The sequence below is a fragment of the Pseudomaricurvus hydrocarbonicus genome (assembly GCF_011602365.1).
Lineage (GTDB): Bacteria > Pseudomonadota > Gammaproteobacteria > Pseudomonadales > Cellvibrionaceae > Pseudomaricurvus > Pseudomaricurvus hydrocarbonicus.
Genome location: NZ_JAAONZ010000004.1, coordinates 229,948 through 287,618 on the forward strand (window position 1 = coordinate 229,948; position 57,671 = coordinate 287,618).

The following is a 57,671-nucleotide window of genomic DNA, read 5'->3' on the forward strand; positions in this document are numbered from 1 at the left end:
GCTGTGCGATGTCAGCGGTTCCGTGAGTCGGGTGGCTCGCTTTTTACTGTTGTTTCTGTACAGCCTGCAGGATGTCTTGCCGCGGGTCAGGTCGTTTGTATTTGCCTCCAATCTGGGAGAAGTCACGGAAGAATTTACTCAACTGGATTTGAACAACGCCATAGCCCAAATCATGGATCAGTGGGCCAACCGTCCCACAGATTACGGTCGGGCACTGGTGGATTTTAAACAGCTGGCACTGAAAGACATCGACAACAAAACCACCGTGATCATGTTAGGTGACGCGCGAAATAACAACAGCGAGAGCCAGGCCGGTATCTGGCGAGAAGTCTATCAACGCAGCCAGCGAGTCCTGTGGTTGAACCCGGAAGGCCGCTACAGCTGGAACAGTGGCGATTCGATCATGAATGAGTACGCCCCTTTTTGTTCACGAGTGGAACCTTGCAACTCCCTCAGGGACTTATCCCGCATACTGGGGTCTTTGCTCAAGCACAGTTAAAGTATTTTAATTAAAGCAATCTATTAGAATACAACCCTATTTGATTGATATATAAGGAAATAGAAATGGAAGACAATCTGGAAAAAGAGCTGGAACAAGCCCAAGAAATATACGCGCTGGTGGTCGAATTTTTCGTCAATTACAGTTTTCAGATACTGGGCGCCCTGTTGATTTTAATGTTTGGCATGTACGTGGCCAAAAAAATCAGCAATGTCATCTATGAACTGTGTCAGAAAAAACATCTGGACATCACCCTCAGCCGCTTTATTGCCTCCGTGGCTAAAATCATCATTATCGTCATGGTGGCGGTGATCGCGCTGGGTAAGATCGGCGTCAGCGTCACCCCCTTCCTCGCGGCTATTGGCGCTCTTTCTCTGGGGGCTGGTTTAGCGGTTCAGGGCCTATTATCCAATTACGGAGCGGGCTTGAACATTATCCTCACCCGGCCCTTCGTGGTCGGTGACACCATCAATGTACAGGGGGTGTCCGGGCAGGTAAAAGAGGTTCAGCTGGCTTTCACCATACTTACCAACGAAGACGGAACGCAAATCACCATCCCCAACCGCCACATTGTCGGTGAGATCATCCACAACTCCTTCGAATTCACCCTGGCCGAACTGAGTATTGGCATTGCCTACAGTGAAGATCCTGACAACGCTATCCACCTGATTGAAACGTCCCTAACCGGTCTTGAAGGGGTAACCGATGACAAGCGCCCACAAGTGGGTATCGAGTCCTTTGGGGACAGCAGTGTGAACCTCGGGATTCGACTCTGGCTGCCGACCCAACAGTATTTCACCCTGCTCTATGAGGCCAATCGCCGGATTTACGCTGCCCTGAAGGATAATCAGGTGGTTATTCCATTCCCGCAACAAGAAGTACGGCTGCTGAATGAAGTCCCTCCCGCCGCCAGCCATCAATAAACCGGAACCGAATCCATCGACCGCTTCTACTCAAGCGACACACCCTGTCAACATGGTCTCTGACGTCTTATCGACATGGCTTGTCCCAATTGAACAAGCCCCTGTCAGGTTTCCCCCTTGCCCCGGGCTGCTGTTTTCCCCAGAATATTTACACAATAAAAAAGCAAGGCTGAATCATGCCAGAACCACTGAACGCCCCGTCATCTGACTCCGCCGCTTCGGTCCCAGCCGACCCTGCGGCCACCATTATCTTATTGCGCCCGGCCCGGCAACAATTCGAGGTGCTGCTGCTTTTGCGTGCCCAAGCGCTGAAGTTTGCTGGTGGAAGCTGGGTCTTCCCGGGGGGGCGCATAGAGCCCGACGATGCCCCAGGAATGCTCTTGGAAAGCTGGGATGCCGCCAGAATTGGGGCCGCAAGAGAATGCCAGGAAGAAGCCGGCCTGACTCTGGATCCGGACAGTTTTCTCCCCTATTCCCAATGGACCACGCCAGAACTTGAACGCAGGCGGTTTTCCACCTGGTTCCTGATCGGCTGCCTCGACGAAGATGCCGAGGTGATCGTGGATGATGGCGAAATTGTCGACTACCAGTGGCTGACGCCATCTGCAGCCCTGCAAAAGCATCGACAGCAGCAGCTGTCGATCATGCCTCCGGCTTATTTGACCCTGCTGGAACTGTCCCGACTCGACTCTATTGAGCAAGCCAGGGCTTTTGCTCAATCCCGTGAGCCCATTTTTTATTTACCCAAAATGATCAAAAACGACAAAGAGGTCAGTATTCTCTATGCTGACGACGTCGCTTACCACAATGGCGACTTGCAACAGCCCGGAATACGCAACAGGGTTACGAAAGGGGCTCAGGGCTGGGAGTACACCCACTGCCCCGCCTCAAGCGGCTAGAGCTCTCGTGCTGGCTGCGGTGCAGCTTCCGGGTTGGAGGCATTCCTTGCAGTAGCGACATTCTCCACCAACAGCTGTTTCAACGCCTGAATCTCCAGATGCAAATCGGTGATGGTAGGCTCACCCGCGGCCACGGCCTCCGCCTTGGCCACGCGCTGGTGCTCTTCCTCCAGCACATTGACAACAATGCCGATGATCATATTTAAAAACGCAAAGGCGGTGAAAAAGATAAACGACAGGTAGTAAAACCAGCTGAGGGGGTACTCAGTCATCGTTTCATACATAACGTCAGTCCAGTCTTCAAACGTCATCACCCGAAACAGGGTCAGCAGGCTGACGGCAATATCCCCCCACAGCTCCGGGTTCACCGAGGCAAAAAAGGTACTGCCGATGGCGGCATATATATAGAAAATAATAAACATCATCAACAAAACGTAACCCAGCTGTGGCATCGCTTTGAGCAGTGAGTTGAGCAGCATGCGCAGCTCAGGGATGATGGACACCATCCGCAGGACCCGGAATATTCGCACCAACCGGCCGATCAAGGCCATGTCACTGTCCTCAATGGGAATCAGACTGACCACCACAATCAAGGTGTCAAAGATATTCCAGCCACTGCGGAAAAACCGTTTTTTATCCGGCTCTCCCAGAAACCGAATCACGATTTCCACCAGAAAAATAACCGTGATCGCCCAATCCATCACCACCACAGCTTGCAACAAGGCTTCTGGCAACGGGTAGGTTTTGACACCAATCACCAGCGCCGAGAAGATAATGATTCCCACCACAAACAGCTCAAAGGCCTTATTGGAACGCAGCTTGTAAAATGCCGCCTGCCATTGGGCATTATTATCCATCATCGTAGTCATACTTTGCTTTTCTACCTCTAATTGCCAATCGATTGACTGGCCACGTTTTAACAGTTCAATTTGCTTGTGAGCCGTTTAATGTGCTGGTCACCAACCCCATGCACCGTTCAACGACTCAATGTTCCGCTGGCAATCAATTCAGCCGTTACCAATGGCCAAAACGATTTAGCCTTTTCGTCCCGAAATCAATAATTTACCACTGGCGTTTCACCGCTCGCTATAACCTGGGCGTCTATTCAACCTCCTCGAGAAAATCCAGCGAAGCCTGCTGCCGAATGGTTCGGCGGTGGTTAGCCATGAGCGCCGCGATTTTCTCTTTATCGCACTGCTGACGGTCCACCAGAACCCGGGTATGCAATTCCCCAACGGGTTCTGCGGTAGGACACTTGCTGAAAATAAACTGATTGCTGATCAGGTCCATAAACGGCCCGGATTTGCTGGAAGGCATAATAAACATCAACTGTAACCCCAGGCTCTCGGTCAGGTAACGGATGACTTCCTTGGACCGGTGCTCGTCCATCTTGGAAAAGGCTTCATCCACCAGCACCATGCGCAAATGAGACTTGCCTTCATGAAAACGAAAAGCCGAGGTGATGGCCGCACTGCGAATGATGTAGGCCGGCGTTTCCAGCTGCCCACCAGACCCCGTGCCATATTGACTCAGTGCAATCGGCGTTTTACCTTCCGGTTTCTTGTAAATTTCGTAGCGTCGGTAGTTGCGATAATCGGCGATCCGCACCAGTTCCCGCATGGCCTTGTGTTCGTCTTCATCCAGCAACATCGCCATTAACCGGTTGCGCACCTTTTCGTGTTTACTGCTGAGCTCCATCGTAAACAGTGTCTCGCCGTCCCCCAGACTGGGGTTGTCGATCACCGCTTTGAAAAACTGCCAGTATTCTTTGAATTCCGGCAACCAGTCCCAACCGAACTCGAAACTTTCCCGGTCGGCACCAAAGCGATGATGTTGCAGCTCCTCGTTAAGACCCGATAAAGTCTTCTCACCGTCGTTGATGGCCTGATAAATAGAGTGACAAAGATTGGTGACAAAGGCGTTGTTAAAACTTTCCCGCAAACTGGAAAGCTCTTCATAACGTTTTGCCAATATGTTGTTTTTATAGCGGTTGTACAAATTATCGAGCTGCCGCTGCAGATCACAGACGCTCTTGAAGTTGGCGCGGCCAAGACTGTGGGTAAAGTCCAGCTCAAACGCCAGACCATCGGCCCCCTGACACAGCTGATTGTGCTCCAGAATTCGCCGCTGCAAGCTGTGTAGCTCACTGTTAAGCTCAGCCGACAACGTTGCACAAGCCGCCTCAAAATAATCGGCGCCATGCACCTCGACCCGCTCATCCGCCACCGCCAGCTGCTGCTCGACATTGAATTCAGCCCAAATGTTGGACAGGCTGCGAATATTGTCTTCTGCGGTTTCCAACTGCTCCAGATTGGTATCCTGCTCTTCGTTCAGCTGTTTGCAGCTGCGATCGGCGCGATCCAGCTTGGCACGAATTTCAACTCGGGTATTTTCAAGCTCAATCAGACGGGACTCCTGCGCCTGCTCATCGCTTTTTAACTGCTGCAACTGTTGCTCGAGCTGGTCGAAATCCGATAAGTCCAGTTGTTTTAAGCTCCGCTCAGCGTTGAGCAGCTTTCGCTGCACCGCCAACATGGCTTGCAGTTGATCGGCGTAGGCCACCGGCTTCATTTGATCCACCGACTGCAACAACAGATGACTTTCATTGGCGTAATCGGAGCTCTTTTGCCATTCGACCTGCAGTGTCTGCAGTTCGCCCTGCTTGGCCAGCAATGCCTTTTCGCGGGCGGCCTGGCCAAACACCAGTTCACTGTCATCGATATCACAGCGAAACATGGCGTAGTTGCCTGACCCCAGGCATTCACGGGTAACCCCGCGACGGGTTGAGCGCAACGACTCGGCGTCTGCCACCCGTTGCAGCTGGCCATAACTGGCTGTGATATAGGCTTCGGCCGTGGAATGCCCAAATGCCATGACATGCAGAATGGAATCCTGATGCAACTGATTCAGCTTGTCCGCATCACGCTTGGCTTTGTGTCCCTGAATGACACGGGCTCTGCTGCCACCCGACATCTGACGCAGCAGACGAATGGCGTCGGCTTCGTAATCCGGCTCCACGATAATGCCAAAACGGGCACCACCGATGTAACCTTCGATAGCCGATTGCCAGGCACTGTCAACAACTTCCACGTAGTCACAGAGCACCCGGGCATCTGCTTCAGGCAGCTGCCGGTTCAAAGCCTCAAGGGCCTGTCGCACATAGTTGGGATAGACGGCTTGCCGTTGCTCCAACAGTTGAATCTCAGCCTCTTTACTGGTGACCTGTCTCTTCAGGCGTTCACTGGATTGACGACGCTTGTCGCGCTCCTGCGCCAACAAATCTCGCAGACTGGTATCACGGGCTTCGGTGGAAAACCAGGCGCTGACCAAACGGTTGTGCAGTTGCTGTTGCGCGAGGGCTTCATCAAGGTGACTTTCCAGTGGAGAAATATCAATCCAGTCACGATTAAACAGCGACTGGAAATCAATGCTGGCCAGTTCGACCGCGACTGCCGAGGTCGTTTTGGACAGCGTTTTATCGGTCAGTTCGGGTATCTCCAACGACAGTGACGTGTGCTGTAAATTTTTCTGAATTTGTCCCGCCGCCTGCCGGTTACGTCGCAGCTGCTCATCCTGGCTCAGCAGCGGCTGTACGCAACCGGTCAGCTGCGCCTCGAGCTCGGCCAGGCCTTTTTCCAGCTGGTCTTTATCGCGTAAAGCCGGCACCTGCAGACGACTCACTTCCACTTCCAGCAGACGCTCACGGATGTCGCGCCGCCGAGTTTCGGATAAGTGCTTGTCCCGCTCATTAGACTGTAACTGCTCTTTCAGGCTTTGCTGCAAACCTTTTTCTTTCAGGTAGCGTCCCTGACACTGGGTATAGCGGCTGCGAGCCAGGCTGTAATCCAGTAATTGCTGCTCCAGCCATTGGTCGATAAAGCGGTTGGCGTTGTCCCGACCGGCCTGCAAACGCTCTGTGGCTTCGCGCAGCTCGCGCGCGTCACTCTCCATGTTGTGAATGCGTTTGAGCATGGCCGACACATCGCGAATAGCATCGCCCAGATCCCGCGGCTCCAGAACTTCCTGTGCTACAAACTCATCAATGCCTTTGATCGGTTTGTACGCCATGAAGCGGGAAAAGGCCCGCGCGGCATTCATCGCCTCACGTTCAGACACCGCGTCACGGCGGCCGCGCAACACGCCATACAGACGACAGAGATACGCTTTCTTTTTATCGTATTTTTCGACTGCGCCGACACCAAATTGTTTTCTCAACAAGGTGTACACCCGGTCCATGGGCAAGACATACCGCCCGCCTTTATCCTCTTTCACCAGGTCAACCAGCGACAGGCTGACATCAGGAAGAATGAAGAACTGACTGTCATCCAAACGTGCCACTTTTTGCTGGCCGGCCACCTCCACAAACGCACGCATGGCAAGCAGTGCCGTAAAGGCTTCAGCGTCTTCACCGGGGGTGGGATGAAAAACCGCCGCCAAATAGCCATCACAAGCATCCGGGCGGGCGTAAGCGCCATCATCACAGCCCAACACATAAGACGCCAGGGTTCTGACTTGCTTGCCGCCACGCCCGCGCTGGGTGGATTCATCCTGCCCCGGGTTAAAGTGAAACAGGTTGTCGTGAGCTGCCGTCATGACGGTTTGTATGGCATCCGCAGCCGTGGTTTTGCCGGAGCCATTGCCTCCCGAAAACAGGTTGATCGGCCCAAAATCGAATTCGGCGTGCGGAATATTGCCCCAGTTGACGTAGATAAACTTCTTTAAATACATGACTATTCGTCCTCATCCAGCAGCGGTATATCGACATCTGATGCAAACAGTGAGCTGCCCCCCTCATGGGCGATTCCACTGACGCAATCACTTTCAATATCCGTTGGGGCTAAAACTTCTCGGTCGACCGTCACCTGCGTGAGTTCATCAATATCGGCTTGCGTTTTTTCTTCAAGTTGCTGCTCGTGCAAAGAGTTTTCTGACAAAGCGCTGTCAACCACGTGCGAAGCGGTTAACAGACCTTCAATCAATTCGTTACTGACCAGATTGACTACCATAGGCCGAACCTTCATCCAGCTATCTCCACTGAGGAGATCAGCGTCAGCACCGAAACGGATAACCCGCAACTGTCGCAGACGCTTGAACAATTGCTTGCGCTCAAGTTGACTGTCCGGCAGCGAGCGTGACAGGAGGTTTTTCAGGGATAGAGCCAGAGCTTCTACGGACAAATTGACACACCCGGTTTCATCCACCTTGCCTTCACGCAAGGACTTGTCGTACTCGGTACGCAGTGTCAATATGACCGCCACTTCGTGTTGGTTGAGGCGTGAACGCAGCCCACCATTAAACGGCGTATCGGATTCGTCGTCGAGCCCCGGCACCCTTGCCCCGGGCGGAATCAAGCGGACATACTGAAAGCGGCTATCGTGATGCAAGCGCACACCCATTAACGCCAGATAGTCATCAACCAGGGATTCAACACGAACAAAGCGATCGTAAAGATCAGCTTCGACCCGGCTTTCATCACGACACAACACACCATAGTCCAACAGCCGTTGGATCAATTCCAACCAGTCACTGTCTTTCAGGTTTTCCGCAATGAGCGCTTCAAACAGGGATTCCTGCAAGCTAGACATGCTGATCGACCTCAATCAATTCAATTACAAATTCATCCCGACGTGAGAAGTAATCTCCGCCTATAATTCCGGCACTCGCGGGCAACCACTGTTTACCATCATCGCCAAGGCTGACCGGGTGTACGGCAAACCGGTATTCACTGGAAAGGTTATCCGCTGCTCCCACTTCAATGGCATGGGCAATGGACAACAGATCCCGGGCGTTGTGAATGGGCAGATGCCGGGTATTAATACGGCCGGAATTCGTCAGTGCCCGACTGATGTATTGGCGAATCTCCTCGCCCTGAATGGTGAATGCCTGATCCAGAGCCTGTTGCACAAACAGCTCGCGACGGGCTTGCCGATCAATTTTCTGTCCGTCTTGCACTCGGCTGAGCACTACGCGCTTACCGGCCCGGGTCTTCAACTGAATCTGGCCCGGATCAATATAACCCAGGCTGACCCCGGACAGACTATCGGCAGCGCTAACAAGGCGTCGACCCTGCTCCTCCTGAGACAAGCTGCTGAGCTGCTTACAAGCTTCCAACAGCCCATCGTCACCCTGGGAATGGATATAGCTCAACTGGCGCATAATAATATCGGCCCGCTGGGTGAAGCTGTTGAGTGAGCGCCGCAAGGCTGGCAACATACCTTCACAGGCACTGCGCAGCCGCTCCTCAATGGCGACCAACAGATTTTCCAGAATCGATTGGCCCGGAACCACTTTATCCGGCAACAGGCGACGCAGCCTGACTTCCATCACGGCCCGCCAGTCTTTGTCTTTGTCCTCGCCTTCACCGCCATATTTGCGTTTGCGACGCACCTGTTTAATCAGTGCGGCTATCTGATCACGGTATTTTTCCACACTGTCGGCGGACAAGCGCACTTCCAAATCCGGTTTGAAGGTGTTTTCCATAAAATCGAAAAACTCGTCCGTCGCCTGCTGAATCAATTGGCGGGCTTCCACTTCTTTCACCAGCTGCCGTTTGCGGTCTTCCAACTCCGAAATAACGTCAGTAAAGTCACTGATAATACGCTCTGAGTATTCATAAGCATCCAGCAGGTCGTGGATCTCGCCTTGCTCCAGAAATGCCTGCAAGCTGTTACGGGTATTGCGGGTGTTGCGGTTACGAGTACGGAAGCGACTGCTGTCCGTTTCGATAAACGGCTGGGTAAACAGACGTCCTACTTTACTGAATGCATAGGAACTTTGCAGTGTGGCTTCGTCCAACTGCTTTTCCAGCCAACCATACTCCAACAGCGTATTGAGGATGAAACCAGCCAGTTCACGCTGGTTACGAAAGCGGCCCTCCTCTTCACCTTCGGCCACTTCAGACTCCAGCACCGGAGCCCGGGCAATGGCCTCTTGAAAAATTTCAACCACCTGATCGCGGTTACGCACATGACCAAAATCACTCAGGTCGGTATACAGACGCTGATACAACAGGCGCAGACATTCGACCACGACTTCACGATATTTCCCGGTCAGTGGTTTGAAAAAATGAGGACGAGAGTCAGAAAAAAACATGGACAGGTTGTGCCGCTGATGATTGATGAAGCGTCGAATTGATCGGAGTGTTAAAACCAGAACATCCCGCATGGATGAGCAGAAAACTGCAGGCCGCAGTTATCTGCCGGATATTGAAATCAACCTGAAACAATAAACGGTCGCGTCGTCTTCTGTCTTGAAAGCTGAATATCCAGCGCGACAAAAAGTCACCACCTACTCTTCAGCATCGTCATACAGGCAGGTTTTTGCAAAGCCCAGTGTTTCGGCTTCAGTCCATTGATCGTTTGGCTTATCCACCATGGCATCGCACCAGGCTTCCCCCACCAATTCGGATTCGGTGTTGCCTTCCAGCATGGACAGCCCCGCCAATACCGCCAGCAGGCCAATAAGCAATAAACTCAGAATGCCTAAATATTTTTTCATTGTATTTCCAAAAAATTGTCTGCCGACCTGACTCTACTTTTTCCAAAATCCGACGATACTGATGAGAACGATTTCGGACTATTTGAAAATACAATACTTGGCAAAATCCGCAGCCTCATTGGAGGTCCAGTCCCCTTTTGGCTTTTCCTTCATCGATTCACACCAGGCATCACTACCAACTTCAGGGGCACAGCCCATTAATGCGACGGCAGCCACCGACAACATCACCAAAGCGGATCTTTTCAGTAAACGAGTTGCGCTAATAGTCATAGTTTCCATCTTATCGTTTTTGAGTGTTTACATGTCTAGGCCCGAGGGTTAATTCGGAGCTGAACAAACGTCTGGAGCCTGCTAACCCCACCACATCAGAACTGGAGTCAGGGCCCTGCGTTCAGCCAATCCGCAATTTGCTCGGCATAATATGTGATGATCAAATCACAGCCGGCCCGCTTGAAGGCTGTCATGATTTCCATCACGATGGCCTCTTCGTCAATGACGCCAGCTTGCGCGCCCGCCTTGATCATCGCGTACTCACCACTGACGTGATACACCGCCAGCGGTCGCTCGCTGTGCTGGCGAATATTGGCAATCACATCCAGATAAGCCAATCCGGGTTTGACCATCAGAATATCCGCCCCTTCCAGCTCATCTTGCATGGATTCTGCCAGGGCTTCGCGGCTGTTGGCCGGATCCATCTGATAGGTGGATCGGGTGCCCTTAAAGGTACTGTCGACGGCATCGCGGAACGGTCCGTAAAATGCGGAGGCAAATTTTGTGGAATAGGACATGATCGGTATGTGTGAAAAACCCGCCTCATCCAGGCCCTGACGAATGGCCGCGACCATGCCGTCAATCATGGTCGAAGGCGCAATCATATCGACACCGGCTTCGGCAGCCACAACCGCTTGCTTTTGCAGGTTGGTCAATGTCAGATCGTTATCGACATCCAGCCCCTCATGGGAACCCTCACAGAGCACCCCGCAGTGTCCATGCTCGGTGTATTCGCAAAAGCAGTTGTCACTGATGACCACCATTTCCGGCTGGGCGTGTTTGGCCGTGCGTATACAGCGGGCCATTAAGCCTTCACCGTCCCAGGTATCGGACCCTACCGCATCTTTATGGGTCGACACACCAAACAGCAAGATTGCGCGAATGCCTTTCGACCAGGCACGTTGAACCACCTCGGCCAGCTGAGACTCCGGGTAGCGAACCACACCCGGCATACTGCTGATGGCCACCGGTTCAGTAATGCCTTCTTCCACAAACAAAGGAAGAATCAAATCCTCAGTGTGAAGTCGGTGCTGACGCACCAGACTGCGCAGCACAGAGGTTCGGCGCAGGCGACGAAATCGAAATTCCGGTGTGATTGTCTCAGACCTGCTCATCATGCTGACTCATCCCAATTATCAATGATTTCACGGGCAGCGCGCATGGCATCAATGGCCGAAGGAAAGCCACAATAAGCCGTCGCATGCAAGATGACCGCACGAATCTCTTCTTTGCTGCAGCCGTTGCGCAACGCACCGCGAATATGGCCTTTCAGCTCATTGGGTGCCTTGAGCGCAATCAGCATGGCAATGGTAATCAGGCTGCGGGTGTCTCGGGGTAAATCGTCCCGTGTCCAGGGCCCGCCCCAGGCGTTTTCCATTACCAGATCTTGCAGGGGCTGATCAAAGTCGTTGGCGTTGTTCAGTGCCCGGTCGACAAATTCATCGCTCATCACTTCACGACGAATGGCTTCTCCGGCTTTCTGGTCTTCAATGCTCATCAGTTTACTCCCTCCGCCACTTGGTGCCTTCACGGGAATCTTCAAGCACGACCCCCTGAGCTTTGAGCTCTTCACGCACCTCATCGGCTCGTGCATAGTTCTTATCAAGTTTGGCCTGCACCCGCTCGGCAATCAGGGCCTCAATGGCCTCCGCTGAAATTTCATCGGCGTTGCCGCTGTCAGTGAACCATTGCTCCGGGTCTTGCTGTAATAACCCCATTAACTCACCGGCCTTGAGCAGCAACGATTTGTATTGCGGCTTATCAGCATCGCCGGCCTTGTTCAAATGACGCGCCAGCTGTCGCAGCTCACCCAACGCCACTGGCGTGTTCAAGTCATCCTGCAGGGCGGCGTAAAAAGGTTGTGTTTTGACATCAACGTCTACGACCGGCACATCTTTGGCCTCGCGCAGAGCGCTGTAAAAAGCGTCCAGACGGGATTTGGTTTCCTCCAGTAAATCCGTAGAAAAATCCATCTCGGAACGGTACTGTGCAGAGAGCAACGCCGCGCGAATGACCTCGCCTTTGTACTGGGTCAGCAATTCTCGAACGGTGCGGAAATTGCCCAGGGATTTGGACATCTTCTCACCGCCAATATTGATGTAACCGTTGTGCATCCAGTAACGCACATACTGTTTGCCGTCGTGAGCGCAGCAACTTTGGGCCACTTCGTTCTCGTGATGGGGAAACACCAGATCTCGACCGCCACCGTGAATGTCGATGGTTTCCCCCAGATGGGTTTCAATCATCGCGCTGCACTCCAGGTGCCAACCGGGGCGTCCGTAGCCCCAGGGACTGTCCCAGCCCGGCTCATCACTGCTGGATGGCTTCCACAGTACGAAATCACCGGCGTACCTTTTGTAAGGCGCGACCTCAACCCGGGCACCGTCGAGCATGTCTTCCAAAGAGCGATTCGATAGTTTTCCGTAATCGTCCATGGACTGAACGGCAAACAACACGTGGCCCTCGGCCTCATAGGCATGCCCCTTATCGATCAGCCGCTGTACCATGTCCACCATCTGCGGTACGTGATCTGTCGCGTAAGGCACAATCGTTGGCTGCTGGTTATTCAGCTGCGCCATATCGTCTTCGAATTCTTTCGCGTAACGTGACGCCAATGTCGAGATCGCCTCACCGTTTTCAGCCGCCGCCTTCATGATCTTGTCATCAATATCCGTGATGTTTCGGGCGTAAGTGACTTCAGCGTATTCACTTTGCAACACGCGAAACAAGGTATCAAACACGACCACTGGGCGCGCATTGCCGATGTGTACCAGGTTGTAAACCGTCGGACCACACACGTACATTTTAACCTTGTTCGGCTCCAGCGGCTGAAAAGCTTCTTTCTGTCGGGTTTGCGTGTTGTAGACGTGTAAACTCATTAAATTTCCAAATCTTGTTGGTGATGATTGTCCGCAGCGCCATTTGTCACTGGCTTGCTACTGCGCAGGCCCAAACCTGGGCTGGCCAGACAGTCTGGCCCCGTGCTTAAACCTTGTTCGCCCAATTATCTTTCAGGCCGATGGTCTGGTTAAACACCAGCTTGTCAGCGCTGGCCAATTTACTGTCCAGGCAAAAATACCCTTCCCGCTCAAATTGATAGGCCTGCTCCACAGCTGCGCTTGCCAGGCTTTTTTCAGCCTTACAACCGGTCAATATTTTCAGCGAATCCGGGTTCAAGACATCAAGAAAGTTTTTGTCGCCCGCATCCGGAGCTGCGTCATTAAACAGGCGATCATACAATCTGACCTCGCAATCCAGGCTGTCATTGGCATCCACCCAGTGAATCACGCCGCGAGGTTTAATGCCTTCAGGGGGATTTTCACCCACCGTGCCTTCTACCAGGCTGGCAATGACTTCGATGATATTGCCCTGCTCGTCTTTCACGGCCTCATCCGCCTTGATGACGTAGGCACCGCGTAAACGTACATACTCTCCCAGCACCAGACGCTTGAACTTTTTACGGGACAAACTGGTGTCTTCGGTAAAGTCTGAGCGGTCAATGTAGAGGTCGCGACTGAATGGCAGTTCGCGACTGCCCATTTCGTCGCGATTGGGGTGTACCGCTTGCGTCATTAGCTGCACTTCAGCATCGGGCATATTGCGGATAGTGACTTTCAGAGGATCCAGCACACACATGGCACGTGGTGCGCAATTGTTCAGGTCATCGCGCACACAAAACTCCAGCTGCCCCACATCAATGGTGCTGCCGGATTTGGTGACCCCAATCATGTCACAAAAATTACGCAACGATGCGGGGGTGTAGCCGCGGCGGCGCATTCCGGAAATGGTCGGCATGCGCGGATCGTTCCAGCCATCCACGTGGCCTTCATCCACCAACTGCTTGAGCTTGCGCTTGGAGGTTACCGTATAGTTGAGCTCCAGACGTGCAAACTCATACTGAACCGGTTGCGCCGGTACCGGCAGATTTTCGATAAACCACTCATACAGAGGACGGTGGTCGGCAAATTCCAGCGTACAAATGGAATGTGTCACCCCCTCAATGGCATCTTCCTGGCCGTGAGCAAAGTCGTAAGTGGGGTAAATGCACCACTTGTCGCCAGTCTGGTGGTGACTCTGTTTACGGATCCGGTAAAGCATTGGATCGCGCAGATTCATGTTGGAGCTGGTCATGTCGATCTTGGCGCGCAGGGAACAAGCCCCTTCGTCGTACTCGCCGGCACGCATTTTTTCAAACTCTGTCAGATTTTCGTCAACACTGCGCTCGCGATAGGGGCTGTCTTTGCCCGGTTTGGTAGCCCAGCCACGGTGCTCGCGAGCTTCATCGGCGGTCAAATGACATACGTAGGCCTTGCCTTCCCTGATCAGGTGCAGGGCCCACTCGTACAAGGTATCAAAGTAACTGGAGGCGTAGCGGACGTCGCCGGCCCAGTGAAACCCTAACCAACTGACATCGTCCTTAATGGCATTGACGTATTCCAGCTCTTCTTTCGCCGGGTTGGTGTCATCAAAGCGTAAATTACACTCGCCACCGAACGTTTCAGCCAGGCCAAAATTCAGACAGATGGATTTTGCGTGGCCAATGTGCAGATAGCCATTGGGTTCAGGGGGAAAACGGGTAATCACCTTGGAGGTTTTACCACTCTCCAGATCTTGTTTGATGATTTGCTCAAGAAAATTCAAAGGCTTGCTGGTCGCTTCGCTCATGCTGTTACTTCAATCCCCTAGTGGCTGCGGTGAGCCCTGTCCAAAATATCGACTCCGGCGGTCAAGATACGATCAAGCCCAAGAATAGGTTTAAGGAGGCCATACTCCCGCCGGCAAATCGTGTATTATAGCCGTCTCGACGTGCTCTAAGCACCCACCAAATAAAGATTTTTTGCTGTCTCGCACGTCCCTCCGGGTTGCGTCAAGCAGCGGCATTCAAAACCCCCTTACAAGGGCAGTTTTCTCAGGAGACAACCATGATCACACTGCACACCAATTACGGCGACATCAAACTGGCACTGGACTTTGAAAAAGCCCCCAAGACAGCCGCCAACTTCAAGCAATACGCCGAAGACGGCTTCTATGAAGGCACCATTTTCCACCGCATCATCGATAACTTCATGATCCAGGGCGGCGGCTTTACAGAAGACATGGTCCAGAAAGAAACCCGTGAAACCATCGAAAACGAGGCCGACAACGGCCTGAAAAATGACATGTACACTGTGGCTATGGCCCGCACCATGGACCCGCACAGTGCCACCGCTCAGTTTTTCATCAACGTCAAAGACAACGACTTTCTCAATCACAGCGGCAAGAACGCCCAGGGTTGGGGTTACTGCGTATTCGGTAAAGTGGTTGAGGGCACAGCAGTGGTCGACAAAATCAAAGCGGTTAGCACCACCATGGTGAGCGGTCACCAGGACGTACCTGCTCAGCCGGTCACCATCGACAAGGTTACCGTAGAAGGCTAATCGCCGTTTGGGGTTCCCGGCATCAGCCCTGAACCCCGACACTCCCTGCCCTTCCCTAGCCTGTATACCACGTCAACAACAGCCTTGCCCACATCATGACCACACTGTTTATTTCTGACTTACACCTGGATGCCAGCCGCCCGGACATTACCGGAGCCTTTGAGCGGTTTATGACCCAGATCGCCCCCAGCGCCGACGCGCTCTATATCCTGGGGGATTTTTTTGAAGCCTGGATTGGCGACGATGACCGCAACGACTTCAATCAGCACATCGTCAATCTGCTGAAACGCTATACCGACAGCGGTAAATCCTTGTTCCTGATGGTTGGCAACCGCGATTTTTTACTGGGAGAGGAGTTCGCCCGGCAGTGTGGAGCGACTCTGCTGGATGATCCGACCCGCATTGACCTTTACGGTACCGCAACGCTGTTAATGCACGGAGACAGCCTGTGCACCAAGGATGAGGAATACATGGCGTTTCGTCTGCAGGCACGCTCCACACAATGGCAACAGCAATTACTTGCCCAGCCTATTGAAGCCCGCAGGGCCCTTGCCAGGCAGTTGCGTGAACAAAGTAAATCCATGACCAGCCTGAAAGCCGAGGACATCATGGACGTAACGGCCAGTGAAGTCCTTCGTGAGATGGAAGACCATCGGGTCACCCGCATGATCCATGGCCACACGCACCGCCCCGACCGGCACTCGATTAAACTGACAGGCAGCGAGGGGGAGCGCATCGTACTGGGCGACTGGCACGATCACCTCTGGTGGCTGGAAGCAGAGCCATCGGGCAGCCTGCAGCAACATAAACGCCCCATCGACCAGCCGAACCTGCTCGTCTCAACTTCGTAACCCCTGTTGCCGTGAACTCACCGACTGACCACAAGCTGTGCCCTTATCATTTCGAGCCCATAGGCTGGGTGCACAGCCCGTACAAAGAAAAATTTGCCATCCCCCGCCAACCCGGATTGGTGACCGCAGCACAGTCTCATATCAGGCTGCGCAGCGACTGTAATCGGGAAGAAATTCTGCGCGGGCTGTCCGGTTTCAGTCACCTCTGGCTGGTCTTTGTCTTCCACGAAGCCCTGCGTGCCGACTGGAAACCCATGGTCCGGCCACCCAGACTGGGCGGCAACCAAAAAGTCGGGGTATTTGCCAGCCGCAGCCCGTTTCGGCCCAACCCCATCGGTCTTTCGGTGGTGACGCTGGAAGACATCAAACAGGTCAACGGCCAGTGGCAAGTTCACATCGGTGGTGGTGACCTGTTGGATCAGACCCCGATTCTGGACATTAAGCCCTATATCCCGTACGCGGATTCCCACCCGGATGCGCGGGGCGACTACGCTCAGGAAGCTCCAGTGACTCTGGACAAAATTGAGTTTAGCGCGCTGGCCAGCGAGCAGATCACCCACCTTGAACAGAAGTACCCTCGCCTTCACACCCTGATTACGCAGGTTTTAAGCCAGCAGCCAGAGCCGGCCTATCACAACACCAACGCTTGTGCGCACACAGCAGCCAGGGTTTATGGCATGGCGCTCTACGACCTGAACGTCAGGTGGGTCCGTCAGCAGGAAGGCCTCGTCGTCACGGAGGTGACGCCGCTGGGCTGAGTGCCCAGCCTGTCTGGCTCTTGCTTACCGCAAATCACTCCCTGGCTGACCACCCCGCAGTTTCGTTTGAAGGCCCGCAGCCCGGTTCTATCACCTGCCCTCTTCTGTCGCTTGATAGCCCGCTCAACCTTGCATGCTGGCGATGGCTGCCGCGATCGCCAGAGTCCGTTTAGCTTCTTCTACATGCAGGTTTTCCACCAACTTGCCATCCACAACCACAACCCCCTTGCCCTCGGATTCGGCCTGGGTGAAGGCCGCAATAATACGCTCGGCACGATCGACTTCCTGGGGTTCAGGCCCAAACACTTCATTGGTCACCGCAATCTGATTCGGGTGAATCAGGGTTTTACCATCGAACCCCAGATTTCGGCCTTGCTCGCAGATTAAGCGCAAACTTTCCTGGTCGTGCAAATCCAGATGCACACCGTCCAGGGCATCCAGACCATTCAGGCGAGCAGCCAAGACACACTCACTCAGCGCGACAATAAACCCGATGCGGTCCGGGGTATGGGGAATACGCATCTCTTTGGCCAAATCCGACGTCCCCATCATCAACAGACTCAAGCGAGGATGCGAGGCGGCGATGGCCTGAACATTCACCAGCCCCCTGGGCGTTTCAATCATCGCCCAAACCGTGACGGATTCATCCGCGCCCCCCCGATTTAACAGCTCAACCACGCGCAGCACCTGCTCTGGCGATTCCACCTTAGGAACACAAACTGCTGCAACCGGAGCGCTGGCCACGGCCAGTATGTCGTCCTCAGACCACGGAGTGTCCAGACCATTAACCCGAATGACCATCTCCCGGTAACCGTACCCCCCGGCTTTTACGGCATCGACCACCTGCGCTCGGGCGGCTATTTTTTGCTCCGGCGCCACCGCATCTTCCAAATCCAATACCAGTGTGTCAGCCGCTAACGTTTTGGCTTTCTCCAGTGCCCGGCTGTTGGAACCTGGCATATAAAGCACTGAGCGACGAGGTCTTATATTCATACTTTTCTCATTTAAATCAACTAGCTGGAAAGTGGCCTTAAAGCAAAATCAGGCGACAAGTTCATGTGGTTTCTATTTTGATGCAAGAGCGGTCGCCATGTCGACTCTGACGGACACCAAGGTGTAAAGCCCAGGCACTAATGCTTCAACTTTTCAGTTTGTGGTCTGAGACCAGCAGTATTTCATTGCGCAACCAGCGCTGAGCGGTGTCGCCGTCACTGAACGGATGCCAGAGCATATCAATGGTGAATTGGCCCGGGTCAAAATTCATCGGCAAAGCCTTGACTGGCAGACGCTCACTAAAATAGTCGGCATAACTGCCGGCAATGACCATCGCGTATTGGCTCTCGGCCACCAACATGGCCCCGGAGGTATAGGTGCTCACCACTACCGAGATATCCCGCTGGACATTTTTTTGATCGAGCCAGTGGTCCACCATGCCCCGGCGGCCGCTGTTACTGACCCACACAAACTGAAGAGCCAGAAAATCCTTTAAGCTCAGGGACTGCTTCGGGCACGGGTGATCCCGGGCAACCAAACACACCAGTTTATCGGTGCGTAACGATTGCCGGTTAAAGCGGGATGGAACGTCCAAAAAGCGACCGACGGCCAGATCCACACTGCCCTGTTCCAGGCCTTTTTCAGGGGTTTCAGGTCCCAGGTGATGGACAGCAATCGAAATGGAGGGAGCAATCTTTTTCCACCGCGGCAATAACCGGCTCAGCAACTCCACCCCGATAAAATCCGGTGCCGCCAGCGTGAAACGTCTGCGAATCTGACTGGGGTCAAAGGCATTTGTAGGCAATAACGCCCCTTCCAGCTTCCGCAACCCCTCTTTGATTGGTGCTTTGAGCGACAGTGCCCGCTCCGTCGGCTCCATCCCCTGCCTGGTCCTGACCAGCAAGGGGTCATCCAGTAAACGCCGCAAGCGCGCCAGGGCGTTACTCACGGCCGGCTGGGTCAAAGACAGCTGCTGTGCAGTTAATGAAACACTGCGGGTTTCCATCAGGCTATCGAAGGTTTTCAATAAGTTAAGGTCAAATGACTGTAATGACATACTCTGGCCAGCTGTTGAGATTTAATTTGAGGACATTTTGCCCTCAGGCATTATTTATTTTGCTTATAAGGGTATTTTAAATATAAATTTTTCATATACAACATGAATTGGCACAATGCCCAACGCCAGAACCGCCGGTGCAGTGGGTCCCCGGCCAGATTTAAGCGATGCCACGGTGCGGGCAGTGTCAATTAACAGTATACAGCGACTGGCCAGTCATGATCACAACCACCGCCCGCCGCACGCCACCAAGCAGGCAATACAGAGAGCTCAGACATGAATAACTTCAGTTTCACCACAACCAAGACGCTCATCAATGCCCCAGGCAGTCTGAATGACTTGGCCACTCACTGCGAGGCTCTTGGGGTACAGCGGCCCCTCATTGTCACGGATCAGGGAATCGTCGGCGCTGGTCTGCTGGAACAGCTGGAAACGGTCATTAAGGCCAGCAATCTGGCCCACGCAGTCTATGACCAGGTTGTCGCTGACCCGGCTGAAGCGATTGTTTTTGCCGCACTCAAAGTGGCTAAACAGCATCAGGCGGATGGCATTATCGGATTTGGCGGCGGAAGTTCCATGGACACTGCCAAGCTCATTGCGTTACTGGCCCGCTCGGAGGAAAAACTGGAGGACATTTACGGAGTTGATCAGGTCAAAGGGCAACGCCTGCCGCTGATGTTGATACCCACCACGGCCGGAACCGGTTCCGAAGTCACTGCGGTGGCCATCATTACCACCGGTGAAACCACTAAAGCCGGTGTCGTGTCCCCCGTTCTGCTGCCCGACATTGCCCTGCTCGACGCCGAATTAACACGCGGCTTACCGCCTCATGTCACAGCCGCTACGGGCATAGACGCCATGGTTCACGCCATTGAAGCCTACACCAGCGCTCACAAAAAGAACCCCTATTCCGACATGCTGGCCCGGGAAGCACTGCGTCTGATGGGAGCCAATATCGTCACGGCGGTTAAAGACGGTAACAACCTGGAGGCCCGACAAAACATGCTGCTGGGAGCCTGCCTGGCAGGTCAGGCTTTTGCCAACGCGCCGGTGGCTGCCGTTCACGCACTGGCTTACCCTCTGGGCGGGCACTTTCACATCCCCCACGGGCTCAGCAACTCTCTGGTGCTGCCACACGTGCTGCGTTTTAATGCCCCGCATGCAGCCCCGCTGTACGCTGAATTGTGTGACATTCTGTGCCCGGAGGTAAATTTGAGGACTGACGCCGACAAAACAAATGCACTGATTGGCTATCTGGAAAAGCTGATTGAAACTGTCGGCCTGCCCTCAACACTCAGTGAAGCCGGCGTCACTGAAGCATCGCTCACCACCTTGGCTTCAGATGCCATGCTGCAACAGCGATTATTGATCAACAACCCCCGGGAAGTGACAGAAAGCGACGCCTTGGCCATTTACCAGGCCGCTTTTTAAGCGCGCCCAGACGGTATGATTCTTATTCCAGAACCCCAAAGGACACCCCATGAACGACATTTTACAGCGTAGTGATTTTGGCTTTTTTCTGCCCATTACTACCCGCTGGATGGACAACGACATCTACGGCCACGTGAACAATGTAACCTATTACTCTTACTTCGACACGATTGCCAACAGTTACTTGATTGATGCCGGCAATCTGGACATACACGACGGGGACGCTATTGCCTTTGTGGTGAATTCACAGTGCAACTACCACCGTGCAATTACCTACCCAGAGAAAATCGAAGGCGCCTTGCGGGTGAATCGATTGGGCAACAGCTCGGTGGAATATGGGATAGGCATCTTCAGAAGCGGTGAAACAGAGGCCTGCGCCACCGGGACCTTCACCCACGTTTTCGTGAAACGTGACACGCGCCGTCCGACCCCCATACCCGACCAGATCCGCACCGCGCTCTCAAAGCTCGTATAAGCTTTGGGTTTGCCAAAAAAATCCCACGCCCCGGATTCAGGTCAGGGGCCCAAGGCCAGAGGGCATCACCGGCAATAATATACGGCATAGAGCGCCCTCTGCCTCATCGAGCCCCCCCTAGAACATCCAGCCCAGTTCACAGCGTATCGAACTCACGCCCGGATCAAAGTCGTTCTCGGCCTCGACAACGGTGTAGTTAATACTCCCCCTGGCAAAAAAGTGCCGGTCAAATTCAACACGAAATCCGACTCCCGCTCCGTAAGTGAAAGCGGTGTCATCGTAGGTATCATAGTAATTTCTGCAAATGTAACCATACCAGGGATCCCACCAGCAGCCGGTCACCGGCGGCCCGTCAGATATGTTCGAATCGATATAGGCCCACCCCATGCCAACCCGGACAAACGGAGTAAGCGGCCCCGGCACTGCGTGCCAAGTGGCACTAAACATACCGGTGTTGACATTCATTTCATGATCAACGGCAACCAGACCGACTTCGTCTGTATTAAACACAGCCTGGTAAGCGGGCTTGTAGTAAGACAGGTCCAACCCCAGGGAAAAGGCCTGGGTTAAATTGAACGCAAACCCAAATCCGACGCCAAAATCCCCATCGATATCAATTGAAGACTGATTTGCCCCTGATACCTTTTCCTTACCGGTGAAAAACACCTGCATCGACGCTTCCCATTTACCGTCTCTGTTCCCCTCAGCCTGTGAGGCAACACAAAACCCCAGAATAAAGCAACTGATCGCGGCAACAAACACACTGCGAGCCACCATGGCATTTCTCCTTGTGCAGGTTCAGATGATTTGCAGATGAGGTACCCCGTCAAAACACACCCGCGTGTTGAACTTTGGCAATCCATCAATGACCGGCGTTTGCCGAAAGCGGACCCCGTTAAGTGGCACACCCGTCAAAACACAGCGCCTTTTAAACACGGCGCCTTTTAAACATAGTCATTAGAGCATCAAAAAACCAACAGGGAGCTGTGAACAACGGTGGGGTTACGCCGGAAGCTGAGCGTTTATCGAACAGGAAAAGGCAAATCGCACTGAGCTGAACGCGGGCTCACCTTTTAAAACGCGGGCTCACCTTTTAAAAAGCAGAACTGTTGCGGAAAGAGTCAACTGGGGGCTGAGACAGCCCCCCTGACCGGTCAGGGAATCAGGCAGAGCTGCCTGGCTGAATACGAATAACACAGGGTACATCCCGCTGTTCATCCAGCTTGGCGATCTCTGGCGGGCTCTGACTGGAGGTGCAGGCAGACTGCGAAGAACAGCCACCGCAGCCACTACCACAGCCACCCGCTTTGCCGGGCAGCATGCGCCGAACCACCACGATAACAGCAAGGGTCACGCAAATACCAACGATCACTTCTTGCCACATAGATACCTCCTATTTACCGCGAATTTATTATTCATGCCGCCAGGATGAACTTTACCCCAGCAGCGCCGTCGCGATTTGATAAGTTAGCACTGCCGCCAGGTAGGCCAAGCCGAACAGATACACCGTAAAAAAGGTGGTGGCCGCGGCCGAGTTTGTTTCGCGACGAACAACTGCAATGGTCGCCAGGCATTGCGGCGCGTAAACAAACCAGGCCAGGTAAGCCAAAGCAACCGGCAATCCCCAGCTGCTCCCCAACGTCTGCCCCAGAGCCATCTCGACGGAATCGCCGCCCACGGCATAGACCGTTGCCAGAGCGCTCACCGCCACCTCACGGGCAGCCATTGCCGGAATTAACGCAATGCACATCTGCCAGGTAAACCCCATCGGCTCGAACAGGGGCTGCATAAACCGACCGATCTGACCGGCAAAACTGTATTCAATGGCAGGACCTACCGCACCAACAGGCGGTGCCGGAAAGGTCGACAGCGCCCACAACACGACCGAGAGAGCCAAAATGATGGTACCGACACGACGCAGGAACACCCAGGTACGTTCCCGCAGGCCCATAAAAAGGTGGTACGCTGAGGGCCAGCGGAATGCTGGCAACTCCAGCAACAGCGGATATTCTTCCCGTGTGTTGCGCAAACGCAATACCCAGGCCACCAGCGCAGCGCTGACTATCCCCGCAATGTACAAAGCAAACAACGTCAAGCCCTGTAAATTAAAGAAACCAAACACTGTATCGTTTGGGATAAAGGCTGCAATAATCAGGGTGTAAACCGGCAGGCGTGCAGAACAGGTCATGAGCGGAGCAACCATAATGGCAATGGCACGCTCACGAGGATCCGGTACCGTGCGGGTCGACATAATGCCCGGCACCGCACAGGCAAAGCTCGACAGCAATGGAATAAACGAGCGCCCGGAAAGGCCCACACCACGCATCGGGCGGTCCAGCAGGAAGGCAGCACGGGTCAGGTAACCTGAATCCTCCATCAGCAAAATGAAAAAGAACAGGATGATAATTTGCGGCAAAAACACCACCACGCCACCAACACCCGCGATCAGACCGTCGACGATGAAATTTTTCAGTATGCCGTCTGGCAAGGTGGTTGCCACCAGTTCGCCCAAGCCTGTAAAGCCGCCATCGATCAGGTCAACGGCCGGCGTCGCCCAGGCAAATACGGCCTGAAACACCGTCAGCAATACCACAAATAACAGCGCCATACCCGCCACCGGGTGCATGACCAAGCGATCCAGCCTGTCTTGCCAGTTGGTTCTGTCGGCTGGGATTTCGACGTTCGCATTCATCAGGCCTTCGATACGGTGATACAACGACTCGACGGATTCTGTTCGCTGCGCCTGATCATCACTGATGACCTGGGTCGTGCGACCTTTATGCAGTTCCGCGGCCTGAGCAATGGCATCCTTGAGGGCAGCGATGCCCTGTCGGCGCAGTGCGACAGTTTCAATAACCGGTATGCCAATTGCCGCCGCCAATCCTTCGGTGTCAATTTTGATGCCGCGACGTTTGGCTGCATCCACCTGATTGAGTGCCAGCATCATTGGTCGACCCAGCTTTTCAAGCTCCAGCACCAAGCGCAATCCCAGCCTCAGATTGGTGGCGTCGACAACCGCGACCAGAACATCGGGGGGAGCTTCACCGGCCAGCTGCCCAAGGATCATATCCCGGGCAACCTTTTCATCCAGGGAAGAGACATGCAGACTGTAGGTGCCCGGCAAATCCACCAGCTCGACGTTTTCACTGATGCCAGTGATTGGCCCGAGCCGGCGCTCAACGGTCACACCCGGATAATTGGCCACCTTGGCACGGGCACCCGTCAGGTGATTAAAGATCGACGTTTTTCCACAGTTCGGGTTGCCAACCAGGGCAAAGCGAATGAAATCACTCATGCCTGCGCCTCCAGTGTCGTCACCACCAGCTTACTGGCCTCGGTGCGGCGCAAAGCGAATTTCGTCCCAGAAACCTTAACCGAAATGGGGTCTCGGCCCAAAAAACCATATCCCAACACCGTCATGGTTGTGCCTGGCAGAAACCCCAGCTCTTTAAGCCTTAAAGTGACCTCTTCATCGTGTTCACCAAAAGCGGGTTGCGCAACCAAGTCCTGCAAGCGCAAGCACTCGCCTTTGTTGCATTGATCAAGAGTACGAAAACTGGATTGCAGGGCATTGTCGTCACTGCCGGAAACACTGGTAATTGATGTCATAAAGCGAAATACAACCGAACAGATAAATGAGATTTATTACCAATTAGAATACCTTCTTTGTTCAGCCTAGGCAATCTAACAATTACCAGGTCAGCGCCTTATCCCTGGCACAACGGTTCTGAGCCCACCAGACCCGAACCTGCCCGGCTCCATGGGCCATGCCCCCTTCAATCCACGGGCCATGCCCATTACTAAATAGAGCCGTTAATTAAGAGCAGATGCCTATAAAGAATTTAAAACCATAGCACTTCTATGACTTTACCTTATTTAACATTGTCATCTACTCTGATTAGAGCTACCCGGCACACGCCCCACGAGTAGCCACACCATTGGTTCACTGTCGCACTGCCCACTGCCGTGCGACTCAAACCACAGGACACTTATCATGATCAGCTGGGAACTTAACGCCACTTCTTTTACCAATTGCAACTGTGATTACGGCTGCCCCTGCCAATTCAATGCCCTGCCCACCCACGGCAATTGCGAGGCAATCCATTCCATGGAAATCAATTCCGGCCATTTTGGAGAGACGGACATCAGCGGATTGAAAGCAGTCACTTCGCTCACATGGCCCGGCCCCATTCATGAAGGCGGCGGCAAAGCGTTTATTATCATTGATGACTCCGCCACCGATGAACAGAGAGCGGCTCTGTTGACCATCATGTCAGGCCTGGAAACCGAGCCCGGAGCGACCATTTGGAACGTGTTTGCGGCAACACTGGACGAAGTGCTGGAGCCCGTTTTCCTGCCCATCGAATTTCATGTAGACATCGAAAACTGTCAAAGTCACATCCGCGTGGGGGATCAGGTAGACATGAAAGGCTCGCCCATCCTGAACCCCGTCACCGGCAAAGAGCACCGGGCGCAAATACATCTGGCGACAGGCTTTGAATACATTGTTGCTGAAATGGGCAGAGGCACCAGCAAGTCCGACGGCCCTATCGCCCTGTCGTTCAAAGACAGCTATGGTCAATTCAATGAGATCCACCTGAACAATCAGGGAATCATCAAGCACTGACGCCCAACTCTCTTTTCACAGTGAACAGTGAACAATGAGCATTGAACCACCCCGTCAAGGTGGAGAGGCAAACCACCAAACACCGGTGAGCGGTGGCCTGAGCAGGAAGCACACAAATCAACCCCTGGGCCAACAAGCGCCAGGGCATACAGTCTCTATCACACTGTATGAACGCCTCGCCAAACACGAACAAAGGCTGACCATTCTGTTGTTGATTGGCCTTTGCGCGTTCAGCTGGTGGTACCTCTGGGCGGGTGCCGGTACGGGCATGTCCCCGGTCGCCATGAGTGAATGGCATCTGCCCTACACCTCACAGTCCACCGTGCGTGCCGACAGCGCCCTGCCGCCTTCAACCATGTCCACAATGGAGCCTATGACGACGGGCAATTGGGACGGGCGCTACAGCCTGATCATGTTTTTTATGTGGTGGGTTATGATGATTGCCATGATGCTCCCCAGTGCCTCACCGATGATTTTATTGTACGGGCGGATGACCCGATTCTATTACCCGCACCACCCCCCATCCCTGGCCATCGGCCTGTTTACAGCCGGCTATTTAGTGGCCTGGGGGGGATTCAGTCTGGCCGCTGTGCTGCTGCATGCCTTTCTGGAAAAGCTCCAAATGGTTGATCAAATGATGATGTGGATCACCCAACCTGTCGTTGCCGGGTCACTGCTCTTTCTCGCCGGCCTCTACCAGTTGACGCCCATTAAAAACCGCTGCCTTCAGTATTGTCGAACTCCGGCCATGTTTCTCAGTCAACACTGGCAAAAAGGGCTGAGCGGTGCGTTCAAAATTGGCCTTCACCACGGGGGGTATTGCCTGGGGTGTTGTTGGTTATTGATGTTATTACTGTTCGTCGGCGGCGCCATGAACCTGTATTGGATATTTGGGCTGGCCCTTTGGGTTGCGGTAGAAAAGATACTGGGCCCTCGCCAAGCGCTGATCTGGATATCCTCTGCCGTACTGGTGCTGGCCGGAGTCAACCTGATGCTGTGAAGGTATCTCGGCAGCGATTTGGGAACCATAGCCGGGCGCTGCAACCAGCGTTCAAAGCGCGGGCCAATGCGAACCATAGTCCGTGACACCACCCAGCATTGATCGCCAGAGGGGGCTTCAAATGCTCTGGCGTGGTGGGCGAGCGGTTTTGAAGTCTGGTTCCAGCTGCCACAGGGATGAACGGCGCATAGGGCCATACGGGATGTATTTGACCTGTTCGACCAACCTTTGCGGTGACGCGGCATAGCCGACAAATTTAAGAGCCGCTCGCGTATTGCGACCACTCCTGGGCCCCACCAGACACCCTAGTAGCAAACCTGATGATCGCAAAGAAGGTCCAGGGGCGCCCTTAGGCTGCCATGTTATTTAGGGTCGAATACCCCCGTCTCCGACTTCCTTGCCGAGCTCGCCACCCCAGGCGCCACTTCCGGAGGCTCGGGTGGCGTCACCAGCATGTCATCATGTGCTTCCATTTTCCAAGGCAGAATCGCGGGTGATATATGCAGAAAATGCAGATGCTTTTCAAACTGATCCAGAATGTCAGTAATAATGTCCTGCTGATCAAGCCCAAAAATATCGTAGCACTGACCGCCCCGCCGCAGAAAAACCTCGGCTCGGTAGTAGTGTTTACCGTAATCGTGATCCCGCGGCATCTGAGGATAAGCATAGTCCGGCAACAGGTGCTCTATCATGCGAATTTCGTAAATAAAGTCCACCTGCTCCTCTTTGATGACTTCCAGATAAAGACGATTGAAATCCTCGTCCATGTGGACTTCAGCCTGCCAGCCCTCCTTCACCAGCTCGCGCTCAACCCGATGCATGGCTTTGCAGACCGTCGAATTCATAAACTCCTTGACTTCATTGCGTTCGGGGAAGGTCACCAGATCATGCAAGCGCCGGCGCCACAAACTGCGGCCATTGGCTGCCAGAGAGCGCTGTTGCAGATCGGTTTTCAAGCTTTGCTGATGGTGGCCTTCAATGATCAGTGCTCGCCACATACCCACGGCCGCAACAATCATGATCACACAGAAAGGCAGCGCACTGACGATCGTCATCGTTTGCAAGGCACTTAATCCACCGGCCAACAGCAAGGCAGAAGCAACAATACCCTCGGTAGAGGCCCAGAATACCCGCTGCCATATGGGTGTCTCCAGTGCACCGCCAGAGGCCAGAGAATCAATCACCAGGGAGCCGGAATCCGAGGAGGTGACAAAAAACGTTATGATCAACAACACCGTCACAAACGATAAAATCGAACTCATTGGCAGGATTTCGTACAGCTTAAACAGCGCAATGGCCTGATTATTCTGCACTTCGCCGATCAGCACGGTATAGCCCTCATTCATGATTTCATTGAGCGCCGTATCCCCAAAAATGGAAAACCACAGAAAGGTAAATAATGACGGAACCAGCATGACTCCAATGACAAACTGACGGATGGTACGCCCCCGGCTGATCTTCGCGATAAACAACCCGACAAACGGCGCCCACGCAATGGTCCAGCCAAAAATAAACAGCGTCCAGTTCCCAATCCAGTCAGAATGGCTGTAGGCCTGCAAGTTGAAAGTACGCTCAACCACATTACTGAGGTAGCTGCCTGTATTTTGCAGGAATGCTTCCAGGATATGGATCGTGGGTCCAACAATAAAGACAAACAGCATCAGTGAAATCGCCAGCAGCATATTCACGATGGACAGCCGTTTTACCCCCTTATCCATGCCCGCCACCACAGAAAAAATAGCGAGGCCCGTGATCAATACAATCGTAACCACCTGCACAAAAGTACTCACCGGGATTTGGGGCCATAAATAGTGGAGGCCTGCATTAATCTGCGTCACCGACAAGCCCAGAGTGGTCGCGATGCCGAACAGGGTACCGAGAATGGCGAACACATCCACAGCGTGTCCGATAGGGCCGTATATTTTTTCACCAATCAGAGGGTAAAGCGCCGAGCGAATGGAAAGCGGAAGACCGTGCCGGAAAGCAAAATATGCCAGCACCAATCCCACCAGACCGTAGATCGCCCAAATGTGAAAGCCCCAGTGAAAGAAAGCAATTTGCATGGCTTGCTTGGCGGAGTTTACCGTCTCTGCCGCCCCCTCCGGTGGCGATGCGTAGTGCAAAACCGGCTCTGCCACACCAAAAAACAGCAACGCGATGCCATAACCTGCTGAAAACAGCATCGCAAACCACTCCGGGAAACTGTACTGCGGGTCAGCGTGGTCGGGGCCCAGCTTGATGTGTCCCCACCGTGTCAGTGCCACACCGACAATAAACATAAGAAAAAATGCCACCGACAACATATAAAACCAACCAAAAGTATTGGTGATATACGCCAGTGTGGTTTGAAAGAATGCGCCGGCCAATTCGGGATTGCTGATGGTGCCAATCACCAACAGAACAATCACCACAACAGCGGGGACAAAAACGGGAATCAGTACCGTGGAACCGGCCTTGGCAACTTGCCCTGTCATATATCCATCCTAGGTGTTGTCAAAAATTACGCTACAAGCCTAACATTTCAAACCATAGGGTGCACATTTGCGCCCGACTGCATAAGTCAAGTCGATGAAAGGAAACAAGGATCCCAGGAAACTTTCAAGATCGAACCAGCTGGCCCCGCGTATAAAAGTGCAAGGCCAGAGGTTGTAAAATGCTTAATGAAGTCGAATGGGTTTCATGAACAAGGGGATCAGCGCGATGACAAAAATCAACATCGCCATTGCGTGAAAGTTGTTCAGATAAGAAATCATCAGCGCCTGGCGGTTAACCTCAGCATCCAACATCTGCAGCACGGCTGAGCCATACTGCCCCAGAGTACTGGTCAGCGCGGTCACGTCAAAACCTTGCAGCGTATTTTCTGTCACATGCTCCGTTAAACCGGCGTGTGATACTTGCTGACTGCGTGAGAGCATGGTGAAAATCGCCGAGATGCCAAAACTACCACCGAGATTGCGCATCAAATTCAACAAGCTGGAACCGTCGGGGCGATGCTCCGGAGCGACTGTCGCAAAGGCGGCTATGTTCATAGGCATAAAGATAAGCCCCAAACCCAGCCCTTGTATAAAACCGGCCACAAGAATCTCGGTACTGCCCATTTCCAAAGACCAGCGCGACATCAGCACCAGCCCAAAGGCGGCCAACAAGTAGCCCACAGTAATCATATAACGGACATCCAACCGCTGTGAAAGCTTGCCCGCCAGCATCATCGTCATCATCACCCCAAGACCGCGCGGCATCATCAGCATACCGGTGTCCAGTGCGGTGTAACCATAAACGGTTTGAAACATGGTTGGCAGTATTGACGAAATAGCAATGTTCGCCACGCCGAGCATAAACATCACACCCATGGCGCCCAGAAAATTGGCATTTTTCAGTAACACAGACGGAAACAAGGGTACTTTTGTGTAACGGGTATGAATGAAAAACATCCAAAAGGCTGACAGCGCAATGATCATCTCGAGAATGATCTCCCAGGAACTGAACCAGTCTTTGTGACTCCCCCGGTCGAGCAATAATTGCAACGCCACCAAGCCAGTCGCCAGAATGAAAAAACCAAATCGATCCAGTTTGCGCGGCACCAGCGGCCGGCTGGGCAACAACCACACCAGCAGCAATAAGGTCGGTATTCCGATGGGCAGATTGACGTAAAACACCCAGCGCCAACTCAGCGTATCGGTTAAAAGTCCACCGAGCATAGGGCCGGTAATTGGGCCAATCATGATCACCATTCCCCATAAGGACATGGCCGAAGCCTGTTTACTGGGTTTGGTGGTATCAAACAAGATGGTTTGTGACATGGGGCCAATGAAAGCGGCGCAGATACCCTGAAAAGCTCGAAAAGCCACCATCTGAGACAGTGACGTGGCTGCACCACAGAGCACTGACGCCAGCAAAAAACCCGCCACAGCCCACAGAAACACCTGCCTTGATCCCAGCCGGTCAGAAACCCAACCGACTATCGGTGTGACCAGCACTCCGGCGATGATAAAACTGGTCAGTACCCAGCTGATGGTGTCGCTGGTCGCCCCAAGGCTGGCCTGCATATGTGGCAAGGCAACGTTGGCAATGGTGATGTCCAAAATTTGGATAAGCGACACGCACATCACAGCAATCATCAACAGACGAGGGTGTCGACTTGCCAGTGAAGCCTGATCCAATGGATCTGCTTGTGCAGACGCGCCCGACTGTGTGGATCCCTTTACCGGTTCAACCGCGGGTGTTGATTCGGACATGCGCCGATAATCCTGTAATCATGAGCTTCGAGGAGGCGTCATTAATGGCAATTCGAACCGATACTCGCTGCGTGATTTTTACCCAGTTACCGTTAGCATTTTGCGCGGGTAACACGGAAAACTCAGAGCCCGTACCAGCCCCAATGCTCTCCACCTGTCCGCTAAATGCCACTCCAGGGTAAGTGTCCAGCTCTATGGTGACTGGCTGACCAATGCGCATGTTTTCCAGGTCAGTTTCTTTGAAATTTGCTTCAACCCAGCTGCGATCGGCCTTAACAATGTTCATCGCAGAAAGACCCTGCATTAAAAACTGCCCGACCTGCAAACGACCGGTTTGGGTGATTATGCCTGCCGCCGGAGCCCTCACCTCTGTACGCGATAAATTCAGGCGCGCCTTGTCCAACTGCACTTGTGCGGCAAGAATCATTGGGTTGACACCGGAGGCCGAGCCGCCGGTAGAGAGCGCTGCTTTTGCCTTAGCGGCTTCAGCACGAGCCCTATCCAGTCGGGACCGTGCTTCAGACAGAGCGTGTTCAGCCGCCTGCACAGAGGCTTCAGTGGAGACCCGGGTTTTCAAAAGCTCTTGCTGGCGGTGGTATTCTTTTTCAAAATAGCTGATATCTTCTTCGGCACTTTCAATATCCACACTGGACGTTGCAAACTCAACTTCCAACTCTTCGACCTTTGCCCTTGCGTTGGCTAAAGACGCTTCCGCTTCAGCCACGGCCAGTTCAAAAGGTTCCGGATCAATGCGAAACAGTAAATCGCCGGCGGCTACCGGTTGATTTTCTCGCACATGCACTTCGACGATACGGCCACCAACCTCTGCACCAACAGCGATCATATCCTGTTTAACGTAAGCATTATCCGTCGATACATAATTCTGGCCGGACAAAAAATAAGCAAAACCGGCGGCCATTAGCAACACTGGAACAACCAGCATCAAGGCAATACTGCGGAAAGAACGAGACACCTCTGGTACTCCATAAAATCTCTAAAAACCAGCCGTAACTGGCACATCATCAATGACTGAATGCTTGTTTGAGACAATCAGTCAGTGTCTAAATCGCCTGGGTATCTAATCATTCGGGTCCAGGCCCTTGGCCGGAGTATTTTTCACCAGGTTGAGGCGCATTTGCTGCAGGGACTGCGACATCATCTCGCGCTCCTGGGCAGAAACGCCCTCCATGGCTTCGGACAGCACTTCCTGCCCCAGGGGCTTAAGCTCTTCTGACAGTTGTTTTGCCTTATCCGTCAAATACAGACGCCAAACCCGTCGGTCAGTCGGGTCGCGGCGCCTTTCCACCATGCCGGCTTCCTGCAGGCGATCTGCCATTCGGCAGAGCGTAATGGGCTCTACATCAAGGTGTTCGGCCAGGCGGCCTTGATTAATGCCTTCATGGCGCTTTAACACGGTCATGACCTGCCATTGTGTTCTGGTGACCCCAAGGGTTTTAGCCCGCTCATCAAAAGCACGGCGAACCATCCTGGATACATCAGCCATCAATATGAAAATGTTCTCTTCCAATCTCGGTAACCTGTTAATTCAAAGTGCCTGTTATTCAAGTGCGCCCCTTTAATAAGCAGGCATTTAATAATGATACACTTTATAACTATGCTTATAATATTACCAGTACACTTTCCCAGAGCCAAATTCGATTCGAGAGGACTGCGGAGCGACCTGAAGAGCCCCCGGATATCGGCCAAACGCAGGGCAAACAACGCCCGATACAGGAGCATACACCGCGAAATTCCGCTAAAAGTGGCTGAACAGCCATGAACGTGAAGAAAACTAATCAGAAAAGCTCTTGGGACTGAGAGAGCAGGATTTACGGGTTGGGGTCAATGGGCTGCTGGTGAATGGGCTGCTGGTATGGACGCCGAAATAGTTGCCCCCTTCCAGCCAAACTCACCGGCCGGCAACTCAAGCGAGTAGTTGCGTCCTCTCAGCCGGGCTCGCAACCAGGGTTGCAGAGCCGTCAACACTGCAGGCTGACGGCCCATCAGGGGCGAATTAAGACGTAGCACATCCCCGGCCCCATTAAGCTTATACACCTGTTCGGTGCCATTAGCCCCTCCACTCAATGCAAATTCCGACCAATCCACAAGCACACCGTGACTCTGCTGCTGCGCCAAGCCGCTCAGAAGCCTGCCGGCCTCTGTAAACAACTGTACACACAGCTTGCGCACCGCTCCCGGGTTATCGCTTGGCTGAAAGGCAACACGGATTCCATCGTGAGCACACACCAGCCCCTCGACCGTAAATGACCAGGCCGGCTTCACTGTTTCAGTAGCCGAAGTTGCTGCAGGTAGCCGATCAGGCACCGGGACAGCGCCAGGACTTGAGGGCATCAACGACGATAAGCCGGTCAGCTCATAACAGTCCCTCACCTGACAGAATTGCTCCAACACGGATTGCTCGAAAGCTGGCTGCTTCTCCATTCGCGGGTGAGACAGCATCACCTGTTGATGGTTAATTTCCAACACCAGCTCCGCCTCATCAAACACCAGCAAGGACACATCCGCGCCGCTGTCGACGCTGATTTGAAGACGATGCAGCTGGCCGGCATAGCGCTCCACGGCTATCCGCCACTGAGACTGATCCGTTCCCGCCTGCGACTTTTCATGCAATGCCTCAGAACCACCCTCAGCCAGACCGGCCTCGACATAATAGCTCTCAGTCAATAGCAACAGCGCAATGCTGGCAAAGTCCTGCCGCCACTCCCGCGGTGCGGACTGTAACGCCTCAACGGTGCGGTCATAGCGAGAGCTGACTGCGTGTACTTGAGAGGCCACAAGCACAGACACCATTAAAACAGCGATCTTCTCTAAGACGGCGATCTTCTCTAAGACAGCGACTCTCACTCGGTATGAAAACATAACCCCCTCCTTTATGGGTATCGACCGGCATTGACTTCAATTCAGCCGTCCTTGTGCCAAAGTCAGCGACTGCGCACCTCCAGCACAAGAAGATACAACCCCTAACCTGGACGGCCTTCAGCGGCCAGAGGCTCGGTTTAAACACCAGCCCGGCCAGCATCGGAACCGCCTATCGAACTCATAGAAATGAACGATTTCAGCGACAAATGGACAACGATTAACCTGCTCATTGCTGAACACCTCGATCCATTTGCCGATTCCTGCACAGCTCATTGGTTTTAGCACCACTCAGAGAATCTGTCCTACCGAGCCCGTTCGGCAGAGCAAGTTCAAACACCACAACGACAAACCACATGGAACTTCTATGATCAGACAAAAGCTCCCCCTCATCGCCGCCATAGCGCTGGCCATGTCACCGTTAGTAGCGCCGGGCACTGCATCGGCCGAAGGCCAACCGCAATCCACGCAATTCTGGTGGCCGGAACAGCTTAGCCTTGCCCCTTTGCGTCAACACGCCGCTGAATCCGATCCCATGGGTGAAAACTTTGACTACGCCGAAGCCTTTAAAACCCTGGATCTTGATGCCGTCAAGCAAGACATCGAAGTCCTGATGACCACCTCTCAGGACTGGTGGCCGGCTGACTATGGCCACTATGGTCCGTTTTTCATTCGCATGGCCTGGCACAGCGCCGGCGTTTACCGCATTTGGGATGGCCGTGGCGGTGCCGCCGGGGGACAGCAACGATTCGAACCGCTCAACAGCTGGCCGGACAACGTCAACCTCGACAAGGCCCGCCGTCTTTTGTGGCCGGTTAAACAAAAATACGGCAACAAAATTTCCTGGGCCGACCTGATGGTTCTGACCGGTAACGTTGCCCTGGAATCCATGGGTTTTGAAACCTTTGGTTTTGCCGGCGGCCGTGAAGACGACTGGGAAGCCGACATGGTTTATTGGGGGCCTGAAACTGAGTGGCTGGCTGGCGACAAACGCTACAGTGGCAAGCGCAAGCTGGAAAAACCCCTCGCCGCGGTGCAGATGGGGCTGATCTATGTCAATCCGGAAGGCCCCAACGGCAACCCGGATCCATTACTGGCCGCACAGGACATTCGCGACACCTTTGGCCGCATGGCCATGAACGATGAAGAAACCGTGGCCCTGATCGCTGGCGGACACACGTTTGGTAAAGCCCACGGTGCTCACAAGCCCGAAGAATGCGTTGGCGCCGAGCCCGCAGCGGCAGGTGTCGAAGAGCAAGGCTTTGGCTGGAAGAACAAGTGCGGCAGCGGTAAAGGCGCCGACACCGTCACCAGTGGCCTTGAAGGTGCCTGGTCAGCCAACCCCGTTGCCTGGACGTCACAGTATCTGGATAACCTGTTCGCTTACGAGTGGGTGAAGACCAAGAGCCCGGCGGGTGCGACCCAGTGGATCCCGGCTAACGGGCAGGCTTCTACTCTGGTGCCTGACGCCCATGACAACACCAAGCGTCACGCCCCCATCATGTTCACCACCGACCTGGCCTTGAAATTTGACCCAAGCTACCGGGCAATCGCCAAGCGCTTCCATGAAGACCCCGCTGAGTACCGGTTGGCCTTTGCCAAAGCCTGGTTCAAGCTGACGCACCGCGACATGGGACCCCGCATCCGCTACCTCGGTGATGAAGCCCCCCAGGAAGTGTTGATTTGGCAGGATCCAATCCCGGAAGTGAATCACAAACTGGTCAGCAAGCGCGACATCAAGAAACTGAAATCCCAGATTCTGGGTTCTGGCCTGAGTGTGCCCGAACTGGTGAGAACCGCCTGGTCCTCCGCGTCCAGTTTCCGCGGTACCGACATGCGCGGTGGTGCTAACGGCGCCCGCATCCGATTGGCACCGCAGAAAGACTGGGAAGCCAACAACCCTGAAGAACTGGCGAACGTTCTCCAGAGTCTGCAAAAAATCCAGCAGGCGTTCAACCGCAAAGGCGGTAAGACTCAGGTATCACTTGCGGACCTGATTGTTCTGGGCGGCGCCGCGGCCATTGAAAAAGCCGCCGCAACAGCTGGACATGACATTTCTGTACCATTCACGCCGGGTCGTATGGACGCCTCCCAAGCGCAAACCGATGCTCAATCGTTTGCAGCGCTGCAACCGACGGCTGACGGTTTCCGCAACTACTTCAGCGAACACAACATCCTGTCGCCGGCGGAGAAACTGGTGGACAAAGCCAACCTGCTCACACTGACGGTGCCTGAAATGACGGTATTGGTGGGTGGTCTGCGCGGCCTGGACGCTAACTACGAAGGCGCTGACACCGGAGTTTTCACTGATCGTCCCGGCACGCTGAGCAACGATTTCTTTGTCAACCTGCTGGACATGTCCACTGAATGGAAAAAATCCGATCAGCCAGGACTGTACGAAGGTCGTGATCGCAGCACGGGTGAACTTAAGTGGACCGCCACCCCGGTTGATCTGATTTTCGGCTCACATTCCGAATTGCGCGCCATTGCAGAGGTCTACGCGGCTGCCGATGCCGACGACAAGTTCCTCACAGACTTTGTCGACGCCTGGGTCAAGGTCATGCAACTGGATCGTTTTGATCTCGATGTGTAAACATTGACGGGGCTGACGCTCAACGTTCAGCCCCAAACCTACAGAAGAGTCTTTGTGCCAGCGAAGACTCCCTTTTTCATTTCAGACTCGCCTCCCCCCGACCACCTCAGGTTTGATCCAGCGCCGGCAACTCACCGTATAAACCCTCTAAATCGAAGCTGTCGACGCGCCATACAATCGTCACTTCCTGAGCTCTGCCGCCCTCACTCGTAATGTTAAAGGAAATTACTATGTCACTATTGCGAACTATGATTTTGATCCCGCTGATTGCCCTGGCAATCGCTGTCACTGGGTGTACTCAACTGGAGGACTACGCAGACACCCAGCCGGCGTTCAAATTGGAACAATTTTTTGATGGCCCGCTCACGGCTCATGGTATTTTCAAAGATTACAAGGGAACCGTGATCAAGCGCTTCCGGGTAGACATGATCGGCTCCTGGGAAGGCAATGTCGGGCGTCTGAAGGAGGACTTTTTTTATGACGACGGCACCACCGAACAGCGCATCTGGACCATCACCAAAACCGACAGCGGCCACTATGTCGGCACCGCCGCGGACATTAAAGGCGAGGCGATCGGCACAACCTCGGGGTTTGCCCTAAATTGGCAATACGTGATGCGACTTCCCGTCGGCGACACAGTCTACAACCTGAGCTTCGATGACTGGATGTACCGTCTTGACTCCAATACCGTCCTCAATGAGGCCAGCGTGAGTAAGCTGGGCGTTACGGTGGGCAAAGTCGTGCTGGTGATGCACAAGATCGAATCACAGCAATAACAGATTTTCCTGTGCAACGCCTCTACAGCGATTGAGGCCGTTTGCTGCGGTAGAAATTCAGGTTAAGATCAAGGCGTGGGTAAAAGGTTTTACTAATCTGTAACTCAAGGAAAAACGCCAATGACCTCGCTGGGCATACATCATTTAACCGCCGTTGAAACCGACCCGGCTGAATTTGTCTCCATCGCTGCGGCTGTGGGTTGCAAAAGAATTTCGGTATTCACTCAGACATTCAGTCCACAAAGCGGTTGGCACCTGGTGACACGAAATAACATTCAGGCATTTAAAGATCGACTGGACTCAACCGGTGTACAGGTCACCAACATTGAATGCTTTATGATCACCCCGCACACAGACATCGAGAGTTTCCGCTCTTCGCTGGAGCTGGGAGCGCAACTGAATGCACGCGGCGCCACCGCCCTGCTCTACGATGCCGACGAAGCCCGTGTTATTGATCAGCTGTCACGCTTATGCGAACTGACCGCCGAGTACGGGTTACACACCAACATTGAATTTATGCCGTTGGCACCTCGCTGGAAAACGCTGTCTCAGGCGGTCGAACTGATGCATCAGATCAATCAACCCAATTTGGGACTCGGTATCGATCTGCTGCACATGATTCGCTCGGGCAGCCCAATTGAAGACCTGGCAAACCTGCCACCCGAACAGATTCACTACGCCCAAATTTGCGACAGCATCAGTCTGGATGTCACCGAAGAATATGCCAATGAAGCCGGCAACAGCCGACTGGCACCCGCTGAAGGTCATTTTCCGATTCAGCGCTTTCTGCAAACCCTGCCGGCGGGAACACCGATCGAACTGGAGGTACCACAGCAACAACCAGGTTCTGCACGTGAACGGGTGAAGAGAATATTCGCCGCCGGTCGGCGGCAAATGGAAACAGCGGGACTCTGAAAACTTCTACTCTGAAGACCCGTAAACTACTCAGGGTTTGAGGCAGAGCATAAAGGCATCAAGGGAACCGGCGTTAGCCGGTTCCCTTCAGCCCTGCGGACGGGCGTTGCACCAGTGCGCAGGAGATATACCCAGTGGTTTTACAATTTAAAACGTATAGCGCATCGACGCACCCAGTGTACGAGGCGCGCCGTACATGTAACCGCCGTAGCCGCCACTGTCGATCACGTTCAGACCGCCGGTGACATACTGTTCGTCGCCGGCATTATTGACGTAAGCCGCCAGATCAAAGTTGGAACCCATCACACTGCGCCAGTCAAAGCGAAGATTCCAGACTTCGTAACTCTCCTGGGTCGAAAAGTCGGTCGCTGCCGCAATGTCGTCGTCCGTCCAGTTGGGTGTGAAGCGCCCCGGCAACTCGGAGAATCTGTGGATGAGCGCGTGGGTATACATCGTATCCTGCCAATAAACGCTGGCCATGAGTGACATCTCCCCGACACTCGCCGGCACTGGCAATGTGTAGGTGGTGGACAATGTCAAAGACTGCTCAGGGATGTAGGTAAACTCACTGTCGGTGGTATCAACCTCAACGCCACCAATGGTGTCGGTCTTGTCTTTATACTCACCATCGACATAGGAGTAGGAGAAGTTGATCTGCAGGTTGTCGGTCGGCAACAACGTCAGTTCGAATTCCGCCCCTTTCACTACAGCCTTACCGGCATTTTCGGTACGGGTGTCGATCGTACCGTTGTTGTCAAAGGAACGGGTCTGATGAATATCGGTATAATCTTGCCAGTACAAAGCCACATTGGTCCGCACCGCCATGCCGGCAAGCTCCCAATCCGCTTTGTTTCCCAATTCATAAGTGGTCACCAGCTCAGGCTCAAACGGCATCAGCGTGCCGTCGTCGCGTCCGCGGGTATTAAAGCCCCCCGCGCGATATCCGGTTGACGCACTGGCGTAGACCAACATGCCATCCATCGGGTTGTAATTCAGTGATGCACGCCAGGTGGCTGCGTCAAAATCTTCTTTGACCGTGCGCTCACAAGTGGCGAGAGCAGTCCCGCCGGGGCCGGTTACATTACAGTTGGTACGATCCAAATCCGTCCATTTACCGAGCGTCAGCTCTCGCTCATCCCAGCTCTGGCGGGCGCCAGAGGTCACCGACCACTGGTCAGAAAAATGCCAGGTCGCTTCACCGAAAACACCGTAAGACGTGTTGAGTGCCGTTGATATTCCGGTGTCGTAACTGCCGGGCGCCTGCTGTACCACATAATCTTCGGTGCCGTCGGTTTTGGACCAGTACAAGCCGGTAACCCACTCCATGCGGTCATCAAAGGCTGAGCCCAATAACTGGACCTCGTCACTGTAAAACTCGGATTGCAACTCGGTCAGTAGCGGGTCAGTCGTGACTCCAGGCGCACCCAGAGTGGGCGTTCCCCACCCGGCAAAGGCAGTACCATCAACATCCGTCGCGGTTTCAAAATTGACTTTGCGATAGCCAAAAATATTCTTGACCGTGAAGGCATCATTCACTTCGAACTCTGTGGTGTTGGACACAAAGGTGTTTTTGACGTCCTCCTCGGAATCGATATCGGTTTCAACTTCCCAGGGGTCGTTATTGGCGATATTGCGCTGAACGCCAGCGGAATAATCCGGCAAGTACCCCGCACCTGCCGCCCAGCCCAAGCCAACACTGGAATTGACCGACGTGTTATAGAGTACCGCTGCCGCAACGCGGTTTTCATCCTGAGCCAACACCAAGAGGTTATTAAGATCGCCTTGGTCAAAGTTGACACTAATGCGTGCGCCCTGAGAGTGTTCATCACTGTAGTCATCGCCATTTAAGGCGTTATCGGCGACATTTTCCTGATAACCATCGCGGTCCAGTTTATGAGCAGCAATGCGCACCTGCAGGTTATCCGTGATAGGCACATCGACAGCGCCCTCAAACCCCGTCAGGTTGTAATCACCCACTTTGACGTTGACGTAACCACCCAGCTCGGAACCAGGACGTTTTGAGGACATAAGGATGGCACCGCCGGTGCTGTTGCGACCAAACAGTGTGCCTTGCGGTCCTTTCAGTACCTGGACATTCTGTAAATCATACATTCCCAGGTTACTGCCCTGAGTGGGCGCTATGACGATGTCGTTGATGTATATCGGCACCGCCTGATCCTGATTAAAGGCCCGTTCAGCGGGGCGTTGACCACGCAATGAAATGATCGGTTCATTCTGTGAGGCACCGGCACTGGAGATTCTCAGCGAAGGCACTTTCGTGCCCAAATCCTCAATTTTGTTGACGTTTTGAACCCGCAGAAAATCTTCGCTCATGGCCGTGACCGCCACAGGCACATCCTGGATACTTTCTTCACGGCGACGCGCGGTAACGACCACTTCCTCCAGCGTCATCGCTTCGCCGCCAGCAGCCTGAACTCCTCCTGTGTAACCAAACAGACCGACGCTCGTGACACAAAACATTGAGGCTGATGCCAGGTTCCTGGCACTCATGACCTCTTTGACAATGACTGCCAGTTTATTTTTATAAGTGTTCATTAGTCTATCCCTCAGTGGTGATGACAGTTATTATTATTCGCTCTGATTTAGCTGAACGCGCATAGTAATACGAGATATCTGGCTGCAGGTTAGGTATTTGACGAAGAGGATGAGTCATTTGGCGAACCCGATGAACACTGCTTGGGCTCGTGTCCGATAGTCACAACCACTGGCCCAATTGAGATACTGAAATCTGTTCCCACAACCCGAAACATGCATATGACCAGATCAATTTCACAGCAGTTCTACGTCGTCGCCCACGAACCCGGCGCTGAAAACCCGTCACTGCCCACCTGGGGCAACCGCAGCGAAAACCCCATTAAGCTGACAAAGGACTACCCCACAGAAGTTGTTATCCGCCAACCTGTGGCCGACGTACCGGGGGCTTATCAACTGCTTAATGTACTAACTGCCGCCGAGTGTAAACGTTTCCTGGAGCTGACGGAGTCGCTGGGCTATCTGCCGGATGCCGCGGTATCCCTGCCCAGAGACATACGGCACAACGACAATGTCGTTTGGGTTACCGATCAACAGACCGACACCTTGATCTGGCAGCGGGTTACATCACTGGCCAATCAGCAACTGGAGATTTTTGGTGGCCAGAAAGCCCTCGGACTCAACGCGCGCTTTCGCTTCTATCGCTATCAACCGGGTGACTTTTTCAAACCCCACAGCGACGGTGCCTGGCCCGGCAGCCGAATCATCAATGGCGAGCTGATTACCAACGCCTACCCCGATCGCTACAGCTTCATGACCTTTTTGATTTTTTTAAATGAGGATTTTGAAGGCGGAGCAACCCGCTTTCTGGTGAACGCCGACAACTCCAGCCAGCCGGCGCGCCAGGGGTCACCCGTAAAGGCTGTGGATGTGCGTACGCCCGCCGGCGGTGTGCTGTGCTTCCCTCACGGTGCCCATCCCCTGCACTGCATTCACAGTTCAGAGCCCATCCAGCAAGGCATCAAATACATCATCCGTACCGATATGCTGTTTGCACTGTGATGGCGATGTGATGACTTTTCAGCGCCCACCAATAATCCGTGTGTGGCCTCGTGGTGGAACATGGAGTGCCCGGGGAAACGCCTGAAAAAACCACCTCAGGGAAAAGCCTCTGTAATGATATCCAAACGGCCGGCGCCAGCAAAAAAGCACAGCTTTTGCAGAGCCGCAACGGCGCTTGCGGCTCCGCACAAATACACCCGGTTACCACGCAACGACTTTTGATTCAGGCGAACGGCGTCGAGTAAGTCACCAAATGCCAGCACTTCTGTTTGCTGTGCATCTGAAGATTGTTCTGTTGCACCGCTGACGACACAAACCTGGAGGTTTGAATGTTGTTGGGCCAGCTGCTGCAACTCCTCACAGAGGTAGACCTCGTCGGGGTGAGCTGCCGCGAAATACACACTGATTGGTCCCTGATGGTTTTGGGCCAGAGCTTCTTTGAGAACCCCCAACACAGCCGCCAGTCCCGTGCCAATGGCCACCAATAACAAGGGCTTACTTGCATCTTCAGCCTCGTAGACGCAATGACCATTCGCTGGAGAGAGTCGCAACTGATCGCCAATCTGTAATTGATCGTGGATCCAGCGACTGACCTCTCCTTCAGCATGACGAGCAATATGCAACACCAAGACCCCGTCCCGCTCCCGGTGACTGGCGATAGAGTACAAACGCGCTGTGCGTTGATTTTTCCACAACAAGACATGCTGCCCGGGCTTCCATTTTCCCGAGACGTTTAAGCGTAGCTCCAATACCCGGGGCGACAACAATTGTCGACCCACCACTTCGGCCAGCCAACCTGTGTTTGGGTCAGGAAACTCAGCCTTGATGTCCGTGTCCGGAAAACAGCAACACGACAAAAATTGATGGGCACGAACCTGTTGCTCGCTAAGCCCCTGCTGGCTGGCCAAGCGCACACTGTCGCTTTGCTGCAGCCATGACTCATCGCTTTGTAGCAGACAGGATTGACACAGTCCGGCACGACAACTGTTGGGAACCGCGTGGTGTGCGCGCAGCAAGGCCTCCAGTACCGACTCACCCGCCTCTATCGGTATTCTCTGGTGGTGGAACTGGACGGTGACTGCCGGATCAGATTTGGACACCTATGCATCTGCCTGCTGAAACTCCGGTGGCTCAACCGGAATGCCGGAATGCAAACGAAAGAGCTTGTCCGGACTCAAAATGGCTTTTTCCTCGACCCCCAAAAAGAACTCGACGCGTGGCGTGATGTCCTCTGCAGCGTAAGACTGAGCCAGCGTCAGATAGTCTTTAAAATGGCGGGCTTCGGACTTCAGCAGCGACAGGTAAAATTTGTTCAGATCCGGCTCCAGGAAAGGCGCCAGCGCATCAAAGCGCTCACAGGAACGGGCCTCAATAATGGCACCGACTATCAGGGTATCGATGAAGTTTTCACGCTGCTCTTTACGCACATGGCGAGCCATTTTGGACGCATAGCTGCTGGCCTTGAGCGGACGATAAATAATTCCCCGTTTTTTCAGGATTTTCAGCGCCTGCTCAAAATGCACCAGCTCTTCCCTGGCCAGGCGACTCATCTTGTTGAGCAAATCCAGTTTGGTGGGGTTCTTCGCCATCATGGTCATGGCGGACTGGGCCGCCTTCAACTCGTTTGCAGCGTGATCCAATAAAATCACTTCAAGCTCTTGCAGAGCCCGATCCAGCCAAACCTGGGGTGTTCGGCAACGAAGAAATTCCAGAACGGGGGTAATTGCAACTGCACTCATGAAAAACATATCCGTGGAGGGTTACTGAAGACGGTTACTGGCGATGGGCATCCGCCACTCAGGCGGCGGGAAAGTAACGATCGTAGTGAGCACAGGACAAGGTGTAATAATCCTGATCAATGGCGGCTTTGATGTCCACCAGAGAGACTCCCTGCCACTGTGGCTGATAAGCCAGGCCATACACCTGAAGATCGTGAATCTGACTGGCCCCGGCTTTTAACAGACTGAACACCCAGCAATAGGCATCCTGATCGCTGTTAAATTGTATTTGTTGATGCTTGATGGCCGCCAGCAGCTGGGCATGGTCCAGAATACGCAACTTGTTGCTCACGACCTGTACCAGAAAGGCGTCCAAACGCTGGGCGATGATTTGCCGCTGTTCGTTGGAATAAGCATTCCAGTTCACCACCTCGTGAGCGTATCGCTTACAGCCCCGGCACACCTGATCCCCAATGCCGGTTGAACAAACCCCCACACACGGTGTTTTTACCCGTTTTAACATGCGTTCCTTATGTATCCCGTTTTAACTCTCAGCCGTGACCCTGAACAAATATTCACTCACAAACCAGCCGTCACTCGCCCCGGAAGCGATTGATATTTAACCAGAAACAAGCCGTTTAACATCCTGCTTGATCTGCCTCAAAGATGAATCGGTGGATTATATGACATAGTCGCAACGATATCAGCCGCTTCTAATAATTGGAGGTCACACGATGGCCGGTGAATTTTTGATCGCTCAGGAACAGATACAGGGTGCAATTCTGAAGGCGGATGCCGACAGGAGCATGAATACGGAAACCATGACACGGGCCCTGCTGGCCGAACTGCTCAACCAACTTGCCAAACATCACTCACAGGAAGAGCTTAAGGCGCTGCTGCTCTATCAGCTGGATCAGATCGCCGAAGACGAATTCGTCATCACCCGTGGCTGTTAACCGCCCCCCATTCACGCTGGCGCGAATTGCTCAACTTTTCGCCACCGGTGCCCTCCAGGTGTCATAACACGCTGCGACTCATCAACGATTGCACAGGAAACTGTGCCCTGACCAGACTCTGTTGATGGCTCATTTCAAACACCAGAATGATTTTCCAGCCTTCGTATACCGATCATTATTTGCCCTGCTTATAATGATTATAAGTAGCTGATTTCCAAGACAACTTAACTAAGGCAAGGGTTTCGTGTACAATCCGCGCCCCGTTAAGGGTGGATTTTGTAGTTAAACTACCTAATGATCGGTTGAAAATATCCCCCTTAACCCATCGATGTGGGTCATCGATAGCCTCACCACCCAGAGATCCTGGTGGCGTGAGTAAACAACGACATATTAGAGGCATCAACCGTGCCAGAAGCCTTCAGGAGGTTTGAATGAGCTTATATTCAGAATACTTGGATGAAATCGCCACCCGTAAAAAGGATCTGGGGTTGAACCCTAAGCCAATCGACAGTGCTGAACTGCTGTCAGAAATCATTGCCCAAATCAAAGATACCGGTAATGAGCACCGTGAAGATTCTCTGAAGTTCTTCATCTACAACACCCTCCCCGGCACAACCCCTGCCGCCGGCGCAAAAGCAAAGTTCCTGAAAGAGATCATTCTCTGCGAGGCTTCTGTCGCAGAAATCACGCCTGAGTTCGCCTTCGAACTGCTGTCGCACATGAAAGGTGGCCCTTCTATCGAGGTCCTGCTGGACCTGGCCCTGTCTGCCGATGAAGCCGTTGCCAAACCGGCTGCCGAGGTACTGAAGACTCAGGTATTCCTGTACGAAGCCGATACCGCTCGTCTGGAAGCGGCCTTCAAAGAAGGCAACGCTATCGCTAAAGAGATTCTGGAAAGCTACGCCAAGGCTGAGTTCTTCACCAAGCTGCCGGACGTTGAAGAAAAAATTGAAGTGGTTACCTATATCGCCGGCGAAGGTGATATTTCTACTGACCTGCTGTCTCCAGGTAACCAGGCACATTCGCGTGCCGACCGTGAACTGCACGGCCAGTGCATGATCACCCCGGAAGCTCAACAAGAAATTGTTGCACTGCAAAAGCAGTACCCTAACGCCAAAGTTATGCTAATCGCCGAGAAAGGCACCATGGGCGTTGGCTCTTCCCGTATGTCTGGTGTGAACAACGTAGCCCTGTGGGCCGGTAAGCAAGCCAGCCCATACGTTCCTTTCATTAACATCGCGCCGGTCGTTGCGGGTACGAATGGCATCGCGCCAATCTTCCTGACCACGGTTGATGTCACCGGCGGTATCGGCCTGGACCTGAAAAACTGGGTCAAGAAAGTCGATGCCGACGGCAACACCGTGACCGACGCAAACGGCGACCCGGTACTGGAAGAAGCCTACTCGGTCGCGACCGGCACGGTTCTGACCATCGATACCAAAGCCAAGAAGCTGTACAACGGTGACAAAGAGCTTGTCGACGTGTCTGGCGCTTTCACCCCACAAAAAATGGAATTCATGAAAGCTGGCGGTTCCTACGCCGTCGTCTTCGGTAAAAAACTGCAGACAGTCGCAGCTGATGCTCTGGGCATTGAAGTTCCGCAGGTTTACGCCCCCTCCAAAGAAATCTCCATTGAAGGCCAGGGCCTGACTGCCGTTGAGAAAATCTTCAACCGCAACGCCGTAGGTGTTACCTCCAAGACCCCACTGCACGCGGGCTCCAATGTTCGCGTTAAAGTGAACATTGTTGGCTCCCAGGACACGACTGGTCCCATGACCGCTCAGGAACTGGAAGCGATGGCTGCTTCTGTTATCTCGCCAAGTGTTGACGGTGCTTACCAGTCTGGCTGTCACACCGCCTCTGTTTGGGATTCCAAAGCCAAGGCCAATATCCCCAAGCTGATGGCCTTTATGAACAACTTCGGCCTGATCACTGCCCGTGATCCCAAGGGTGTTTACCCTGCCATGACCGACGTAATTCACAAGGTTCTGAACGACATTACTGTCGACGACCGCTCTATCATCATCGGTGGTGATTCTCACACCCGTATGTCCAAGGGCGTTGCCTTCGGTGCTGACTCAGGTACCGTTGCTGTGGCTCTGGCTACTGGCGAGTCCGCCATGCTAATCCCGGAGTCTGTGAAGGTTACCTTTAAGGGTCACATGAAATCCTACATGGATTTCCGTGACGTGGTACACGCGACTCAGGCACAGATGCTGAAGCAGTTCAACGGCGAAAACGTGTTCCAGGGTCGCATCATCGAAGTACAGATCGGTACTTTGATGGCTGACCAGGCCTTCACCTTCACCGACTGGACGGCAGAAATGAAGGCCAAAGCCTCTATCTGTATCTCTGACGATGAAACCATGATCAAGTCTCTGGAGCTGGCCAAGTCCCGCATCCAGATCATGATCGACAAGGGCATGGAAAACCGCGACCAGATGTTGCAGCGCCTGATCGACCTGGCTGACAAGCGTATCGCTGAAATCAAGTCTGGCGAGCAGCCTGCCCTGGCTCCGGACAACAGTGCCAAGTACTACGCAGAAGTGGTTGTCGATCTGGATCAAATTGACGAGCCCATGATCGCTGACCCGGACGTCAATAACGACGATGTGTCCAAGCGTTACACACACGACACTATCCGCCCTGTTTCCTACTACGGCGGCACCAAGAAGGTTGACCTGGGCTTCGTCGGCTCCTGTATGGTTCACAAAGGCGACATGCAGATCATCGCTCAGATGCTGCGTAACCTGGAGAAGAAAGGCGACATCACCTTTAAGGCTCCACTGGTTGTTGCACCACCAACCTACAACATCGTTGACGAACTGAAAGCCGAAGGCGACTGGGCTCTGCTGCAGAAGTACGCTGGCTTCGAATTTAACGACAACGATCCTAAAGGCGCTGCTCGTACCAAATACGAAAACATTCTGTATCTGGAGCGCCCTGGATGTAACCTGTGTATGGGCAACCAGGAAAAAGCTGAACCCGGTGACACCGTCCTGGCCACCTCTACCCGTCTGTTCCAGGGCCGCGTCGTAGCTGATACCGCCGAGAAGAAAGGTGAATCCCTGCTGGGCTCCACCCCTCTGGTTGTTCTGTCTACCGTGTTGGGCCGCACACCTACCATCGAGGAGTATAAAGAAGCCGTTGAGGGTATTAACCTGACTGACTTCGTGCCACCCTCCGATGACCTGAGTGTAGAAGCCCAGCCAATCAAGATTGTTGGCTAAGCTCTGCTGGCTTTGAGCTAAATAAAAAGCCCCGCCGGTTTAACCGGCGGGGCTTTTTTTGTCTTGGCCCGTCACCCATTTAGCCCCCCATGTCTATGGGCACCTTCCATAAGCCCTACCCATAAACCTCCTTTTATAACCCCATACCAACCAGTGTATTCGGGCTGCATTTCCTCAATCGTTTCACTAGCTGCTATATTTACCTCACGAAAACTCATCAAGTGGCGGTCGGTGTATGTCGTCACACAACATAGAGGATACCGCCATGCTTGAAGCCTACCGCCAACACGTAGCAGAGCGTGCGGCCGAGGGTGTGCCACCTAAGCCGCTAAATGCTGAACAAGTTGCAGACCTGGTGGAACTGCTGAAAAGCCCGCCAGCCGGTGAAGAAGGCGCCATTCTGGATCTGATCACCAACCGCGTTCCCCCCGGCGTTGACGAAGCCGCTTACGTGAAAGCCGGATTCCTGTCCGCCATCGTTAATGGCGAGGCCACCTCCCCACTGATCGACAAAGTTGCCGCCATTAAACTGCTGGGTAACATGCACGGCGGTTACAACATCGAAACACTGGTTGCCGCCCTGGACAATGACGATCTGGCCGCTCTGGCCGCCGAAGAGCTGAAGCACACCCTGCTGATGTTTGACGCGTTCCACGATGTTGAAGAAAAAGCCAAAGCTGGCAATGATAACGCCAAAGCGGTTATGCAATCCTGGGCCGATGGCGAGTGGTTCACGAACCGTGACAAGGTTGCCGAAAGTATCAAAATGTCCGTCTTTAAAGTCACCGGCGAAATCAACACCGATGACCTGTCTCCTGCCCCTGACGCATGGAGCCGCCCAGACATTCCTCTGCACGCCCGCGCCGCCTTTAAAATGACCCGTGACGGCCTGACGCCTGAAGAGCACGGTGTCACCGGGCCTATGGCTCAAATCGACGAAGTCAAAGCCAAAGGTTACCCTGTTGCTTTCGTAGGTGACGTTGTCGGAACCGGCTCTTCCCGTAAGTCTGCCACCAACTCTGTCTTGTGGTTCTTCGGCGACGACATTTCCGGCGTACCCAACAAGCGCGGTGGCGGTGTTTGTATCGGCGGGAAAGTCGCTCCTATCTTCTACAACACCATGGAAGATGCCGGCGCCCTGGTTTTCGAAGCCCCGGTTGACGAACTCAACATGGGCGACGTGATTGAGATCCGTCCATACGAAGGCAAAATTCTGGCAGAAGACGGCTCTGTACTGTCTGAATTTGAACTGAAATCTGATGTTCTGCTGGACGAAGTTCAGGCTGGCGGTCGTATTAACCTGATCATTGGTCGCGGCCTGACCACCAAAGCGCGCGAATCTCTGGGTCTGCCCACGACGGACCTGTTCCGTATCCCGGACTCCCCTGTCGACACGGGTAAAGGCTTCTCACTGGCGCAGAAGATGGTCGGTCGCGCCTGCGGTCTGCCTGAAGGCCAGGGTATCCGCCCGGGCACTTACTGCGAACCGAAGATGACCACCGTGGGCTCACAGGACACCACCGGGCCAATGACCCGTGACGAACTGAAAGACCTGGCTTGCCTGGGCTTCTCTGCCGACCTGACCATGCAGTCTTTTTGTCACACTGCGGCTTACCCCAAGCCAGTGGACATTGACACCCAGCACACCCTGCCAGACTTCATCATGACCCGTGGCGGCGTTTCCCTGCGTCCCGGCGACGGCATCATCCACTCCTGGTTGAACCGCATGCTGCTGCCTGACACTGTCGGTACTGGTGGCGACTCCCACACCCGCTTCCCCATGGGCATCTCGTTCCCAGCCGGTTCTGGTCTGGTGGCTTTCGCGGCAGCGACCGGTGTTATGCCTCTGGATATGCCTGAGTCTGTGCTGGTGCGCTTTAAAGGCAAAATGCAACCGGGCATCACCCTGCGTGATCTGGTCCATGCCATTCCTTACCAGGCCATCAAAGACGGTTACCTGACGGTTGAGAAGAAAGGCAAGAAAAACATCTTCTCTGGTCGGGTACTGGAAATTGAAGGCCTGAAGGGCCTGACCGCTGAGCAAGCCTTCGAGCTGTCTGATGCCTCCGCTGAGCGCTCTGCCGCTGGCTGTACCATTCAGCTGGAACAGGACTCAGTGGCTGAATACCTGCGCTCCAACATCACCCTGCTGCGCTCGATGATCGCTGACGGTTACGGCGACCCACGCACCCTGGAACGTCGCGCCACCAAGATGGAAGAATGGCTGGCCAACCCTGAGCTGCTGAAAGCGGACGCCGATGCAGAGTACGCTGCGGTCATCGAAATCGACCTCAACGAACTGAAGGAGCCTGTCGTGTGCTGCCCGAACGATCCAGACGACGCCAAGCTGCTGTCTGAAGTGGCTGGTGACAAGGTTGACGAAGTGTTCATCGGTTCCTGTATGACCAACATCGGCCATTTCCGCGCTGCTGGCAAGCTGCTGGATCAGTTCAAAGGCACCATCTCCACTCGCCTGTGGCTGTGTCCTCCCACCAAAATGGATGAGCACGTGCTGATGGAAGAAGGCTACTACAATATCTTCGGCCGCGCTGGCGCGCGCATGGAAATGCCGGGCTGCTCACTGTGTATGGGTAACCAGGCACGCGTGGCTTCAAACAGCACCGTACTGTCGACGTCGACCCGTAACTTCCCCAACCGTTTGGGCGATGGTGCCAACGTTTACCTGACCTCAGCGGAACTGGCTTCCGTTGGTGCGATTCTGGGTAAACTGCCTACCCCTGCAGAATACATGGAGTTTGCGAAAAACTTGGATGCCATGTCCAGCGAGATCTACCGCTACCTGAACTTCGATCAAATCGCTGAGTTCCAGGCCAAGCACGACGAAGGCAAGAAGATTGCCGCCGTTCAGTTACAGGATGTTGCGGTTTAAGTCTTAGCCCTCAGCTTATGAGCCCCAAAAAGCCTCGCTCCAGCGGGGCTTTTTGGCTCGCAACTTAAGAGCTCACAACAGCCTGTCCCGCCCGGCCAGCAGGGCATTTAACCCATCAGATTCTTGCCCGCCCGCCCCCCACTCCCCCCAAAACCCAAACAGGCGGCTATTTTGGCGCTTATCTCAAAAAAAATGTGAAAAAAAATACCCGAATAAAGCCTCAGAATAAGCTGAAATAACACTCAATTTTTTATCATAAAGCCCTTGCATATCAACAAGTTAAAAATATGTTTTGAGCTATTTTACCAGCGAGTAAATTTCATAAACTGCAGCCGTTTGCAAATCTGGTCTAAGGCTGTAAATTACCCCTAGCAGGCGGTTTTTTTTTACTGCAGAATGCGCGCGATTCAGGGGTGAGCACACAAAACCGCCCTCAAGATACCTTAGCGGTAGAAGGCTTAACGCATACAAAAGCCACCTCCACCCCGCATTAACCAACAAGATTGCTGCTTCAGGAGAACCCTAATTGACTCAGCGCCCCAACCAGGACTGGACCACCGAGCACTCCAATCAACTCTACGGTGTCGACCGCTGGAGTAACGACTATTTTGGTCTTAACAGCAATGGCCTGGTCACTGCGCGGACACTCAATGCCGAAGTACCGTTGATGGACATCGTCAAGGGCATGGCTGAGCGCGACCTGCAAATGCCCGTTGTGCTGCGCATCGAGAACATACTGGATGCACAACTGTTCCGTCTCAATGAGGCCTTTCGCACGGCGATTGAAGGCTCTGGCTATCAGGGCGTGTATCGCGGCGTGTACCCGATTAAGGTCAATCAGCAGGCGCAGGTGGTTGAAGAGATTGCTGCCTTTGGCGCACGATACCAACACGGTTTTGAAGTCGGCAGCAAGCCGGAAATGATCGCGGCCCTGGCGACGCTGGAAGACACTGGCAGTCTGATCATCTGCAATGGCTACAAGGACCAGGAGTTTTTCGACCTTGGCCTGAACGCCATCAAATTGGGGTTTAAGTGCTTTTTCGTCATTGAAACACCCGCTGAGCTGCCAATCCTGATTGAGCGCAGCCGGATTTTAGGGGTTAAGCCGTCCATTGGTGTGCGCGTCAAAATGACCACACAGGTCAGTGGCCACTGGAATTCCACCAGCGGTGACCGCAGTGTATTCGGTCTGACCACCAACCAGTTGATTCATGTGGTCGATACCTTGAAACAGGAGGAGATGCTCGATTGCCTGCAATTATTGCATTGCCACCTGGGCTCACAGATACCGAACATCCGTGACATCCGCAATGGCATAGTCGAGGCTTGTCGCTACTACACCGACCTTGTTAATGAAGGCGCAGCCCTGTCACACATCGACCTCGGTGGCGGTCTGGCGGTGGATTATACCGGCAGCCGTGGCAACGATGAACAGAGCCGGAATTACAGCCTGGAAGAGTACTGCCTGGACCTGGTGGAAACGATCAAGAACACCCTGGACATCAGCCAGATACCGCACCCAACCATCGTGACGGAATCTGGCCGAGCCACCGTGGCCTACTCTTCGGTGCTGTTGTTTAACATTCTCGACATCAATCACTTTGAGCCGTCCGAGATAACAGTGGCCACAGCCAAAGAGCCCATTCAGCTGCAGGAATTGCGTGCCGTACTGGAGGATTTGAAGCCCGGTCATGAACAGGAGTGCTTTAATGACGCACATTATTTTCGCAATGAAGTGCGCGAGCTGTTTAAACGCGGTCAGGTGAGTCTGCGCAACCGTGCCACGGCGGACAATTTGTTTCTGGCCATTCTCCACCAGATTGCCGACATGGTGGATGATATGGAGCAGGTACCGACGGAACTGGAAGGCCTCAAGCTGTCATTGGCGGATATTTATTACGGCAATTTCAGCTTGTTTCAATCCCTGCCGGACATTTGGGCCATTGACCAGCTGTTCCCGATCATGCCTATCCACCGGCTGGAGGAAGAGCCCACTCGACAAGCAGTGCTGGCCGACATTACCTGTGACTGCGATGGCAAGATTGATCGCTTTATCAACCCACAGCAGGGCTACAACAAGACCCTGCCGCTGCACCCAATGAGCGAGGGTGAAGAATACTATTTGGGCGTATTTCTGGTCGGGGCTTATCAGGAAACGCTGGGGGATTTGCACAATCTGTTTGGTGATACCAACGTCGTCAGTGTTCGCATTAACCGCGATGGCAGCTTTGATTTCGTCAAAGAAATTCACGGCGATACCATCGCAGATGTACTGACTTACGTGGAATATCAACCCAAAGAGCTGCAATTGCGTTATCGCAACACGGCAGAAAACGCCGTTCGCGAGGGCCGCATCACCGCCCGGGAGCGGCAACAGATCATGCAGACGTTTAATGCCAGCCTGCAGGGCTACACTTACTACGAAAAAGAAGACAACTGAGGATTCATCACATGGCAAAAGTAATTATTATTGGCGCCGGCGGTGTCGGCCAAGTGGTTACCCACAAGTGCGCACAACTGCCCGAGGTTTTCACCGAAATCGTTCTGGCCAGCCGCAACGAAGACAAGTGCAAGAAAATTGCCGCTCAGATTGATACCCCTATTCGCACGGCACAGGTCGATGCGGATAAGGTTCCGGAACTTGTGGCCTTGTTTGAGCGTGAAAAACCCTTCATGGTGATTAACGTGGCGCTGCCCTATCAGGATCTGACCATCATGGACGCCTGCCTGGAAGCCGGCGTGCACTATATGGATACGGCCAACTACGAGCCTTTGGACACCGCCAAATTCGAGTACCACTGGCAGTGGGCCTATCAGGAAAAGTTCGAAAAGGCGGGCTTAATGGCGTTACTGGGTTCAGGCTTTGACCCTGGTGCCACCAACATGTTTACCGCCTATGCCGCCAAACATTACTTCGATGAAATCCACACTCTGGACATCATTGATGTCAACGGCGGCAACCACGGCTACCCGTTTGCCACCAACTTCAACCCCGAAATCAACATTCGGGAAGTCACGGCAGAATGCCGTCACTGGGAGAACGGTGAATTTGTCGAAACCCCGGCCATGTCGCTGCATCAGTCGTTCAGCTGTCCGGACGATGTGGGCACTTTCAACATTTACCGGATGTACCATGAAGAACTGGAGTCGCTGACCAAGCACTTCCCGAGCCTGAAAAAAGCCCAGTTCTGGATGAGTTTTGGCGAAAGTTACCTGAAACACCTTGAGGTGCTGGGTAATGTCGGCATGACCAGTATTGAGCCGATTAATTTCAATGGTGTCGAGATAGTGCCGATTCAGTTTCTGAAAGCGCTGTTGCCAGACCCGTCGACGCTGGGCCCCCGCACGGTGGGCAAAACCTGTATTGGCTGTGTGGTCAAAGGCGTTAAGGATGGCAAGCAAAAGAGTGTCTACGTCTACAATATCAAAGACCATCAGGACTGCTACCGCGAGGTTCAGTCGCAAGCTATCTCTTACACCACGGGTGTGCCCGCGATGATCGGCGCCAAGATGATGATCGAAGGTAAATGGATGAAAGAGGGTGTGTGGAACATGGAACAACTGGATCCGGACCCTTTTATGGACGACATGAACCAGCACGGACTGCCGTGGCAGATCATCGAAGAACCAGACTTTAACTTAATTTAAGCCCATAGGGGCCTCATTTAGATTATTGGGTAAGCGTTATAAATCAATGAAAAGTAAAAGCTTTCACTCTTTCGACCCAACCCGTGTGCCCTCGCCATGTTTTGTGGTGGACGAGGTTGCCGTGCGCCACAACCTGGAAATTCTTAACCGGGTGCAGCGTGAATCCGGGGCCAAGGTACTGCTGGCTCTGAAGGCTTTTTCCATGTTCAGTCTCGCCCCGACCATTGGCCAGTACCTCAGCGGTACCTGCGCCAGTGGCTTGTACGAGGCCAAGCTGGGGCGCGAAGAATTCAAGGGCGAAGTCCATACCTTCAGTGCGGCCTTTACCGAGCAAGACCTGCCAGAGATTCTGCAGCTATCGGATCACGTGGTCTTTAACTCCTTCAATCAGTGGCAGCGATTTCAACCATTGGTGAAAGCCGCAAAACGTGAACGCCCGCAACTTGAGTTCGGCCTGCGAGTCAATCCGCAGCATTCTGAAGGTGCAACCCCAATTTATGACCCCTGTGCACCGGGTTCTCGACTGGGGATTCCAAAATCCGCCTTTGCCGGACAGTCTCTGGAAGGCATCAGTGGCCTGCATTTCCACACCTTGTGCGAACAGGGCTTTGCCCCGCTGTCACGCACGCTGGATGCGGTAGAAGCTCAGTTTGCCGAGTATTTTCCTCAGCTCAGATGGATTAACTTTGGCGGTGGCCACCACATTACCGCCCAAGGTTATGACGTCGATCAGCTCATTGCGCGCATCAAGGCTTTTCAGCAAAAGCATGGATTGCAGGTCTACATCGAGCCCGGGGAAGCCATAGCGATACAAACCGGAGTGCTGGTCAGTGAAGTGCTGGACGTTCTGGACTACGAGCAGTCGCTGGCGATTTTAGACACGTCGGCCACCTGTCATATGCCAGATACCCTGGAGATGCCGTACCGAGCCGAGATCTTTGACTCAGGCGAGCAAGGCGAGCTGGCCTACAACTATCGACTCGGTGGTCAGACCTGCCTCGCGGGTGATGTCATGGGGGACTATAGCTTTGCCGCCCCCCTGAAGGTAGGCCAACGATTGATGTTTGATGATATGTCGCACTACACCATGGTGAAAACCAGTACCTTTAATGGCATCGGGCTGCCCTCCATTGCGCTGTGGAACTCCGAAACGGACGCGCTGACGATCGTCAAACAATTTGGCTACGAAGACTTTAAACAGCGTCTTTCTTAGTCCGGGCTGCCAGCCTTTACGGCTGCAGCGACAAGGGTCATGATTCCCTGCAGGGCCAGGTTAACACCCCCTGCAGGTTTCCTCCCTCACCACCAAAACCGCTAAAATAACTAAATTCGCCCTGCGCCATGATGTTGAGGTACACCCAGCCAGGGGCTGACGCTTTCAGTTTTGAGGCGTCCACACTGATGGCATCACTGGAAGAGACCTCATGCAAAAGGTCATCGAGTTGATTGACCATGCCAGGAGTCAGCTCCTGGGACCTGCTGGCGATCTCATTCAATCTGGGGACGAGGGACAATTCCGACTGATCCAACGGCGGATCGTTGGATATGGGCACAAAAAAACCTTCCTCCCGACGTGTTGAATTTAAGGGATTGCTAGGATTGTCCACTCCGACCCGATTCCAGTAAAACACCCCGCTGTCGCCACACAAGACGATCCCGGCCTGTTCCAATGACAGTAAACACACTTCTTTCACAGTTGCCCCCCAACGTCTGCAGCAATACCAGTTTTAAAACTGGACATAGTCTTCACTGAACCATCACCGGTCCTCAGGTATACAGCGCAAGCGCTGCACGGGTAGAACCCGGCCCTCATCGAGGCTTCGACATAATCGCGTCATAGACCCCGCTGTTTTTGATATTTTCCAGACCCAGATCCAGCATTGCCGCGTATTTTTCCGATTCGGGGTGCTCTCGGGAAAAGGCTACGTAAATCTCACTGACATGATTTTGAGCACCGCGCCTTAAGACATTTTCTGGCAAGCCCAGCTCTTCCATCGTGTGCGTGGCCACCCGATCGAATAAAACCGCCATGTCCACCCGCCCGGCCAAAAGCATACGGATGATCTGCTTTTGCCTGGCCACGCGATACTCCCTGAAGCGGGTATGCTGAGCCTCATAGGTATCCCCGTATTCGTAGCCGAGAATTAACGCGACTCGCTCACCATCGGGGATCTCTTTGGCAGACGCATAGTTTTTGGGGGGAATGTCGCTACTGGTGGAATCGCCGGGTGTTAACGCTTGCTCAGTAGTTGAGTCTATGAATTCCTGCTCGGGAGACCTGTCAACAAGAGATGTGGCATTGGAGTAGTAAAAGGACGCAGAAGCTCGCAAGATCGGTGTTTTACCAAAGATAAAACGCTGCTGAGTACTGGCCTGACGCGTGACGTTATAACCGGCCGCAATAACACCGGCCTCCGTCTCTCGTAACACCCGGGCGTAAGGCATAACCATCAGCTTGATTGGCTGACCCACACTGGCAAAAGCAGCTTTGACAATGTCGGTGCTAATGCCCTGCCCTTGCTCATCGGCAAACGGTGGCCAGCTGTCTTCGACACCAATCACGATCGGTACCGGCAGCCCCCCTTTTTCCTGGCTTTCTGTCGTAGCCCCATGCGCAGCTCTCGCACTCAAGGACTGCGTTTCAGCCCGTACAGAAAGCCAGGAGGCGGCCCACACCGCAAGCAACGCGATTAAAAAAACATAAATGCCAGAGCGCCAGGAGGTTAACTGATTAATCCGCAGTCTGCTCAAAAACTAAACCTCAAAAAATGCCTGGATATTGTCTTTCTCCCACATAGCATCCTGATAACCCAGCTCCATCAGCTCGTCAAGGTAGGGTTTCTCAAACAACAGATAACTGGTGGTTGCTGCCCCGCCCCCTTTATTGGTGGCTCCGGCAGACCTGAGGAACATTCTAACACTCCTTGGCATATGGCGAATTTTTCGCCCCGCCAATTTGTCCAAGGCCTTACTCGGAGAGATGACAATGGTATCCACTGGGCGCAACTGCGTTTTTTGCTCCTCCATCACCTCATCAGGAATGAGTTTGAGCAGTGCATTAACCCGCTCAAGGTGTTCCAGATCCCCCTCCAGGCCGTCAATGAAAGCGCTGTTAAAGAGCTGACCAAAGACTTGTGCGATTGACGGTGAGTGCTTTGTTCGGGGCACTTGCTTGGTACGGCTTAAAGGGTCGCGATTGTTGGAGACACCGATGACAAAAATTCGATCCGCTCCCATGTGCAATGCCGGGCTGATCGGGGCAACCTGACGCAAGGCCCCATCCCCAAAGTAATCCAGACCTAATTTCACCGCCGGAAAAATTCCTGGAATGGCGGCAGATGCCATCAAGTGATCCAGTGTTAACTTGGCAGGCTCACCGGTTCTGCGGTACCGCCGCCAACCTTCCACCGTTTTGTCCCCCTGAAAAAAGCTGACCGATTCGCCGGTGGAATAATTCATGGCGGTCGTGCACACGGCCTTTAGGTCACCTCGCTGCAAGCCCACATCCAGCTGATCAAAATCGATATAATCCTTAAGGAAAGCTCTCAGGGGTTCATTGTCGAGCAACGCCAGTGATCTTT

48 protein-coding genes (2 of these 48 only partly in view) are annotated in these 57,671 nt (G+C 53.6%); 20 read left to right on the forward strand and 28 right to left on the reverse strand.

From position 1 onward, the window contains the following. The 3 genes from G8770_RS07665 to G8770_RS07675 all read left to right on the forward strand — a co-directional run. On the forward strand, nt 1–499 hold the 3' end of the coding sequence (locus tag G8770_RS07665) for a vWA domain-containing protein (protein ID WP_167184258.1). The gene continues 908 nt to the left of window position 1, outside the view; 499 of the gene's 1,407 nt are visible here — the last part of the coding sequence; its start codon lies beyond the left edge, outside the window; it ends in the stop codon at nt 497–499. Nucleotides 500–564: 65 nt separating this feature from the next. Then, nucleotides 565–1,422 carry a mechanosensitive ion channel family protein gene (locus G8770_RS07670; RefSeq protein ID WP_167184261.1) on the forward strand — a complete coding sequence of 286 codons (858 nt, stop codon included), beginning with the start codon at nt 565–567 and terminating at the stop codon, nt 1,420–1,422. Between the two features lie 176 nt (nt 1,423–1,598). Then, on the forward strand, nt 1,599–2,321 hold the full coding sequence (locus G8770_RS07675) for an NUDIX hydrolase (protein ID WP_167184265.1): 723 nt from the start codon (nt 1,599–1,601) through the stop codon (nt 2,319–2,321). Here G8770_RS07675 and G8770_RS07680 read toward each other — a convergent pair. The 10 genes from G8770_RS07680 to G8770_RS07725 form a co-directional block, all read right to left on the reverse strand. Next, the gene (locus tag G8770_RS07680) at nt 2,318–3,181 is read right to left on the reverse strand and encodes an ion transporter (RefSeq protein ID WP_425050169.1); all 864 of its coding nucleotides are present in this window, start codon (nt 3,179–3,181) and stop codon (nt 2,318–2,320) included. The two genes, G8770_RS07675 and G8770_RS07680, sit on opposite strands and share 4 nt — an antisense overlap. 241 nt (nt 3,182–3,422) lie before the next feature. Continuing rightward, nucleotides 3,423–7,049: an ATP-binding protein gene (locus tag G8770_RS07685; protein WP_167184268.1), complete on the reverse strand. Its 3,627-nt coding sequence runs from the start codon at nt 7,047–7,049 to the stop codon at nt 3,423–3,425. A 2-nt stretch (nt 7,050–7,051) separates the two neighbouring features. Next, nucleotides 7,052–7,906: a DUF4194 domain-containing protein gene (locus tag G8770_RS07690; RefSeq protein WP_167184271.1), complete on the reverse strand. Its 855-nt coding sequence runs from the start codon at nt 7,904–7,906 to the stop codon at nt 7,052–7,054. Beyond that, entirely contained in the window at nt 7,899–9,413 is a 1,515-nt protein-coding gene (locus G8770_RS07695; RefSeq protein ID WP_167184274.1) for a Wadjet anti-phage system protein JetA family protein, read from the reverse strand. Before G8770_RS07695 ends, G8770_RS07690 begins: the two co-directional genes overlap by 8 nt. Before the next feature lie 195 nt (nt 9,414–9,608). Continuing rightward, entirely contained in the window at nt 9,609–9,818 is a 210-nt protein-coding gene (locus G8770_RS07700) for a DUF3012 domain-containing protein (RefSeq protein WP_167184277.1), read from the reverse strand. Nucleotides 9,819–9,896: 78 nt separating this feature from the next. Next, entirely contained in the window at nt 9,897–10,088 is a 192-nt protein-coding gene (locus G8770_RS07705) for a DUF3012 domain-containing protein (RefSeq protein ID WP_279537116.1), read from the reverse strand. A gap of 107 nt (nt 10,089–10,195) precedes the next feature. Further along, complete coding sequence (hemB, locus tag G8770_RS07710; RefSeq protein WP_208022112.1) at nt 10,196–11,206, reverse strand: porphobilinogen synthase; 1,011 nt, start codon at nt 11,204–11,206, stop codon at nt 10,196–10,198. Then, nucleotides 11,203–11,586, reverse strand: a complete 384-nt coding sequence (locus tag G8770_RS07715) for a carboxymuconolactone decarboxylase family protein (protein WP_167184283.1) — start codon at nt 11,584–11,586, stop codon at nt 11,203–11,205. Before G8770_RS07715 ends, hemB begins: the two co-directional genes overlap by 4 nt. A 4-nt stretch (nt 11,587–11,590) precedes the next feature. Beyond that, on the reverse strand, nt 11,591–12,967 hold the full coding sequence (cysS, locus tag G8770_RS07720) for a cysteine--tRNA ligase (RefSeq protein WP_167184286.1): 1,377 nt from the start codon (nt 12,965–12,967) through the stop codon (nt 11,591–11,593). A 106-nt stretch (nt 12,968–13,073) separates the two neighbouring features. Then, entirely contained in the window at nt 13,074–14,753 is a 1,680-nt protein-coding gene (locus G8770_RS07725) for a glutamine--tRNA ligase/YqeY domain fusion protein (protein WP_167184289.1), read from the reverse strand. Between the two features lie 257 nt (nt 14,754–15,010). Between G8770_RS07725 and G8770_RS07730 the strand changes: the two genes are divergently transcribed. The 3 genes from G8770_RS07730 (at nt 15,011) to tsaA (ending at nt 17,114) form a co-directional block, all read left to right on the forward strand. Beyond that, nucleotides 15,011–15,505 (forward strand): peptidylprolyl isomerase, encoded by a 495-nt coding sequence (locus G8770_RS07730; protein ID WP_167184292.1) that lies wholly within the window; start codon nt 15,011–15,013, stop codon nt 15,503–15,505. A gap of 95 nt (nt 15,506–15,600) precedes the next feature. Next, nucleotides 15,601–16,356, forward strand: coding sequence for a UDP-2,3-diacylglucosamine diphosphatase (locus G8770_RS07735; RefSeq protein ID WP_167184295.1), 756 nt, complete (start codon nt 15,601–15,603; stop codon nt 16,354–16,356). 11 nt (nt 16,357–16,367) lie between these two features. Beyond that, nucleotides 16,368–17,114 carry a tRNA (N6-threonylcarbamoyladenosine(37)-N6)-methyltransferase TrmO gene (gene tsaA / locus G8770_RS07740; protein WP_341771101.1) on the forward strand — a complete coding sequence of 249 codons (747 nt, stop codon included), beginning with the start codon at nt 16,368–16,370 and terminating at the stop codon, nt 17,112–17,114. A 123-nt stretch (nt 17,115–17,237) separates the two neighbouring features. Here tsaA and G8770_RS07745 read toward each other — a convergent pair whose 3' ends face one another. Together G8770_RS07745 and G8770_RS07750 are read right to left on the reverse strand one after the other, a co-directional pair. Next, nucleotides 17,238–18,107: an HpcH/HpaI aldolase/citrate lyase family protein gene (locus G8770_RS07745; protein ID WP_167184299.1), complete on the reverse strand. Its 870-nt coding sequence runs from the start codon at nt 18,105–18,107 to the stop codon at nt 17,238–17,240. Nucleotides 18,108–18,252: 145 nt separating this feature from the next. Continuing rightward, nucleotides 18,253–19,164: a LysR family transcriptional regulator gene (locus G8770_RS07750; protein ID WP_167184302.1), complete on the reverse strand. Its 912-nt coding sequence runs from the start codon at nt 19,162–19,164 to the stop codon at nt 18,253–18,255. 276 nt (nt 19,165–19,440) lie between these two features. Here G8770_RS07750 and G8770_RS07755 point away from each other — a divergent pair, with 276 nt between their 5' ends. Together G8770_RS07755 and G8770_RS07760 are read left to right on the forward strand one after the other, a co-directional pair. Next, nucleotides 19,441–20,595: an iron-containing alcohol dehydrogenase gene (locus G8770_RS07755; protein ID WP_167184305.1), complete on the forward strand. Its 1,155-nt coding sequence runs from the start codon at nt 19,441–19,443 to the stop codon at nt 20,593–20,595. A gap of 49 nt (nt 20,596–20,644) precedes the next feature. Next, nucleotides 20,645–21,070, forward strand: a complete 426-nt coding sequence (locus tag G8770_RS07760) for an acyl-CoA thioesterase (RefSeq protein WP_167184308.1) — start codon at nt 20,645–20,647, stop codon at nt 21,068–21,070. A gap of 117 nt (nt 21,071–21,187) precedes the next feature. On the opposite strand, the gene G8770_RS07765 is transcribed toward G8770_RS07760, so the two are convergent. From G8770_RS07765 to G8770_RS07780, 4 genes are all read right to left on the reverse strand, one after another. Continuing rightward, a complete protein-coding gene (locus G8770_RS07765; protein ID WP_167184311.1) occupies nt 21,188–21,847 on the reverse strand; it encodes an outer membrane protein in 660 nt (219 codons plus the stop codon). Between the two features lie 385 nt (nt 21,848–22,232). Continuing rightward, the gene (locus G8770_RS07770; protein WP_167184314.1) at nt 22,233–22,454 is read right to left on the reverse strand and encodes a FeoB-associated Cys-rich membrane protein; all 222 of its coding nucleotides are present in this window, start codon (nt 22,452–22,454) and stop codon (nt 22,233–22,235) included. A 51-nt stretch (nt 22,455–22,505) separates the two neighbouring features. Then, entirely contained in the window at nt 22,506–24,365 is a 1,860-nt protein-coding gene (gene feoB / locus G8770_RS07775; protein WP_167184317.1) for a ferrous iron transporter B, read from the reverse strand. Beyond that, on the reverse strand, nt 24,362–24,679 hold the full coding sequence (locus G8770_RS07780) for a FeoA family protein (protein ID WP_167184320.1): 318 nt from the start codon (nt 24,677–24,679) through the stop codon (nt 24,362–24,364). Before G8770_RS07780 ends, feoB begins: the two co-directional genes overlap by 4 nt. Nucleotides 24,680–25,064: 385 nt before the next feature. Here G8770_RS07780 and G8770_RS07785 point away from each other — a divergent pair, with 385 nt between their 5' ends. Both G8770_RS07785 and G8770_RS07790 read left to right on the forward strand, forming a co-directional pair. Beyond that, nucleotides 25,065–25,697 (forward strand): DUF1326 domain-containing protein, encoded by a 633-nt coding sequence (locus G8770_RS07785; protein ID WP_167184322.1) that lies wholly within the window; start codon nt 25,065–25,067, stop codon nt 25,695–25,697. A gap of 34 nt (nt 25,698–25,731) precedes the next feature. Beyond that, on the forward strand, nt 25,732–26,697 hold the full coding sequence (locus G8770_RS07790; RefSeq protein WP_167184325.1) for a DUF2182 domain-containing protein: 966 nt from the start codon (nt 25,732–25,734) through the stop codon (nt 26,695–26,697). A gap of 362 nt (nt 26,698–27,059) precedes the next feature. Here G8770_RS07790 and G8770_RS07795 read toward each other — a convergent pair whose 3' ends face one another. The 5 genes from G8770_RS07795 to G8770_RS07815 all read right to left on the reverse strand — a co-directional run bounded on the left by G8770_RS07795 (nt 27,060) and on the right by G8770_RS07815 (nt 33,728). Next, nucleotides 27,060–29,171, reverse strand: coding sequence for a BCCT family transporter (locus G8770_RS07795; RefSeq protein WP_167184328.1), 2,112 nt, complete (start codon nt 29,169–29,171; stop codon nt 27,060–27,062). A 183-nt stretch (nt 29,172–29,354) separates the two neighbouring features. Continuing rightward, nucleotides 29,355–30,932 (reverse strand): DHA2 family efflux MFS transporter permease subunit, encoded by a 1,578-nt coding sequence (locus tag G8770_RS07800; RefSeq protein ID WP_167184331.1) that lies wholly within the window; start codon nt 30,930–30,932, stop codon nt 29,355–29,357. Continuing rightward, entirely contained in the window at nt 30,907–31,905 is a 999-nt protein-coding gene (locus G8770_RS07805; protein WP_208022113.1) for an HlyD family secretion protein, read from the reverse strand. Before G8770_RS07805 ends, G8770_RS07800 begins: the two co-directional genes overlap by 26 nt. Nucleotides 31,906–32,010: 105 nt before the next feature. After that, nucleotides 32,011–32,436 carry a MarR family winged helix-turn-helix transcriptional regulator gene (locus G8770_RS07810; protein WP_167184334.1) on the reverse strand — a complete coding sequence of 142 codons (426 nt, stop codon included), beginning with the start codon at nt 32,434–32,436 and terminating at the stop codon, nt 32,011–32,013. Nucleotides 32,437–32,774: 338 nt separating this feature from the next. Next, the gene (locus G8770_RS07815) at nt 32,775–33,728 is read right to left on the reverse strand and encodes a hypothetical protein (RefSeq protein WP_167184337.1); all 954 of its coding nucleotides are present in this window, start codon (nt 33,726–33,728) and stop codon (nt 32,775–32,777) included. 448 nt (nt 33,729–34,176) lie between these two features. On the opposite strand from G8770_RS07815, the gene katG reads away from it, so the two are divergent. The 3 genes from katG (at nt 34,177) to G8770_RS07830 (ending at nt 38,093) form a co-directional block, all read left to right on the forward strand. Further along, nucleotides 34,177–36,402, forward strand: coding sequence for a catalase/peroxidase HPI (katG, locus tag G8770_RS07820; protein ID WP_167184340.1), 2,226 nt, complete (start codon nt 34,177–34,179; stop codon nt 36,400–36,402). Nucleotides 36,403–36,632: 230 nt separating this feature from the next. Then, nucleotides 36,633–37,178 (forward strand): DUF3833 domain-containing protein, encoded by a 546-nt coding sequence (locus G8770_RS07825; RefSeq protein WP_208022114.1) that lies wholly within the window; start codon nt 36,633–36,635, stop codon nt 37,176–37,178. Between the two features lie 120 nt (nt 37,179–37,298). Next, nucleotides 37,299–38,093 carry a sugar phosphate isomerase/epimerase family protein gene (locus G8770_RS07830; RefSeq protein ID WP_167184343.1) on the forward strand — a complete coding sequence of 265 codons (795 nt, stop codon included), beginning with the start codon at nt 37,299–37,301 and terminating at the stop codon, nt 38,091–38,093. A gap of 147 nt (nt 38,094–38,240) precedes the next feature. Here the strand turns inward: G8770_RS07830 and G8770_RS07835 are convergent, their stop codons facing one another. Next, nucleotides 38,241–40,649, reverse strand: a complete 2,409-nt coding sequence (locus G8770_RS07835; protein ID WP_167184346.1) for a TonB-dependent receptor — start codon at nt 40,647–40,649, stop codon at nt 38,241–38,243. 219 nt (nt 40,650–40,868) lie between these two features. Between G8770_RS07835 and G8770_RS07840 the strand changes: the two genes are divergently transcribed. After that, nucleotides 40,869–41,648 (forward strand): prolyl hydroxylase family protein, encoded by a 780-nt coding sequence (locus G8770_RS07840; protein WP_167184349.1) that lies wholly within the window; start codon nt 40,869–40,871, stop codon nt 41,646–41,648. Between the two features lie 95 nt (nt 41,649–41,743). Here the strand turns inward: G8770_RS07840 and G8770_RS07845 are convergent, their stop codons facing one another. From G8770_RS07845 to G8770_RS07855, 3 genes are read right to left on the reverse strand one after another with little or no spacing between them, the layout of a single operon-like run. After that, nucleotides 41,744–42,748 carry a 2Fe-2S iron-sulfur cluster-binding protein gene (locus tag G8770_RS07845; protein ID WP_167184352.1) on the reverse strand — a complete coding sequence of 335 codons (1,005 nt, stop codon included), beginning with the start codon at nt 42,746–42,748 and terminating at the stop codon, nt 41,744–41,746. After that, complete coding sequence (locus G8770_RS07850) at nt 42,749–43,387, reverse strand: MiaE family protein (RefSeq protein ID WP_167184355.1); 639 nt, start codon at nt 43,385–43,387, stop codon at nt 42,749–42,751. It lies immediately after the preceding gene. 58 nt (nt 43,388–43,445) lie between these two features. Beyond that, nucleotides 43,446–43,889, reverse strand: a complete 444-nt coding sequence (locus G8770_RS07855; protein WP_167184359.1) for a DUF1289 domain-containing protein — start codon at nt 43,887–43,889, stop codon at nt 43,446–43,448. Nucleotides 43,890–44,100: 211 nt separating this feature from the next. Between G8770_RS07855 and G8770_RS07860 the strand changes: the two genes are divergently transcribed. The 6 genes from G8770_RS07860 to nspC all read left to right on the forward strand — a co-directional run bounded on the left by G8770_RS07860 (nt 44,101) and on the right by nspC (nt 55,303). Beyond that, nucleotides 44,101–44,322 carry a hypothetical protein gene (locus G8770_RS07860; protein ID WP_167184362.1) on the forward strand — a complete coding sequence of 74 codons (222 nt, stop codon included), beginning with the start codon at nt 44,101–44,103 and terminating at the stop codon, nt 44,320–44,322. A 431-nt stretch (nt 44,323–44,753) separates the two neighbouring features. After that, nucleotides 44,754–47,552, forward strand: coding sequence for a bifunctional aconitate hydratase 2/2-methylisocitrate dehydratase (locus G8770_RS07865; protein ID WP_167184365.1), 2,799 nt, complete (start codon nt 44,754–44,756; stop codon nt 47,550–47,552). Between the two features lie 265 nt (nt 47,553–47,817). Further along, nucleotides 47,818–50,442, forward strand: a complete 2,625-nt coding sequence (gene acnB / locus G8770_RS07870; RefSeq protein ID WP_167184883.1) for a bifunctional aconitate hydratase 2/2-methylisocitrate dehydratase — start codon at nt 47,818–47,820, stop codon at nt 50,440–50,442. A 526-nt stretch (nt 50,443–50,968) separates the two neighbouring features. Continuing rightward, on the forward strand, nt 50,969–52,882 hold the full coding sequence (gene speA / locus G8770_RS07875) for a biosynthetic arginine decarboxylase (protein WP_167184367.1): 1,914 nt from the start codon (nt 50,969–50,971) through the stop codon (nt 52,880–52,882). An 11-nt stretch (nt 52,883–52,893) separates the two neighbouring features. Further along, complete coding sequence (locus G8770_RS07880; protein ID WP_167184370.1) at nt 52,894–54,090, forward strand: saccharopine dehydrogenase family protein; 1,197 nt, start codon at nt 52,894–52,896, stop codon at nt 54,088–54,090. A 46-nt stretch (nt 54,091–54,136) separates the two neighbouring features. Then, nucleotides 54,137–55,303, forward strand: a complete 1,167-nt coding sequence (gene nspC / locus G8770_RS07885) for a carboxynorspermidine decarboxylase (RefSeq protein ID WP_167184373.1) — start codon at nt 54,137–54,139, stop codon at nt 55,301–55,303. Nucleotides 55,304–55,340: 37 nt separating this feature from the next. On the opposite strand, the gene G8770_RS07890 is transcribed toward nspC, so the two are convergent. The 3 genes from G8770_RS07890 to G8770_RS07900 all read right to left on the reverse strand — a co-directional run. Beyond that, entirely contained in the window at nt 55,341–55,784 is a 444-nt protein-coding gene (locus G8770_RS07890; protein WP_167184376.1) for a DUF6210 family protein, read from the reverse strand. A 115-nt stretch (nt 55,785–55,899) separates the two neighbouring features. Continuing rightward, a complete protein-coding gene (locus G8770_RS07895; RefSeq protein WP_167184379.1) occupies nt 55,900–56,841 on the reverse strand; it encodes a substrate-binding periplasmic protein in 942 nt (313 codons plus the stop codon). Nucleotides 56,842–56,844: 3 nt separating this feature from the next. Then, a protein-coding gene (locus G8770_RS07900) for a patatin-like phospholipase family protein (RefSeq protein WP_167184382.1) crosses the window boundary here: on the reverse strand, nt 56,845–57,671 show its 3' portion. 313 nt of this gene lie beyond the right edge of the window; 827 of the gene's 1,140 nt are visible here — the last part of the coding sequence; the start codon falls outside the window, past its right edge; it ends in the stop codon at nt 56,845–56,847.

Coding starts and splice junctions, on each gene's coding strand:
- G8770_RS07670 (WP_167184261.1), top strand. CDS start 565: ATGGAAGACAATCTGGAAAAAGAGCTGGAACAAGCCCAAGAAATATAC.
- G8770_RS07675 (WP_167184265.1), top strand. CDS start 1,599: ATGCCAGAACCACTGAACGCCCCGTCATCTGACTCCGCCGCTTCGGTC.
- G8770_RS07680 (WP_425050169.1), bottom strand. CDS start 3,181: ATGATGGATAATAATGCCCAATGGCAGGCGGCATTTTACAAGCTGCGT.
- G8770_RS07685 (WP_167184268.1), bottom strand. CDS start 7,049: ATGTATTTAAAGAAGTTTATCTACGTCAACTGGGGCAATATTCCGCAC.
- G8770_RS07690 (WP_167184271.1), bottom strand. CDS start 7,906: ATGTCTAGCTTGCAGGAATCCCTGTTTGAAGCGCTCATTGCGGAAAAC.
- G8770_RS07695 (WP_167184274.1), bottom strand. CDS start 9,413: ATGTTTTTTTCTGACTCTCGTCCTCATTTTTTCAAACCACTGACCGGG.
- G8770_RS07700 (WP_167184277.1), bottom strand. CDS start 9,818: ATGAAAAAATATTTAGGCATTCTGAGTTTATTGCTTATTGGCCTGCTG.
- G8770_RS07705 (WP_279537116.1), bottom strand. CDS start 10,088: ATGACTATTAGCGCAACTCGTTTACTGAAAAGATCCGCTTTGGTGATG.
- hemB (WP_208022112.1), bottom strand. CDS start 11,206: ATGATGAGCAGGTCTGAGACAATCACACCGGAATTTCGATTTCGTCGC.
- G8770_RS07715 (WP_167184283.1), bottom strand. CDS start 11,586: ATGAGCATTGAAGACCAGAAAGCCGGAGAAGCCATTCGTCGTGAAGTG.
- cysS (WP_167184286.1), bottom strand. CDS start 12,967: ATGAGTTTACACGTCTACAACACGCAAACCCGACAGAAAGAAGCTTTT.
- G8770_RS07725 (WP_167184289.1), bottom strand. CDS start 14,753: ATGAGCGAAGCGACCAGCAAGCCTTTGAATTTTCTTGAGCAAATCATC.
- G8770_RS07730 (WP_167184292.1), top strand. CDS start 15,011: ATGATCACACTGCACACCAATTACGGCGACATCAAACTGGCACTGGAC.
- G8770_RS07735 (WP_167184295.1), top strand. CDS start 15,601: ATGACCACACTGTTTATTTCTGACTTACACCTGGATGCCAGCCGCCCG.
- G8770_RS07745 (WP_167184299.1), bottom strand. CDS start 18,107: ATGAATATAAGACCTCGTCGCTCAGTGCTTTATATGCCAGGTTCCAAC.
- G8770_RS07750 (WP_167184302.1), bottom strand. CDS start 19,164: ATGTCATTACAGTCATTTGACCTTAACTTATTGAAAACCTTCGATAGC.
- G8770_RS07755 (WP_167184305.1), top strand. CDS start 19,441: ATGAATAACTTCAGTTTCACCACAACCAAGACGCTCATCAATGCCCCA.
- G8770_RS07760 (WP_167184308.1), top strand. CDS start 20,645: ATGAACGACATTTTACAGCGTAGTGATTTTGGCTTTTTTCTGCCCATT.
- G8770_RS07765 (WP_167184311.1), bottom strand. CDS start 21,847: ATGGTGGCTCGCAGTGTGTTTGTTGCCGCGATCAGTTGCTTTATTCTG.
- G8770_RS07770 (WP_167184314.1), bottom strand. CDS start 22,454: ATGTGGCAAGAAGTGATCGTTGGTATTTGCGTGACCCTTGCTGTTATC.
- feoB (WP_167184317.1), bottom strand. CDS start 24,365: ATGAGTGATTTCATTCGCTTTGCCCTGGTTGGCAACCCGAACTGTGGA.
- G8770_RS07780 (WP_167184320.1), bottom strand. CDS start 24,679: ATGACATCAATTACCAGTGTTTCCGGCAGTGACGACAATGCCCTGCAA.
- G8770_RS07785 (WP_167184322.1), top strand. CDS start 25,065: ATGATCAGCTGGGAACTTAACGCCACTTCTTTTACCAATTGCAACTGT.
- G8770_RS07790 (WP_167184325.1), top strand. CDS start 25,732: ATGAGCATTGAACCACCCCGTCAAGGTGGAGAGGCAAACCACCAAACA.
- G8770_RS07795 (WP_167184328.1), bottom strand. CDS start 29,171: ATGACAGGGCAAGTTGCCAAGGCCGGTTCCACGGTACTGATTCCCGTT.
- G8770_RS07800 (WP_167184331.1), bottom strand. CDS start 30,932: ATGTCCGAATCAACACCCGCGGTTGAACCGGTAAAGGGATCCACACAG.
- G8770_RS07810 (WP_167184334.1), bottom strand. CDS start 32,436: ATGGCTGATGTATCCAGGATGGTTCGCCGTGCTTTTGATGAGCGGGCT.
- katG (WP_167184340.1), top strand. CDS start 34,177: ATGATCAGACAAAAGCTCCCCCTCATCGCCGCCATAGCGCTGGCCATG.
- G8770_RS07825 (WP_208022114.1), top strand. CDS start 36,633: ATGTCACTATTGCGAACTATGATTTTGATCCCGCTGATTGCCCTGGCA.
- G8770_RS07830 (WP_167184343.1), top strand. CDS start 37,299: ATGACCTCGCTGGGCATACATCATTTAACCGCCGTTGAAACCGACCCG.
- G8770_RS07835 (WP_167184346.1), bottom strand. CDS start 40,649: ATGAACACTTATAAAAATAAACTGGCAGTCATTGTCAAAGAGGTCATG.
- G8770_RS07840 (WP_167184349.1), top strand. CDS start 40,869: ATGACCAGATCAATTTCACAGCAGTTCTACGTCGTCGCCCACGAACCC.
- G8770_RS07850 (WP_167184355.1), bottom strand. CDS start 43,387: ATGAGTGCAGTTGCAATTACCCCCGTTCTGGAATTTCTTCGTTGCCGA.
- G8770_RS07855 (WP_167184359.1), bottom strand. CDS start 43,889: ATGTTAAAACGGGTAAAAACACCGTGTGTGGGGGTTTGTTCAACCGGC.
- G8770_RS07860 (WP_167184362.1), top strand. CDS start 44,101: ATGGCCGGTGAATTTTTGATCGCTCAGGAACAGATACAGGGTGCAATT.
- G8770_RS07865 (WP_167184365.1), top strand. CDS start 44,754: ATGAGCTTATATTCAGAATACTTGGATGAAATCGCCACCCGTAAAAAG.
- acnB (WP_167184883.1), top strand. CDS start 47,818: ATGCTTGAAGCCTACCGCCAACACGTAGCAGAGCGTGCGGCCGAGGGT.
- G8770_RS07880 (WP_167184370.1), top strand. CDS start 52,894: ATGGCAAAAGTAATTATTATTGGCGCCGGCGGTGTCGGCCAAGTGGTT.
- nspC (WP_167184373.1), top strand. CDS start 54,137: ATGAAAAGTAAAAGCTTTCACTCTTTCGACCCAACCCGTGTGCCCTCG.